This is a genomic window from Streptomyces sp. NPDC003691 (assembly GCF_053981115.1).
Genome location: NZ_JBSFNQ010000022.1, coordinates 1 through 55,849 on the forward strand (window position 1 = coordinate 1; position 55,849 = coordinate 55,849).

The 55,849-nt window shown below is 73.4% G+C and carries 48 protein-coding genes, 1 pseudogene and 2 riboswitches (1 of these 51 cut by a window edge); of the genes and pseudogenes, 21 read left to right on the forward strand and 28 right to left on the reverse strand.

Annotated features, from left to right (window positions below):
* Window positions 1–173 precede the first annotated feature (173 nt).
* Complete coding sequence (gene gcl, locus ACWDR0_RS13480) at window positions 174–1,952, reverse strand: glyoxylate carboligase (RefSeq protein ID WP_456351804.1); 1,779 nt, start codon at window positions 1,950–1,952, stop codon at window positions 174–176.
* Between the two features lie 311 nt (window positions 1,953–2,263).
* On the opposite strand from gcl, the gene ACWDR0_RS13485 reads away from it, so the two are divergent.
* Complete coding sequence (locus tag ACWDR0_RS13485) at window positions 2,264–3,067, forward strand: hypothetical protein (RefSeq protein WP_456351805.1); 804 nt, start codon at window positions 2,264–2,266, stop codon at window positions 3,065–3,067.
* A 114-nt stretch (window positions 3,068–3,181) separates the two neighbouring features.
* Window positions 3,182–3,706 (forward strand): GNAT family N-acetyltransferase, encoded by a 525-nt coding sequence (locus ACWDR0_RS13490; RefSeq protein ID WP_456351806.1) that lies wholly within the window; start codon window positions 3,182–3,184, stop codon window positions 3,704–3,706.
* A gap of 238 nt (window positions 3,707–3,944) precedes the next feature.
* On the opposite strand, the gene ACWDR0_RS13495 is transcribed toward ACWDR0_RS13490, so the two are convergent.
* Both ACWDR0_RS13495 and ACWDR0_RS13500 read right to left on the reverse strand, forming a co-directional pair.
* Complete coding sequence (locus ACWDR0_RS13495; protein WP_456351878.1) at window positions 3,945–5,591, reverse strand: AMP-binding protein; 1,647 nt, start codon at window positions 5,589–5,591, stop codon at window positions 3,945–3,947.
* A 5-nt stretch (window positions 5,592–5,596) separates the two neighbouring features.
* Entirely contained in the window at window positions 5,597–7,282 is a 1,686-nt protein-coding gene (locus tag ACWDR0_RS13500) for an AMP-binding protein (protein ID WP_456351807.1), read from the reverse strand.
* Between the two features lie 115 nt (window positions 7,283–7,397).
* Between ACWDR0_RS13500 and ACWDR0_RS13505 the strand changes: the two genes are divergently transcribed.
* Window positions 7,398–8,237, forward strand: a complete 840-nt coding sequence (locus ACWDR0_RS13505; RefSeq protein WP_456351808.1) for a response regulator transcription factor — start codon at window positions 7,398–7,400, stop codon at window positions 8,235–8,237.
* A gap of 116 nt (window positions 8,238–8,353) precedes the next feature.
* On the opposite strand, the gene ACWDR0_RS13510 is transcribed toward ACWDR0_RS13505, so the two are convergent.
* Window positions 8,354–8,830, reverse strand: coding sequence for an ASCH domain-containing protein (locus ACWDR0_RS13510; protein ID WP_456351809.1), 477 nt, complete (start codon window positions 8,828–8,830; stop codon window positions 8,354–8,356).
* A 214-nt stretch (window positions 8,831–9,044) separates the two neighbouring features.
* Between ACWDR0_RS13510 and ACWDR0_RS13515 the strand changes: the two genes are divergently transcribed.
* Window positions 9,045–9,488: an SAV_915 family protein gene (locus ACWDR0_RS13515; RefSeq protein ID WP_456351810.1), complete on the forward strand. Its 444-nt coding sequence runs from the start codon at window positions 9,045–9,047 to the stop codon at window positions 9,486–9,488.
* A 79-nt stretch (window positions 9,489–9,567) separates the two neighbouring features.
* Window positions 9,568–10,908 (forward strand): diaminopimelate decarboxylase family protein, encoded by a 1,341-nt coding sequence (locus tag ACWDR0_RS13520; RefSeq protein WP_456351811.1) that lies wholly within the window; start codon window positions 9,568–9,570, stop codon window positions 10,906–10,908.
* A 9-nt stretch (window positions 10,909–10,917) separates the two neighbouring features.
* On the opposite strand, the gene ACWDR0_RS13525 is transcribed toward ACWDR0_RS13520, so the two are convergent.
* Complete coding sequence (locus ACWDR0_RS13525) at window positions 10,918–12,096, reverse strand: winged helix DNA-binding domain-containing protein (protein WP_456351812.1); 1,179 nt, start codon at window positions 12,094–12,096, stop codon at window positions 10,918–10,920.
* Between the two features lie 170 nt (window positions 12,097–12,266).
* Between ACWDR0_RS13525 and ACWDR0_RS13530 the strand changes: the two genes are divergently transcribed.
* Window positions 12,267–13,364, forward strand: coding sequence for a magnesium and cobalt transport protein CorA (locus ACWDR0_RS13530; RefSeq protein WP_456351813.1), 1,098 nt, complete (start codon window positions 12,267–12,269; stop codon window positions 13,362–13,364).
* Between the two features lie 45 nt (window positions 13,365–13,409).
* Here the strand turns inward: ACWDR0_RS13530 and ACWDR0_RS13535 are convergent.
* Window positions 13,410–13,557 (reverse strand): annotated as a pseudogene (locus ACWDR0_RS13535) (IS5/IS1182 family transposase); the annotation flags it as partial.
* A gap of 151 nt (window positions 13,558–13,708) precedes the next feature.
* Between ACWDR0_RS13535 and ACWDR0_RS13540 the strand changes: the two are divergent.
* Together ACWDR0_RS13540 and ACWDR0_RS13545 are read left to right on the forward strand one after the other, a co-directional pair.
* Window positions 13,709–14,089: a hypothetical protein gene (locus ACWDR0_RS13540; RefSeq protein ID WP_456351814.1), complete on the forward strand. Its 381-nt coding sequence runs from the start codon at window positions 13,709–13,711 to the stop codon at window positions 14,087–14,089.
* 68 nt (window positions 14,090–14,157) lie between these two features.
* Window positions 14,158–14,688, forward strand: coding sequence for an SMI1/KNR4 family protein (locus ACWDR0_RS13545; RefSeq protein ID WP_456351815.1), 531 nt, complete (start codon window positions 14,158–14,160; stop codon window positions 14,686–14,688).
* A gap of 255 nt (window positions 14,689–14,943) precedes the next feature.
* Here ACWDR0_RS13545 and ACWDR0_RS13550 read toward each other — a convergent pair whose 3' ends face one another.
* The gene (locus ACWDR0_RS13550) at window positions 14,944–15,858 is read right to left on the reverse strand and encodes a LysR family transcriptional regulator (protein ID WP_456351816.1); all 915 of its coding nucleotides are present in this window, start codon (window positions 15,856–15,858) and stop codon (window positions 14,944–14,946) included.
* Window positions 15,859–15,928: 70 nt separating this feature from the next.
* On the opposite strand from ACWDR0_RS13550, the gene ACWDR0_RS13555 reads away from it, so the two are divergent.
* Both ACWDR0_RS13555 and ACWDR0_RS13560 read left to right on the forward strand, forming a co-directional pair.
* Complete coding sequence (locus tag ACWDR0_RS13555; protein WP_456351817.1) at window positions 15,929–16,633, forward strand: cyclase family protein; 705 nt, start codon at window positions 15,929–15,931, stop codon at window positions 16,631–16,633.
* Complete coding sequence (locus ACWDR0_RS13560; protein ID WP_456351818.1) at window positions 16,630–16,890, forward strand: CBU_0592 family membrane protein; 261 nt, start codon at window positions 16,630–16,632, stop codon at window positions 16,888–16,890. Before ACWDR0_RS13555 ends, ACWDR0_RS13560 begins: the two co-directional genes overlap by 4 nt.
* Window positions 16,891–16,929: 39 nt before the next feature.
* On the opposite strand, the gene metE is transcribed toward ACWDR0_RS13560, so the two are convergent.
* The 4 genes from metE to ACWDR0_RS13580 form a co-directional block, all read right to left on the reverse strand.
* The gene (gene metE / locus ACWDR0_RS13565) at window positions 16,930–19,248 is read right to left on the reverse strand and encodes a 5-methyltetrahydropteroyltriglutamate--homocysteine S-methyltransferase (protein WP_456351819.1); all 2,319 of its coding nucleotides are present in this window, start codon (window positions 19,246–19,248) and stop codon (window positions 16,930–16,932) included.
* A gap of 160 nt (window positions 19,249–19,408) precedes the next feature.
* Window positions 19,409–19,631, reverse strand: a riboswitch (cobalamin riboswitch).
* A gap of 90 nt (window positions 19,632–19,721) precedes the next feature.
* Window positions 19,722–20,996, reverse strand: coding sequence for an MFS transporter (locus tag ACWDR0_RS13570; protein WP_456351820.1), 1,275 nt, complete (start codon window positions 20,994–20,996; stop codon window positions 19,722–19,724).
* An 82-nt stretch (window positions 20,997–21,078) separates the two neighbouring features.
* A complete protein-coding gene (locus ACWDR0_RS13575) occupies window positions 21,079–21,609 on the reverse strand; it encodes a carboxymuconolactone decarboxylase family protein (protein WP_456351821.1) in 531 nt (176 codons plus the stop codon).
* A 60-nt stretch (window positions 21,610–21,669) separates the two neighbouring features.
* Window positions 21,670–22,638, reverse strand: coding sequence for a hypothetical protein (locus tag ACWDR0_RS13580; protein ID WP_456351822.1), 969 nt, complete (start codon window positions 22,636–22,638; stop codon window positions 21,670–21,672).
* Between the two features lie 199 nt (window positions 22,639–22,837).
* Between ACWDR0_RS13580 and ACWDR0_RS13585 the strand changes: the two genes are divergently transcribed.
* From ACWDR0_RS13585 to ACWDR0_RS13600, 4 genes are all read left to right on the forward strand, one after another.
* On the forward strand, window positions 22,838–23,236 hold the full coding sequence (locus tag ACWDR0_RS13585) for a VOC family protein (RefSeq protein ID WP_456351823.1): 399 nt from the start codon (window positions 22,838–22,840) through the stop codon (window positions 23,234–23,236).
* A gap of 171 nt (window positions 23,237–23,407) precedes the next feature.
* Window positions 23,408–23,572, forward strand: a complete 165-nt coding sequence (locus tag ACWDR0_RS13590) for a hypothetical protein (protein WP_456351824.1) — start codon at window positions 23,408–23,410, stop codon at window positions 23,570–23,572.
* A gap of 41 nt (window positions 23,573–23,613) precedes the next feature.
* Window positions 23,614–25,476: a hypothetical protein gene (locus ACWDR0_RS13595; RefSeq protein ID WP_456351825.1), complete on the forward strand. Its 1,863-nt coding sequence runs from the start codon at window positions 23,614–23,616 to the stop codon at window positions 25,474–25,476.
* A gap of 185 nt (window positions 25,477–25,661) precedes the next feature.
* Window positions 25,662–26,306, forward strand: coding sequence for a DUF1326 domain-containing protein (locus ACWDR0_RS13600; RefSeq protein ID WP_456351826.1), 645 nt, complete (start codon window positions 25,662–25,664; stop codon window positions 26,304–26,306).
* Between the two features lie 191 nt (window positions 26,307–26,497).
* Here ACWDR0_RS13600 and cobN read toward each other — a convergent pair whose 3' ends face one another.
* Window positions 26,498–30,100, reverse strand: coding sequence for a cobaltochelatase subunit CobN (gene cobN / locus ACWDR0_RS13605; protein WP_456351827.1), 3,603 nt, complete (start codon window positions 30,098–30,100; stop codon window positions 26,498–26,500).
* A gap of 53 nt (window positions 30,101–30,153) precedes the next feature.
* Window positions 30,154–30,230: riboswitch (cobalamin riboswitch) on the reverse strand.
* Window positions 30,231–30,333: 103 nt separating this feature from the next.
* Here cobN and ACWDR0_RS13610 point away from each other — a divergent pair.
* From ACWDR0_RS13610 to ACWDR0_RS13620, 3 genes are read left to right on the forward strand one after another with little or no spacing between them, the layout of a single operon-like run.
* Window positions 30,334–31,887, forward strand: a complete 1,554-nt coding sequence (locus tag ACWDR0_RS13610) for a cobalamin biosynthesis protein CobG (RefSeq protein ID WP_456351828.1) — start codon at window positions 30,334–30,336, stop codon at window positions 31,885–31,887.
* Window positions 31,888–31,933: 46 nt separating this feature from the next.
* Window positions 31,934–32,566: a precorrin-8X methylmutase gene (locus tag ACWDR0_RS13615; RefSeq protein ID WP_456351829.1), complete on the forward strand. Its 633-nt coding sequence runs from the start codon at window positions 31,934–31,936 to the stop codon at window positions 32,564–32,566.
* Window positions 32,563–34,161, forward strand: a complete 1,599-nt coding sequence (locus tag ACWDR0_RS13620; protein WP_456351830.1) for a precorrin-2 C(20)-methyltransferase — start codon at window positions 32,563–32,565, stop codon at window positions 34,159–34,161. Before ACWDR0_RS13615 ends, ACWDR0_RS13620 begins: the two co-directional genes overlap by 4 nt.
* Before the next feature lie 318 nt (window positions 34,162–34,479).
* Here ACWDR0_RS13620 and ACWDR0_RS13625 read toward each other — a convergent pair whose 3' ends face one another.
* The 3 genes from ACWDR0_RS13625 to cbiE form a co-directional block, all read right to left on the reverse strand.
* Complete coding sequence (locus tag ACWDR0_RS13625; RefSeq protein WP_456351831.1) at window positions 34,480–35,244, reverse strand: cobalt-precorrin-6A reductase; 765 nt, start codon at window positions 35,242–35,244, stop codon at window positions 34,480–34,482.
* A 195-nt stretch (window positions 35,245–35,439) separates the two neighbouring features.
* Window positions 35,440–36,189, reverse strand: a complete 750-nt coding sequence (cobM, locus tag ACWDR0_RS13630; protein WP_456351832.1) for a precorrin-4 C(11)-methyltransferase — start codon at window positions 36,187–36,189, stop codon at window positions 35,440–35,442.
* Entirely contained in the window at window positions 36,186–37,502 is a 1,317-nt protein-coding gene (cbiE, locus tag ACWDR0_RS13635; protein WP_456351833.1) for a precorrin-6y C5,15-methyltransferase (decarboxylating) subunit CbiE, read from the reverse strand. The genes cobM and cbiE overlap by 4 nt, the downstream gene beginning before the upstream one ends.
* A gap of 220 nt (window positions 37,503–37,722) precedes the next feature.
* Here cbiE and ACWDR0_RS13640 point away from each other — a divergent pair, with 220 nt between their 5' ends.
* Window positions 37,723–38,745 carry an SPFH domain-containing protein gene (locus tag ACWDR0_RS13640; RefSeq protein ID WP_456351834.1) on the forward strand — a complete coding sequence of 341 codons (1,023 nt, stop codon included), beginning with the start codon at window positions 37,723–37,725 and terminating at the stop codon, window positions 38,743–38,745.
* Window positions 38,742–39,821, forward strand: a complete 1,080-nt coding sequence (locus tag ACWDR0_RS13645; protein ID WP_456351835.1) for a hypothetical protein — start codon at window positions 38,742–38,744, stop codon at window positions 39,819–39,821. The genes ACWDR0_RS13640 and ACWDR0_RS13645 overlap by 4 nt, the downstream gene beginning before the upstream one ends.
* 65 nt (window positions 39,822–39,886) lie before the next feature.
* On the opposite strand, the gene ACWDR0_RS13650 is transcribed toward ACWDR0_RS13645, so the two are convergent.
* The 8 genes from ACWDR0_RS13650 to ACWDR0_RS13685 all read right to left on the reverse strand — a co-directional run bounded on the left by ACWDR0_RS13650 (window position 39,887) and on the right by ACWDR0_RS13685 (window position 47,599).
* Entirely contained in the window at window positions 39,887–40,654 is a 768-nt protein-coding gene (locus ACWDR0_RS13650) for an enoyl-CoA hydratase/isomerase family protein (protein ID WP_456351836.1), read from the reverse strand.
* The gene (locus ACWDR0_RS13655) at window positions 40,651–41,898 is read right to left on the reverse strand and encodes a cytochrome P450 (protein WP_456351837.1); all 1,248 of its coding nucleotides are present in this window, start codon (window positions 41,896–41,898) and stop codon (window positions 40,651–40,653) included. The genes ACWDR0_RS13650 and ACWDR0_RS13655 overlap by 4 nt, the downstream gene beginning before the upstream one ends.
* 93 nt (window positions 41,899–41,991) lie before the next feature.
* Window positions 41,992–43,347 (reverse strand): cytochrome P450, encoded by a 1,356-nt coding sequence (locus ACWDR0_RS13660; RefSeq protein WP_456351838.1) that lies wholly within the window; start codon window positions 43,345–43,347, stop codon window positions 41,992–41,994.
* An 11-nt stretch (window positions 43,348–43,358) separates the two neighbouring features.
* Window positions 43,359–43,919, reverse strand: a complete 561-nt coding sequence (locus tag ACWDR0_RS13665; protein ID WP_456351839.1) for a GTP-binding protein — start codon at window positions 43,917–43,919, stop codon at window positions 43,359–43,361.
* 3 nt (window positions 43,920–43,922) lie between these two features.
* Window positions 43,923–44,306: a DUF742 domain-containing protein gene (locus ACWDR0_RS13670; protein WP_456351840.1), complete on the reverse strand. Its 384-nt coding sequence runs from the start codon at window positions 44,304–44,306 to the stop codon at window positions 43,923–43,925.
* Entirely contained in the window at window positions 44,299–45,138 is an 840-nt protein-coding gene (locus tag ACWDR0_RS13675; RefSeq protein WP_456351841.1) for a roadblock/LC7 domain-containing protein, read from the reverse strand. The genes ACWDR0_RS13670 and ACWDR0_RS13675 overlap by 8 nt, the downstream gene beginning before the upstream one ends.
* On the reverse strand, window positions 45,135–46,337 hold the full coding sequence (locus ACWDR0_RS13680; RefSeq protein WP_456351842.1) for an ATP-binding protein: 1,203 nt from the start codon (window positions 46,335–46,337) through the stop codon (window positions 45,135–45,137). The genes ACWDR0_RS13675 and ACWDR0_RS13680 overlap by 4 nt, the downstream gene beginning before the upstream one ends.
* A 173-nt stretch (window positions 46,338–46,510) precedes the next feature.
* Window positions 46,511–47,599: an AraC-like ligand-binding domain-containing protein gene (locus tag ACWDR0_RS13685; RefSeq protein WP_456351843.1), complete on the reverse strand. Its 1,089-nt coding sequence runs from the start codon at window positions 47,597–47,599 to the stop codon at window positions 46,511–46,513.
* A gap of 592 nt (window positions 47,600–48,191) precedes the next feature.
* Here ACWDR0_RS13685 and ACWDR0_RS13690 point away from each other — a divergent pair.
* On the forward strand, window positions 48,192–48,527 hold the full coding sequence (locus ACWDR0_RS13690) for a hypothetical protein (RefSeq protein ID WP_456351844.1): 336 nt from the start codon (window positions 48,192–48,194) through the stop codon (window positions 48,525–48,527).
* Between the two features lie 311 nt (window positions 48,528–48,838).
* Here the strand turns inward: ACWDR0_RS13690 and ACWDR0_RS13695 are convergent, their stop codons facing one another.
* Window positions 48,839–49,258 carry a hypothetical protein gene (locus ACWDR0_RS13695; protein ID WP_456351845.1) on the reverse strand — a complete coding sequence of 140 codons (420 nt, stop codon included), beginning with the start codon at window positions 49,256–49,258 and terminating at the stop codon, window positions 48,839–48,841.
* Window positions 49,259–49,699: 441 nt separating this feature from the next.
* On the opposite strand from ACWDR0_RS13695, the gene ACWDR0_RS13700 reads away from it, so the two are divergent.
* Window positions 49,700–51,532 carry a hypothetical protein gene (locus ACWDR0_RS13700; RefSeq protein WP_456351846.1) on the forward strand — a complete coding sequence of 611 codons (1,833 nt, stop codon included), beginning with the start codon at window positions 49,700–49,702 and terminating at the stop codon, window positions 51,530–51,532.
* A gap of 31 nt (window positions 51,533–51,563) precedes the next feature.
* Here ACWDR0_RS13700 and ACWDR0_RS13705 read toward each other — a convergent pair whose 3' ends face one another.
* The 4 genes in view from ACWDR0_RS13705 to ACWDR0_RS13720 are tightly spaced (at most 52 nt apart) and all read right to left on the reverse strand, a layout consistent with a single transcriptional unit that may run on beyond the window.
* Window positions 51,564–53,501, reverse strand: a complete 1,938-nt coding sequence (locus ACWDR0_RS13705) for a serine/threonine-protein kinase (RefSeq protein ID WP_456351847.1) — start codon at window positions 53,499–53,501, stop codon at window positions 51,564–51,566.
* A gap of 52 nt (window positions 53,502–53,553) precedes the next feature.
* Window positions 53,554–54,687: a hypothetical protein gene (locus tag ACWDR0_RS13710; protein WP_456351848.1), complete on the reverse strand. Its 1,134-nt coding sequence runs from the start codon at window positions 54,685–54,687 to the stop codon at window positions 53,554–53,556.
* A gap of 1 nt (window position 54,688) precedes the next feature.
* Window positions 54,689–55,054 carry a hypothetical protein gene (locus tag ACWDR0_RS13715; RefSeq protein WP_456351849.1) on the reverse strand — a complete coding sequence of 122 codons (366 nt, stop codon included), beginning with the start codon at window positions 55,052–55,054 and terminating at the stop codon, window positions 54,689–54,691.
* 25 nt (window positions 55,055–55,079) lie between these two features.
* Window positions 55,080–55,849, reverse strand: partial view of a hypothetical protein gene (locus tag ACWDR0_RS13720; protein ID WP_456351850.1) — the 3' end only. Its footprint extends 895 nt past the window's final position; the window shows 770 of its 1,665 coding nt (coding positions 896–1,665); the start codon falls outside the window, past its right edge; it ends in the stop codon at window positions 55,080–55,082.

Here is a 55,849-nt window from a genome sequence, read left to right on the forward strand (position 1 = left end):
AGGGCCCGCACTCCATCGCGGAGTGCGGGCCCTCCGGCGTATCCGCGCGGACGGTCTACCGGTGTATCCGGCCGACAGTCCTTCGCCGTATCCGCGCCGACGGCTGTGCGCCCCCGCCCGGAAGGATCCGGGCGGGGGCGCGGCGGTAGCTGACCGGGCGGGGCGCGGCGGTGTCAGAGTTCCAGCGGCAGCACCGACGTGGGGGCGTGCTCCGGCTCGGTCGCCAGCTCCTCCCATTCGTTGACCGCGTCGATCTGCACGCCCATCGAGATATTGGTGACCCGCTCCAGGATCGCCTCCACGACCACCGGCACCCGGTACTCGGCGGCCAGCTTCTTCGCCTCCTCGAAGGCGGGCAGCAGCGCGTCCGGTTCGGTGACCCGCAGCGCCTTGCAGCCCAGGCCCTCGACGACCTTGACATGGTCCACGCCGTAGACGCCCAGTTCGGGGGAGTTGATGTTCTCGAACTCCAGATTCACCTGGAAGTTGATGTCCAGGTTCCGCTGGGCCTGGCGGATCAGGCCCAGATAGGCGTTGTTGACCAGGACATGGACGTACGGGATGCGGTGCTGCGCCCCGACGGCCAGTTCCTCCAGCATGAACTGGAAGTCGTAGTCCCCGGAGAGCGCGACGACGGGCGAGTCCGGGTCGGCGGTGGCGACACCCAGGGCGGCCGGGATGGTCCAGCCCAGCGGACCGGCCTGACCGCAGTTGATCCAATGGCGGGGCCGGTACACGTTGAGCAGCTGGGCGCCCGCGATCTGGGAGAGCCCGATGGTGGTCACGTACCGCGTCTCCGGTCCGAAGGCGCGGTTCATCTCCTCGTACACCCGCTGGGGCTTCAGCGGCACCTGGTCGAAGTGGGTCCGCCGCTGGAGGGTCGCCTTGCGCCGCCGGGCCGCGGCGGCCCAGGCGGAGCGGTCGGGCAGGGTGCCCTCGGCCCGGTGCTCCCGGGCCAGTTCGGTGAAGAGCGCGAGGGCGGCGCGGGCGTCGGAGACGATCCCGTAGTCGGGGGCGAAGATCCGGCCGATCTGGGTGGGTTCGATATCGACATGGACGAACGTCCGGCCGCGGGTGTAGACGTCCAGGCCGCCGGTGTGGCGGTTGGCCCAGCGGTTTCCGATACCGAGGACGAAGTCGGACTCCAGGAAGGTGGCGTTGCCGTAGCGGTGGGAGGTCTGGAGGCCGACCATCCCCGCGTTCAGGTCGTGGTCGTCGGGGATGGTTCCCCAGCCCATCAGGGTCGGGACCACGGGCACCCCGGTCAGTTCGGCGAACTCGACCAGCAGCGCCGAGGCATCGGCGTTGATCACCCCGCCGCCCGCCACGATCAGCGGCCGCTCGGCGGCCAGCAGCATCTCCAGCGCCTTGGCGGCCTGGGCCCGGGTGGCGGCCGGCCGGTGGACCGCCAGCGGCGCGTACGTCTCGGGGTCGAACTCGATCTCGGCCTGCTGGACGTCCAGCGGCAGGTCGATCAGGACCGGCCCGGGGCGGCCCGACCGCATCAGATGGAAGGCCTGCTGGAACACACCGGGCACCTGGGCGGCTTCCATCACCGTGGTGGCCGCCTTGGTGACGGGCCGGGCGATGGCCGCGATGTCGACCGCCTGGAAGTCCTCCTTGTGCATCACCGCGGTCGGCGCCTGGCCGGTGATGCAGAGGATCGGTATGGAGTCCCCGGTGGCCGAGTACAGCCCGGTGATCATGTCGGTGCCGGCCGGGCCGGACGTGCCGATGCAGACTCCGATGTTCCCCGGCCGGGTGCGGGTGTAGCCCTCGGCCATATGGGAGGCGCCCTCGACATGCCGGGCGAGCGTGTGGTCGATGCCGCCGCCCTCCTGCAGCGCCTTGTAGAAGGGGTTGATCGCGGCACCCGGCACACCGAAGGCATGGGTGACGCCCTCCCGCTTGAGGATCTCGACTGCCGCGCGGGCAGCGGTCATACGAGGCATCTGTGTCCCCAATTCTGCTCGGACCCCATCGCGGAGCCTTCCGCCACCCAGGCTCGACGATTTCCACGATGCGAAAGTCTAATTCTGTTATGCGAAATCAATGTAGAAGGCGCTCCGGGCAGCGTCAAGGCACGGCGAGGGGCGGCCTCGCCCCGCCCCGCCGGGTGCGGGACCATGGAGCCGACCGAACGACCGGCGCCGTGACCGGCGCCACGAGGACCGCCGCGCCGCCGCGCGGCGGAGCCCGAACTCCCGCCGTGCCACCGGGTATCCGGCCGTGCGGGCACCGCGGGCACGAAGGAGGGGGCGCCATGACGGCGGCCGAGCCGGTCCGACTGCGCTGTCCCCACTGCCACCGGGAGCATCGCTACTCCTCCCCCGGCTATCTCTGCCCCTGCGGCACCACGGTCGCCGTCCCGCTGCTGAGCACGGCCGAACCCGCGGTGCTGTACCGGCGGATCTGGGACGAGGAGTGGGTGACCGTCCACTGCGCGTCCTGCGGCGAGGCGAACGACTGGCCCCGGCCCGAAGTGGGCTGCCCCTGCGGCACCCTGATCCGGCCCGCCGTTCGGGCGGCGGACACGCCCCCGGAGGACCTGGACGGCCCGCCTCCGGCCGCCCCCGCCGCCGGTCCGACGGTCCCCGCCGATCCGGCCGGACGGGTGCCCGTCCCCCGCTCGGGCGAGGGCGCGCGCCCCGCCTTCCGCCCGGTCCCCGTCCGTACCGCCCGCGACGCGGTCGCGACGGCCGCCCACTATCTGGAGTGGCTCGGCTTCCACGACGTGGTGCCCCAGGTGGTGCACCAGCCCGAGCCCCGGACCGGCGTCCCGGCCGGTCCGCGGCTCCCCGCGGGCACCGATCTGCGCGGCCGGGGCGTCGTCGCCCAGGTCGAGCCGTCCACGCTCCGTACGACGCTGCGCGATGTGGAGTGCCTCTGGCTCAATGCCCTCACCGCCGCGGCGGTCCCGGTCTACTTCGCGCTCGCCGGGTACACCGACGAGGCGCTGGACCGCGCGGACGAGCTGGGCATCCCGCTCTTCGTGGTGGACCTCGCGGGCGAGCCGCGCCCGGCGAACGGCCCGGCCCGCGGCCTGGTCGCGGCGGGCGCGCCCTGACTCCCGGTCACGCCCCACCGGAGCCCGGCCCGAATAACCCCCCGCCGCCGGAGTCCGGCCCGAAATGACCCCCCGCCGCCCGCGCCCGGCGACCCGCCGGGGGATACTTGCGGTATGCGCATACGCCGGGCCGAAGCCGCCGATCTGCCGCTCCTCCAGGACATCGAACGGGCCGCCGGAGAGCCGTTCCGCGAACTCGGCATGGTGGAGATCGCGGACGACGAGCCGCCCGCGCTGGAGGTCCTGGAGTGCTACCGCGCGGCCGGCCGGGCCTGGGTCACCGAGGACGGGGACGGACGGCCGCTCGGCTATCTCATCCATGACACCGTGGACGGCGCCGCCCATGTCGAGCAGGTCTCGGTGCACCCCGCCGCCGCGCGCCGGGGGCTCGGCAGTGCGCTGATCGACCATCTCGCCGGACTGGCGGCGGCGGACGGGCTCACCGCGCTGACCCTGACGACCTTCGCCGAGGTGCCCTGGAACGCGCCGTACTACGCGCGCCTCGGATTCCGGGTGGTGCCCGATTCCGAGGTCACCGAGGGGCTGCGGGAGATCCGGCGCGCGGAGAAGGAGCACGGCCTGGACCGCTGGCCGCGCGTCTGCATGCGCCGCGAACTCCCGGCCGCCGCACCGCGCTGACGGCCGCGCCGCGCCGGCGGCCGCGCCGCGCCGGCGGCCGCGCCGAGGGCCGGGGCCCGGGGGCGCGGGCGTCCTCGCCGGACGCCCCGGCTCCGTACGGCGGGCAGGTCCGTACGAACCGGTCTCGTAGGGCGGGCAGGTCCCGGTCGCCCCCGGGCCCGGCCCCGTACGGCGGGCAGAGCCGTACCGGAATCCGCCGGTCCGCCCCGTACCGCGGACAGGGCCGTACGGGCCTTCGTCAGCCGGCCCCGTACCGCTCCCTCAGCTCCACCTTCCGTACCTTGCCGCTCACCGTCATCGGAAAGGCGTCCAGGATCTCCAGCCTGCGCGGGATCTTGTAGTGGGCCAGCCGCTGGTCGCAGAAGGCCCGCAGGGCGTCCAGGGTCGGCGGGTCCGCCGGGTCGCGAGGCACCACACAGGCCAGGATCTCCTCGCCGTACCGCGGATCCGGCACCCCGACCACCTGGACGTCGGCTATCTGCGGATGCCGGTGGAGGAACTCCTCGATCTCCCGTGGGTAGACGTTCTCACCACCGCGGATGATCATGTCTTTGATCCGGCCGACGATCCGGACGAATCCGTCGGGCCGCATCACGGCCAGATCCCCGGTGTGCATCCAGCGCCCCGCGTCGATCACCTCGGCCGTGCGCTCCGGTTCGCCCCAGTACCCCAGCATCACGCAGTAGCCGCGGGTGCACAGCTCCCCCGCCTCGCCCCGCGGCAGCGTCACCCCGCTCACCGGGTCGACGATCTTCACCTCGATATGCGGCAGGGTGCGGCCGACGGTGGCGGTACGCCGTTCGAGATCGTCGTCGCGGTGCGTCTGGGTGGAGACGGGCGAGGTCTCCGTCATCCCGTAACAGATGGCGACACCTGCCATGTTCATCTCCGCGACGACCCGCTCCATCACCTCCACCGGGCACGGCGAGCCCGCCATGATCCCGGTGCGCAGGGACGACAGGTCGTGGCCGGCGAAGCCGGGGTGGTCGAGTTCGGCGATGAACATCGTCGGCACCCCGTACAGGGAGGTGCAGCGCTCGGCGGCCACGGCCGCCAGGGTGGCCGCGGGGTCGAAGGACGGCGCGGGGATCACCATGCACGCGCCGTGGGAGGTGGCGGCCAGATTGCCCATGACCATGCCGAAGCAGTGGTAGAAGGGCACCGGTATGCATATCCGGTCCGTCTCCGTGTAGCCGAGGCTCTCCCCCACGAACCAGCCGTTGTTGAGGATGTTGTGGTGGGAGAGGGTGGCGCCCTTGGGAAAACCGGTGGTCCCGGAGGTGTACTGGATGTTGACCGGGTCGTCGCAGGAGAGGGCGGCCCCCCGCGCGGCGAGCGCCTCGTCCGTCACCCCTTCGGCAGCAGCGGTCAGCCGGTCCCAGGAGGCGTCTCCGAAGTAGTGGACGGAGCGCAGCCCGGGACAGTCGTCGCGGACCTCGTCGACCAGGGCGCGGTAGTCGCTGGTCTTGTGCCGCCGCGAGGCGAAGAGCACCGAGACCCCGGACTGCCGCAGCACATAGGCGAGTTCATGGGACCGGTAGGCGGGATTGACGGTGACCATGATCGCGCCGATCCGGGCGGTGGCGTACTGCACCAGCACCCATTCGGGGCAGTTGACCGCCCAGATGCCGACCCGGTCGCCGCGGGCGACGCCGTGGCCGAGCAGGGCGCGGGCCAGCCGGTCGACGGCCGCGCCGAACGCGGCGTACGTCCACCGCCGTCCGGACGGCACGTCGACCAGCGCCTCCCGCTCCGGCCAGGCGGCGACCGCCCGGTCCAGATTGCGGCCGATGGTGTCGCCGAGCAGTGGCCCGCCGCCGGTGCCGTGGTCGTACGAGAGTCCGGGGGCGTCGCCGGGTCCGGCGCCCGCGGGCCGGTCCTGCATCAGGGTCACCGGTACTCCGCCTCGTCGTACTCGGTGGTGACGGCGCCGGTGGCGGTCCGCTCGCGCAGCTCGATCCGGCGGATCTTGCCGGAGACGGTCTTGGGCAGTTCGGCGAACTCGATCCGCCGGATCCGTTTGTACGGGGCGAGCACCGAACGCGCGTGGCGGAACAGTTCCTTCGCGGTCTCCGGGCCCGGCTCCCAGCCGTCCGCCAGCACGATGTACGCCTTGGGGACCGCGAGCCGTACCGGATCGGGCGCGGGCACCACGGCCGCCTCCGCGACCGCCGCGTGCTCCAGCAGCGCGCTCTCCAGCTCGAAGGGGGAGATCTTGTAGTCGGACGCCTTGAAGACGTCGTCGGAGCGGCCGATGTAGGTGATGTAGCCGTCGGGGTCGCGGGCCCCGATATCGCCGGTGCGGTAGTAGCCGCCGGCGGTGGCGTCGGCGGTACGCCGCGGATCGCCGTGGTAGCCCTTCAGCAGCCCCACCGGCCGGGCCCGGGGCGACAGGTCGAGGGCGATCTCGCCCTCGCGCGCGCCGGGGCGGCCGGTCAGCGGGTCGAGCAGTTCGATCGTGTAGCCGGGGCTCGGCCGCCCCATGGAGCCCGCCTTCAGCAGCTGGCCGGGGCTGTTGGCGATCTGCACGGCGGTCTCCGTCTGCCCGAAGCCGTCCCGGACCGCGACCCCCCATTCGCGCCGTACCACCTCGATGACCTCGGGGTTGAGCGGCTCACCGGCGGCGACGACCTCACGGGGCGGCGTCCGCAGCAGCTTGAGATCGGCCTGGATGAGCATCCGCCAGACGGTCGGCGGGGCACAGAAGCTGGTGACGCCGGCCCGGTCCATCTCGGCCATCAGCCGGGCCGCGTCGAACCGCTGGTAGTTGTGGACGAAGACGGTGGCCTCCGCGTTCCACGGTGCGAAGAGGTTCGACCAGGCGTGCTTGGCCCAGCCCGGCGACGAGATATTGAGATGGACGTCGCCCGGGCGCAGGCCGATCCAGTACATCGTCGCCAGATGACCGATGGGGTACGAGGTGTGCGTGTGCTCCACGAGCTTGGGGCGAGCAGTGGTGCCCGAGGTGAAGTAAAGCATCAGCGGGTCGTCCGAACGGGTGGGACCGTCGGGGTGGAAGCCGGATCCGGCACCGTACGCCTCGCCGTACGGCAGCCAGCCCGCGACCGGCTCGCCGACCGCGATCCGCGTGTAGTCCCCGGGCACCTCGGCGAACTTGGGCGCGTCCGCGGAGCGTACGAGGACATGGGAGACCCGGCCCCGCCGCACCCGGTCGCGCAGATCGACCGGGCCCAGCAGCGGTGTGGCGGGGATGACGACGGCCCGCAGCTTCATCGCGGCGAGCGCGGTCTCCCACAGCTCGGCCTGGTTGCCGAGCATCACCAGCATCCGCTGTCCGGCGCGTACGCCCTGCTCACGAAGCCAGTTGGCGACCCGGTCGGAACGCTCCGACAGCTCGGCGAAGCTCAGCTTCGTCTCGGTGCCGTCCTCGTCGACCAGGTGCAGCGCGGTGCGGTCGTTGCCCTCGGCGATCACGTCGAACCAGTCGAGCGCCCAGTTGAAGTGCTCCGGGCGGGGCCAGACGAAGCCGTCGTAGGCACTCCGGTAGTCCTCCCGGTGCCGCAGCAGGAAGTCCCGGGCCGCCCGGAACTCCTGCGTCGCACTGCCTGTCACCATGTGGCCTCCTCCTTGCCGCACCACTCAGTAGCATCGTGTAATCAGTGACGTAGGTCTCACCACCCCCGATCGGGGGTGCTGGCGACACGACGCGAGTTCCGAGGGAAGCAGGGCCATGCCGGATCCGGCCGAGTCGGTGGAAATGCAGGCGGCACTGGTACGCCTGCGCCGTAGCAGCGGACTGCCCGTGGTGTTCGGCGGGCTACTGAACGACCCCCACCGATTGCGCATCGCCCAGGTCAGCGGGGCGCAGACGGCCGCGCTGCACGGACTGGGCATCTCGGCGGGCAATGGTCTGGGCGGGAAGTCGATCGCCCTGTCCCGGCCCTGCGCGGTGACGGACTACCGGATGTCGCGCCATATCAGCCACGAGTACGACGCGGCGGTCACGGCCGAGGGCCTGCGGTCGGTCCTGGCGGTGCCGGTGGTGGTGCGTCGCCGGGTACGGGGCGTGCTGTACGGGGCGCTGCGCAGGCCGGTCGCCATGGGCGACCGGGTGTTCGACTCGGCGGTGGCCGCGGCGCGGGACGTGGAACAGTCGCTGGTCGTCCGGGACGAGGTGCAGGAGTTGCTCGCCGCCGCCCGGGAACCGGTCGCCGGCAGCGGCTGCTGGGAGGAGGTCCGCCACATCCACACCGAGCTGCGGGCACTGGCCGCCCAGGTCGTGGACCCGGTGCTGCGGGAGACGATCCTCGGGGTCTGCGCCCGGCTCTCCGGCGCGGGCGCCCCGGCGGGCAGCCCCGCGCAGGCACCGGCGCCGGTGACGCTGGCCCCGCGCGAACTGGACGTGCTGGCCTGTGTGGCCGCGGGCGCGACGAACGCGGCGACCGCGGACCGGCTGGGGCTCCGCCCGGAGACGGTGAAGGGCTATCTGCGCGGCGCGATGCGGAAACTGGGCGCCCACACCCGGCTGGAGGCGGTGGTGGCGGCGCGCAGGGCGGGGCTGCTGCCGTAGGCCCTGCGGGGCGGGCCGGGGGCCGCTGCGGTGCGGGAGGCTGCTGCGGTGCGGGGGGGGCGCCCGGGGTGCCGCCCGGACCTGCCACAGCGGTCCGGGGCTGCTGCGGGCCGGTACTACTCCGAGGGGGCCGTCGCCGGGCGGAGCTCGGCGACCACCCGGAAGCGTTCGAGAACCACCCGGGTCGAATCGTCGACGGTGAAGCCCGGATCCCCCAGGGCCGCGCGCATCGCGTCGCTGTGCCAGAAGTGCTCGTGGGCGGTCCGCCACTGCGCGACGGTGTCCGTGCCCTCGCCCTCCGCCCGGGCGTGGCCGGGGTCGACGTCCCGCAGCGGGACGACCCGGACGCCGGTCACCTCGATGACCGCGACGGGGCAGTCCTCGGAGTCGACGACCACCGACAGCTCCCCCGCCACCGGCAGCGGCTCGTCCTCCCGTTCGTACTCGGTCAGCAGTCCGGTGGTGGCGGTCTTGGTGCCGTCCAGGATCGCGGCGACGAGACGGTCCCGCAGCGGGCCCGGGAAGGCGAACTCGGCACGGGGCAGGGACGTCAGGTCCACGGCGGGAAGGAAGGGGAGGAAGGGGTCCGGCATACGGAGACGGTAACAAGCCCGAACACGGTGAGGTGCCCTGTTCCGGCAGTACTCCGGGCAGCCCGGGAGGGCAGCGCCGCCCCGCGCGCCAGGAAGGCGTCAAAAGTCGCCCCCCTAAGGTCAGCGCCGCGTCATGGACCGTCCGGACCGCCCCGTCCCGGGCATAGCTTCGACGACCGGAGACACCATCCCCACCGTCGGAGGACCAGGCACCATGACCACGCTCACCCCCGAGGCAACCGCGTCCGGCGACGGCGCGGACCCCGATGAACGCCGCCCGGCGGGCCCGCTGTACGTACCGGTCAGGACCGGCTCCGCCGGCGGGCACCAGCTCCGCTTCCTGCGCACACCGGCCGGGGTGCGTACGGCTGTCGGCTTCAGCAGCCCCTTGCGGCTCACGGCCGCGCTGGGCCCGGACGCCCGGTGGATCAGGCTGGCGGAACCGGCGCTGCGGTCGCTGGCCGAACCTCTCGGCGTATTCCTGGTGACGGTCGACCCCCGGTTCACGGCCCCCTTCCCCACGGCTTCCCGCCCGGCGGCCGAGCCAGGGCCCGCGGCCGGGCTCTGTGCCCGGCGCCGGATCCGGGAGGCCGCTCCGCCCGCCGCGCCGGAGCACTCGCACACGGCGTCGCCACTGGTCCACCCCTTCCTCGACTGATACCGCAGTCTCTCCCTCCCCCTCTGCCCCTCCCCACTTTCCCTTTCCTCTCCCCTCTCCCCTCTCCGGAGGTGTACGGATGACGGCGGTACCCATGGCACCTACACCCGCGACGTCGATACGCGCGTCGGCGCCCGTCCCGGTCCCCGGAATGACCGACCCGCCACCGTGGCCCGGGTCCGCGCTCGCCCGGCCCGGCGGTGACGTCGCCATGGCGGGCGTACCCCTGACCGAGCCCGCCGAGCGGTACGGCACCCCCGTCCGCGTCATCGACGAGGAGGCGGTCCGGGCCGGAGCCCGCGCCTGGCGGCGGGCGCTGCCGGACGCCGACGTGGTCTATGCGGCGGAGGCGTTCCTCTGCCGGGCGGTGGTGGACTGGATGGCGGACGAGGGCCTCGGGCTGGCTGTCGGTACGGCGGACGAACTGGAGCTGGCGGCCTCCCGCGGCTTCCCGGCGGACCGGATCGTGCTGCACGGCCCGGCCAAGTCGCCGAGGGACCTGCGGACCGCGCTGCGGCTCGGGGTCGGCCGGATCGTGATCGACTCACCCTGCGAGATCGCCCGGATCGCCTCGCAGGCACCCGGCCCGGAACCGCAGCAGGTGCTGATCCGGGTACGGCCGGGCAACGGTTCCCCGGCTGCCCGGCCGGAGTTCGGGGTCGCGGCGGGCCCGGAGACGGAGGAGGCCGTCGCCCGGGTGCTGGGGCAGCCGCGGCTTCAGCTCGTCGGCCTCCACTGCCCTCCGGACTCCGGCGCGACGGCCCCGGCTCGGTACGCGGGTGCGGTACGAGGGGCGGTCGCGCTGCTGGCCCGGATCCGGGACCGGTTCGGTGTGCCGCTGCCGGAGCTGGACCTCGGCGGCGGCTTCGCCCTGCCGTTCGCCCTGCCGGGGGTCCCCGGCCATCCGGCGCCGCCGCCCGCCGCGTACGCCCGCCGGATCGAGGGTGAACTGCTGCGTGTCTGCGCGGAGTTCGACTTTTCGGTACCGCGGCTCACGGTCGAACCGGGCCGCTCGCTGACGGCACCGGCGGAGGTGGTGCTCCACCGTGTCCTCGCGGTCGGGCGCGGGCCGGGCGGCCGGGCGCTGGTCGCCGTCGACGGCGGGCCGGGCGAGGCAGCCGGGGCCGCTCCGGTCCGGCTGATCGGCCGGTTGTCCCCGGCCCCCGTACGGCCGGCGACCGTGGTCGGCCGCCACGGCGGGCCCGGGGATGTCATCGCCGACGGGGCGGAGTTGCCGGTGGACGTACGGCCCGGGGATCTGCTGGCGGTCCCGGCGCCGGGGGCGTACGGCGTGCCGACGGCCCCGGGCGGCCGGTACGCCGTACGACCGCCGGTGGTCGCGGTCCGCGGCGGGCGGGCCCGGCTGCTGGTGCGGCGCGAGACCTTCGAGGACGTACGGAGACGGGACATCGGGCTCTGAGCCGCGGGTTCAGGACCGTACGGTTCCGAACCGGACCCGGTGCGCGGCGGCGTCCGGGGCCATGAGGGAGAGGGTCCGCTCCGCCTCCTCGGCGAGCGCCGCCCGGTCCTTCGCGGACGGTTCACCGAAGGGCTCCACGACGATCTCCGCACCAGCCTTCGCACCGGTCTCCGAGCCGGCCCTCGCGCCGGTCTTCGCGTCCTCGTCGAGGCGCCAGACTCCGGCGAGGAAGCCGTCGAGGAGGAAGACCGGATAGGACTGGTTGCCCTTCCAGGTGAGGCCCGCGTGGCGGTCGTCGGCGACGACGCGGCGCCGGTCGGCGTGGGAGAGCAGGAGGTTGTCGTACTCGGGCAGGAAGCGCGGCGGGGCGGGGGTGCCGGCGGCGGGCCGCGGGGCGTCGGGCAAATCGAAGAGTTCGGTGCCGTGTTCGCTGCGGAAGACGGCGAGGCGGGGGCGGAGCCGTTCGAAGGCGTCCCGGGTCCGGGTCAGCCCGGACCAGGTCTGGAAGTCCTTGACGGAGGCGGGCCCGAAGGCGGCCAGATAGCGCAGTACGGTCCCGTCCAGTCCGGCGGGCGGTCCGGGTTCGCGGCCCAGCCAGTGGGTGACGGTGGTCAGCCGGACCTGGCCGCTCCGCCCCCAGAGGCCGCGCGGGGTGACCTGGACCAGGGGCAGCAGACAGCGGACGGCGATGCCGAGGGAGAGGGGATCGGCGCCGGGCCAGTGTGCGAGGAGGGCGTCGCGCAGCTCCTTCATGGTCCGGGGCTCGGTCTCGACCAGCTCGCGGGCGATCGCGGCGAGCCGGTCGAGGTCCACCCCGTCGAGCCCGCCCCGGGACCGGAACGCCTTCAGCTCCCGGTCCGGGCCACCCGACTGGAGCAGTGGGCGCAGGGCGAGGGCGTCGTCGGCGGTGTGGGTGTGGATGGTGGAGCGGAGGGTGACGATCCGGACCACCCGGCGGTCGGCCATCGGCTCCGACAGCTCACCGGGGGCGAAGTCGGCGAGGCGGGCGGCGAGGGCGTAGTACGGGGGCTTGACGTTCTGCGCCTGGAGCCCGACGAGCCGGGCGACGGCCTGCTCGACGGTCACCTCGGACCGGGGTGCGCGGCGCAGCAGCAGTTGCCGGGCGAGGGTGGCCCGGTTCAGGGCGCGGTCGTCGAGGACGGGAGAGGTGTCTGCCTTCGGAGCCATGGGCTCACCGTAGCGACGATTGCGGACAGTTTCGGTCCGCAATGCGGCGGCGGCCGGTCGTCGCTCCGTGGTTATCCTGCACCCAGCCGGGGTAGGCGCGGCATCTGCCCGTCCGTACGCCGGCGGCGGATCGCCCCCGCCGTCCGGCAGCCGCGAAGGAGGTGACCACGATGCCCCCGAGGCCGTCCCCGCAGAAGGACGAAGCCCTCTCCCCCGAGGCCGCCGGACCCCCCGGCGGATACGGCGGAACCAGCGTGGTGCAGGCGGCCCTGTACCGCGACGGCCGTCGCGTCTCCGTACCGGAATCCCTGTCGGAGACGTACCGGCAGCTCGGCACGGACCCCGACGGCATGGCGTGGATCGGTCTGCACCGCCCGACGGAGCAGGAGCTGCTCTCGCTGGCGGCCGAGTTCGATCTGCACGAACTGGCTCTTGAGGACGCATTGGAGGCGCACCAGCGCCCGAAGCTGGAGCGCTACGGAGACACCCTCTTCGTGGTGCTGCGGGCGGCCCGCTACCTCGACGCGCAGGAGCGGGTGGACTTCGGCGAGCTGCATGTCTTCGTCGGCCGGGACTTCGTCATCACGGTCCGCCACGGCGCCGCCCCCGACCTCTCGGCGGTCCGCCGGCGGATGGAGGAGACCCCCGAACTGCTGGCCCTGGGCCCCGAGGCGGTGCTGTACGCGATCCTCGACGCGGTGGTCGACGGCTATGCCCCGGTAGTGGCGGGCGTCCAGAACGACATCGACGAAATCGAGACCGAGGTCTTCGGCGGCGACCCGGCGGTCTCCCGCCGCATCTACCAGCTGGCCCGCGAAATGGTGGAGTTCCAGCGCGCGACCCGCCCCCTCGTCGGCATGCTCCACGCCCTGACGGCGGGCTTCGCGAAGTACGGCACCGACGAAGAACTGCAGCGCTACCTCCGCGACGTCGCGGACCATGTGACCCACACGAGCGAACGCGTGGACGCCTTCCGCCAGGCCCTCGCGGACATCCTCACGGTCAACGCCACCCTGGTCGCCCAGGAACAGAACGCGGAGATGCGGGCACTGGCGGAGGCGGGCTTCGCGCAGAACGAGGAGATCAAGAAGATCTCGTCGTGGGCGGCCATTCTGTTCGCCCCCACACTCGTGGGAACCATCTACGGCATGAACTTCGAGACCATGCCGGAGCTCAAGTGGGCGGCGGGGTATCCCTTCGCGATCCTGTTGATGGCGGTGGTCTGCGTGAGCCTGTACGTCATCTTCAAAAAGCGCGACTGGTTGTAGACCGGACATCACCGCCACTGATCAGCTCAACTCTTGCGTACATCCAAAGACGTGCTCGACGCGAGAACGGGCCGTGCGGTGGCAAGCGTTGCCCTCTTCCTTCCGGACAGCCAGGCCGCTCGGGCCGCGCTCGCGGCGGTGCGGGATGACCAAGGCCGGCGCCCCGGTAGCCGCCATCAGCGATCACGGTGGTTCCGGCGGCGTCAGTAGTGGGCCGCCACCGCCGCCATCGGATCAGGACGGCTGCGGCGCCGTGAATCACACCAGCCATGCGACAGATCATTTCAGTTGCCGCGACACCTACCCACAACTGATCATGATCGTGGAGCAGCAAGGAGGTCAGGATGGGACTCGCGCTCTGCCCAGCGGACGACAACGTAGCCGGCCCGGATATCTCGTGGTCGTACTACGGGTTCAACCTGTTCAGGCAGTGGCTGGCCCGGACTGAGGGACTTCACCTCCGTGAGATGGCCGGGTTCGGCGGAGACCGCCCTTGGAGCAGCGTCACGACCCCGCTGACACCGCTACTCGACCACGCGGATGACGACGGCGACCTCACAGCCGCTCAGTGCGCGGCCATGCTGCCCCGACTGGAAGCGATCATCGGTGAGCAGCCGCACGCCGCCGACGGCCCCGTGCTCCAACGACGCATTGAGGATGTCCGCCGGCTGATCGGTGTCATGAAGTACTGCGTGGCCGAGGACATCCCGCTCGACTTTTGCTGATCACCCGATCACGGAGCGGAGCCGCCGGGCAGGGCCGGCAGTTGCGGGACAGCTTTTAGCCTGTCTCCATGAAGCACACCGATGACCGCCGGTTCCCCGCCGCGCTTGCCGCTGCCATGACCGTTCAATTCGACTACGCCGACGGGAAGACCGGGGTCGACTTCGAACCCTTCCCGGCCTTCCTGTCCGCGGCCGAGACCACCGACTGGTTCCAGGCCTGGACCGGAAACAGCGAACTGGACGGCAGCGACTTCCGCGTGTTCGGGCAGGACGGTACGGGCGGGTACGCGGCGTTCTGGCTCATCCGCCCGAACCGGCCGCCGGCCGAGCAGCCCATCGTCTTCCTCGGCTCCGAAGGCGAGACCGGTGTCGTCGCCCGCGACCTGGGCGACTTCCTGTGGCTACTGGCCGACGGCTACGGCCCATGGGAAGCGGCCACCTCGTACGAACCCGACTGGAAGGCGCGCCCGAATCCGGAATTGGCAGCCATCGCCGAAGCGTTCGCACCGGACCAGCGCCGCTCGGCGGCAGCTGTGATCGAGCTGGCGGCCCAGGAGTTCCCCGACTTCGACGACACCATGATGGGGCTCTGCAAATGAACCCCGCGTCGCACCACCACGACCGGCTCGCGCTTCGGCACGGTGCCTGCAGCAGGGGGAACTGAGGGCGCTACTGAGGCGGTCGTCCTCAACGAGACCGCCGTGCGCACGACACCACTCGGCGAAGGCCTCAGCGGACAAGGTAACTCCGGGCACTTTTGATCGGAACCTGCCACGTTGCCCGATGTGGCGATTCCCGGCGCAGAGGCGAGCAGGCGAGTGTACGAGTGCCCCCTTGTCCGGCACGCTCCCGTGTCACCCCGCCCCGGCGAGCCCCAGTTTCGCCGCCGCCTGCTGGAGGGCGTCCACCAGGGTGGAGGTGAGGGGGGCCGGGCCGGAGCGGGTGGTGCGGTGGGTGGCGGCGATGCGGCGGTGGCCCGCTACGCGGACCGCCGGGAGGGGGACCAGGTCGGGGGTGAGGGCCAGGGTGGGGAGGACGGCCGCGCCCAGGCCGGCCCGGACCAGGGAGAGCGCCGTCGGGAATTCGCGGCAGATATGGACGCGGCGGGGGGTGAGGCCGTATTCGGCGGAGATGCGTGCCAGGGCGCGGTGGCAGGCGGTGCCCGGCGGGGAGCCGATCCACGGGCGGTCGCGGAGGTCGTTGACCGTGCGGGGGGCGGGGGTCCAGTCGGCCGGGGTGACGATGCGGTATTCGTCGTCGGCGACCGGGACGGAGATCAGGTCCGGGGCGTCCCGGTGAGGGTCGGGGTCGGCCGCGTCGTACTCGGTGACCAGGAGGTCCAGGCCGCCGGTGCGGAGTTCGCGCAGGGCTTCCGGGCCCTCCAGTTCGATCAGCCGGGGTTCCAGGGCCGGGTGGGTGCGGGCGAGTTCCGTGAGGGCCGGGACCAGGAGGTGGGCGACCGCGGTGGAGAAGGCGCCGACGGTGACCGGGCCGGACGCGCGGCCGGCGAGGAGGGTCAGTTCGCGGCGGGCCTCGGCGAGTTCCTGTTCGATGCGTTCGGCGCGGGCGGCGAGCAGTCGGCCCGCCGGGGTGAGTCCGGTACGGCGGCGGGAGCGGTCCACCAGGGGCTGGCCGACCTCGTGTTCCAGCCGGGCCAGATGCTGGGAGACGGCCGAGGGCGTCAGATGGAGCACTTCGGCCGCGTCGACCACGCCGCCGCGGAGGGCGACGGCGCGCAGGACTCGGAGTCGGCGGGGGTCCAGTTCCATAAGCGGGACTGTAGCGTCGCTTCAGAAAGACTCGCTTGTGGTGCAGTGGGACTGCACTGAGGATATGCGCATGGACGAGAACGGTGAGCAAACCGGGTACCGGGGCCGCAGGACGGTGGACCTCAGTCACCCCATCCGGCACGGCATGATCACTTATCCCGGGCTGCCGGGGCCCGAGATCGGTGACCATCTCTCCCGCGAGGGTTCCCGCGAGCACTACGCGCCCGGTACCGAGTTCGCGATCGGCCGGATCTCGATGGTCTCCAATACCGGGACCTATCTCGACAGCCCCTTCCACCGCTACGGCGACGGCGCGGACCTGGCGGCCCTCCCGCTCGGCAGGCTCGCCGATCTGGACGGGATCGTGATCCGGGCGGTGAGTGAGGAGCGGCGGGCCGTGGGGCGGGAGGAGTTGGTCCCGTACGACGTCCGGGGGCACGCCGTGCTGGTCCACACCGGCTGGTCGCGGCACTGGGGCAGCGATCGGTACGGGAGCGGGCATCCGTTCCTCACCCGGGACGCTGCCGGTTGGCTGGTGGAGCAGGGGGCCGCGCTGGTCGGTATCGACTCGCTGAACATCGACGACATCCGGGACGGCACCCGGCCCGCGCACACCCTGCTGCTGGGCGCCGGTATCCCCGTCGTGGAGCATCTGCGCGGTCTGGAGGAGCTGCCCGAGGGGGGCTTCCGCTTCCATGCCGTCCCGCCGGCCGTCGAGGGCATGGGCACTTTTCCGGTCCGGGCCTACGCCGTCGTCGGCGCCAGGTCGCGGTGACGGACGGCGGGGCCGTACTCGCCCTGGTCGGCTGGTCCGGGGCCGGACTGCTGCTGGCGGCCTACGCCCTCGCCTCGGCGGGCCGGGTCCGCTCCGACGGCCGGTCCTTCCAGCTGCTGAACCTCTTCGGCTCCGCCGCGCTGACCGTCAACTCCGGCTATCACCAGGCCTGGCCGTCCGCGCTGCTGAACGCGGCGTGGATCGCCATCGGCCTGGCGGCGCTGTCCCGTCGGCCGTCGGCTGGGCGGCCCCGGTGACCCCGGTGGGGCGGTCGGCCCCACCGGAGTGGTGTTCCGTCAGGAATCGGGCAGTTCGCCGCGGACCGTACGGGCCGCGGCGACCAGGTTCTCCAGGGCGGCCCGGGTCTCGGGCCAGGCGCGGGTCTTCAGTCCGCAGTCGGGGTTGGCCCAGAGGCGTTCGGCGGGGACCGCGCGGAGGGCGGTGCGGAGGAGGGCGGCCAGCTCCTCGGGGGACGGGATCCTCGGGGAGTGAATGTCGTAGACGCCGGGGCCCGCTTCGCGGGGGTAGCCGTGGGCGGCGAGTTCATGGGCGATCTGCATATGGGAGCGGGCCGCTTCCAGGCTGATCACGTCGGCGTCGAGATCGTCGATGGCGTCGACGATGTCGCCGAACTCGGCGTAGCACATATGGGTGTGGATCTGGGTCTCCGGCGCCGTGCCGCCGGTGGTGAGGCGGAAGGCCTCGGTGGCCCAGGCGAGATAGTCCGCGTGCCCGGCGGTGCGCAGGGGCAGGGTCTCCCGGAGGGCGGGCTCGTCGACCTGGATGATGCGGGTACCGGCCGCTTCGAGGTCGTTCACCTCGTCGCGCAGGGCCAGGGCGACCTGGCGGGCGGTGGTGGCGAGGGGCTGGTCGTCGCGGACGAAGGACCAGGCGAGCATGGTGACCGGGCCGGTGAGCATGCCCTTGACCGGACGGTCCGTGAGGGACTGGGCGTAGCGGGTCCAGCGGACGGTCATGGGGTCGGGGCGGGAGATGTCGCCGGCCAGGACGGGCGGCCGGACATAGCGGGTTCCGTAGGACTGGACCCAGCCGTTCCGGGTGGTGAGGTAGCCGGTGAGCTGTTCGGCGAAGTACTGCACCATGTCGTTGCGTTCGGCCTCGCCGTGGACGAGGACGTCGATTCCGGCCTTCTCCTGGAATGCGACGACCTCCCGGATCTCGGCCTTGACGGCCTCCTCGTAGGCGGCGGTGCCGATACGTCCGGTCCGCAGGTCGGCGCGGGCGGTGCGCACTCCGGTGGTCTGCGGGAAGGAGCCGATGGTGGTGGTCGGCAGCGGGGGCAGTCCGAGGTGCGCGCGCTGGGCCGCGGTGCGCGCCCCGTAGGGCTGGGAGCGGCGGGCGTCGGCCGCGGTGACGGCGGCCGTCCGGGCGCGGACCGCCGGGTCGTGGGTGAGGGACGAGGCGGCCCGGGCGGCACGGGCCGCACGGTTGGCGGAGAGTTCGCCCTCGACGGCGGCGGTTCCGTGGGTCAGTCCGCGGGCCAGGGTGGCGATCTCGTCGGTCTTCTGCCGGGCGAAGGCCAGCCAGCGCAGGACACCGGGGTCGATATCGCGTTCACCGGCGGTGTCGAGGGGGACATGGAGCAGGGAGCAGGAGGCCGCCACGTCGACCCGGTCGGCGAGCCCCAGCAGGGTGCCCAGGGTGCCGAGGGACTTCTCCAGGTCGCCGGTCCAGATATTGCGGCCGTCGACGACTCCGGCCACCAGGCGTTTGCCGGGGAGACCGCCCGCGGCGGCGAGGTCGTTCAGGTTCGCGGCGGCGGGGCCGGTGAAATCGATCGCCAGTCCTTCGACGGGGGCTGCGGCCAGGACGCGGAGCGCCTCGCCGAGCCGGTCGAAGTAGGAGCCGACCAGGATGCGGGGCCGGTCCGCCAGGGTGCCGAGGTCGCGGTAGGCGCGGGCGGCGGCGTTCAGTTCGGCGGGGGTACGGTCCTGGACCAGGGCGGGTTCGTCGAGCTGCACCCACTCGGCGCCGGCCGCCCGCAGCCGGGCGAGGACCTCGGCGTAGACCGGGAGCAGCCGGTCCAGCAGGGTCAGCGGGTCGAAGCCGGGGGCGGTGCCGGGCGCGGGCTTGGCCAGCAGCAGATAGGTGACGGGGCCGACCAGGACCGGCCGGGCTGCCGCGCCGAGGGCGAGGGCCTCCCGGAGTTCGGCGAGCTGCTTGGCCGGATCGGCGGTGAAGACGGTGTCCGGTCCCAGCTCCGGGACCAGATAGTGGTAGTTGGTGTCGAACCACTTGGTCATTTCCAGCGGCGCGGTGTCCCGGGTGCCCCGGGCCATCGCGAAGTACCCGTCCAGCGGGTCGGCGGCGACGGCGGCGCGGTGCCGCTCCGGGATCGCGCCCACCATGACGGTGGTGTCGAGGACGTGGTCGTAGTACGAGAAGTCACCGGTGGGGACTTCGCCGATACCGGCGTCGGCGAGCTGCCGCCAGGTGGCCCGGCGCAGCCCGGCCGCGGTGGTGTGGAGGGCGTCCGCGGTCACGGTGCCCTTCCAGTAGCCCTCGACGGCCTTCTTCAGCTCCCGGTCCCGCCCCTGGCGGGGGTAGCCGTACACGGTGGCACGTGCTGCCGCGGCTGCGGACTTGGTGGTCACGGAGATCTCCTTCGCGAGATGAATCCCTGAGATCCCGGCAACGGGACGAGAAGCGCGAAGGGTGACGTACCGGACGGCCGGGCCGGGTTGTACGGCACGATCCGCAGGTATGTACGCCGACCCGCCCTCGAGGTCACCGGAATATCCGCGCACGGAGACGTCCGCGCGCGGGCAACGGGCAGGTCTTCGGACTCGCGGGCACGCCTGCCGGTCTCCCGGCGGGCACCTACTGGCCGTCGCTTCCCAGGCCCGGCTCGGGCCCAGTGCGTATGACGGCGGTCGTTCCCGCTCACCGCTGCGGGGCAGTCCCGGATTTTCACCGGGTTCCCTCTTACGGCGCGCCCGTCCGGCTGACGGGGCGAACCAGTTGCACGGGCCAGCCTATGCCACCGGCGGTACGGCGACGGTCCCCGTCCGCCGTACGGACGGCGGGCGGGGACCGGGGTGGTGCGGGAGGAGCAAGGAGCTTTTTCTCAGGCGGCCTTGGAGAGGGCGGACCGGCCGGTCCGGGCCACGGGCCGGAGCGGGGTCGCGGGGCCGGCCGCGGGGCGTCGGCCCTCCTGCCGGGGCCAGAGGAGAAGGGCGCCCGCGGTGCCCGTGACGGCGAGGGCGGCGAGGACGGACCAGGTGAGGACGTAGCCCCCGTGCGTACCGAGCCATCCGGCGATGGGGTAGGTGATCAGCCAGGCCAGGTGCGAGAGGGAGAACTGGGCCGCGAACGCCTGGGGGATCGCGCTCCGTTCGACGGAGGCCCGCAGGACCGCGCCGGTCGGGGTGATGACCAGGGCCATACCGGCGCCGATGACGGCCCAGACGACCGCCGTACCGGCGCGGGAGGCCAGGTCCGCCGCGACCGTGATCACCGCGGCGATAGTGCCGGTGACCAGGACTCCGGCGCCGGTCGTCATGACGGTGCGGGCGGCGACCCGGTCGAGGATCCGGGGCAGTACGAGGGCGGCCAGGAGGGTGCCGCCGCCGGAGGCGGCGAGCATCCAGCCGACGTCCGACTGCGAACCGCCGAGTTCGTCGCGGACGTAGTTGACGGTGTTGACGACGACGATCGAACCGGCCGCCGCGACCACCAGGTTGAGGGCCATGACGCCGCGCAGCCGCGGGGTCCGCAGGAAGGTCCGGATGCCCGCCGCGGCCTTGTCCCAGGCCCGGGTCTGGGTGGTGGGGCGGGCCTCGGGGATACGGGCCGGGAGGACGAGCAGTGCGGAGATCAGGAAGCCGGCGGAGGTGCCGAGGAACAGCCAGTTGAAGCTGATGAACGCCAGGGCGACCGCGGCCAGGACCGGGCTGAGCAGGCTCTCCATGGTGGAGGCGACCTGGGAGGCGGACAGCGCCCGGGTGTAGTCGGACTCGTCGGTCACGACATCGGGGATGACGGCCTGGAAGGTCGGGGTGAAGGCCGCGGAGGCGGCCTGGAGCAGGCCGATCAGTACGTAGATGTGCCAGATCTCGGTGACGAACGGCAGGGCCAGGACGACCGCGGCGCGCACCACGTCGAGGAGGACCAGGAAGGTTCTTCTGGGGAAGCGGGCGGCGTAGGCGGCGGCGAGCGGGGCGATGACCACGTACATGACCATCTTGACGGTCAGGGCGGTGCCGAGGACGGTACCGGCGCTCGGGCCGGCGAGTTCGTAGGCGAGCAGTCCGAGGGCCACCGTCGTCAGCCCGGTCCCGAAGAGGGAGATGATCTGGGCGCTGAAGAGATAGCGGTAGTCGCGGTTGGCGAAGAGGGCCATGGCGGTGTTCCTTCCGGGTCCGTGCGGCGGGGCACGGCCCCTCCGCGGGGTCCGTGCCCCGCGGCGGGAGGCGGTGGCGTTCCTAGTCATCGGTGCCGCTCTCCGGGACGAGGCCGGCGAGCAGGTTGAACGAGCCGGTGAGGATGTTGAGGGCGACGACGCCGACCACATCGGCTATCGCGCGGTCGCCGTAGCCGTGGGCCCGCAGTGCGGCGACCTCGTCGTCGGTGATCGACGCCGGTTCGCGGTAGATCCGGAGGGCGAGGGCGATGATCGCGGCGATCGCGGGATCGGCCGAGGTGCCCTCGCGGGCCCGCTCGATCTCCTCCTCGGCCACTCCGAGCGCGCGGGCCGCGCCGGTGTGGGCGTCGAGACAGAGCCCGCAGCCCTGCTGGACCTGGACGGCGATGGAGATCCGTTCGCTGATCCTGCGGTCCAGCTTGGCCCGTCCCATGGCCCGGCTGAGCTGGAGGTATCCGCCCAGTACGGCGGGTGAGTGCGCCATGGTGGAGACCATGTCGCCGATCCGGCCGTGACGGGAGACCAGCTCGGCGAGGAGGTCCCGCGAGGCGCCGACGGCGGTTTCGGGGGTGAGGGCGGTCAGACGTGGCATGACGGTCCTTCCGGTACGGGCAGGTTCCGGGTCGGCTGCCGGCCGGTGACCCGCCCGGGGTCAGTGGTGCCCATGGTGGCCGTGGCCGTGGTGGTGGCCCGGGTGCGCGGGGGCGGCCGGGGTCTCGGCGCGGGGTTCCGCACGGGTCTCGGCGTGCGGCTCGGCGTGGGGCTCGGCACGGGGTGCTTCCGGCGCGCCGTGGGCGCTCGCGGTGCGTACCGTGAACTCGGCGGTGCGGACGGTGCCTTCGTGCTGGAAGTCCAGGTAGAGGCGGTAGGTGCCGGCCGAAGGCGCGGCGGCCATGAAGGTGATCCCCGGCCCCGGTTCGGTGACACCGTCACCGGGCTCGCCCTCGGGGTGGACATGGAGATAGCCGAGGTCGCCGACCCGCAGCGCCACCAGGTGTCCGTACGCGCCCAGATAGGGCTGGAGGTCGGTGACGGGACTGCCGTTGCGGCTGACGGTGAGGGTCAGGTCGCTCGCGGCGCCGGGGAGCAGTTCCCCGCCGAGGGCGACGGTGTACTCGCCGGTGCGGGCGGTCCGGGTGGCCTCGGGGAGCGGCCGGGGGTCGTACTGCCCGGCGACCGAGGCGTCGATCCCCAGGGTGATGGTGCCGTCGTGGCCGGTCGGGTGGATATCGGCGAAGAACCGCCAGGCTCCCGGCTCCAGGGTCAGCTCGACCGTCCAGGTGCCGTGGTGGTCCATCACCGGGTGCACGTGCTGGAATCCGGCCGTGTCCCGCCGGACGGCGATGAGGTGCAGCGTCTTCTCGTGCTCGGGGGTGAAGTCGGTCACCGGCCGGCCGTCGGGGCCGGTGATCCGGAAGGAGACCGTCTGCGGTCCGGCGGGCAGGATCACCGAGTCGAATTCGAGGGTGTATCCGCTCTCGGAGACCGAGAGCCCGCCGGGGCGGGCCGCGGCGTGTCCCGCGTGACCGGCGTGTTTGCCGTGACCGGCGTGGCCCTCATGACCGCTGTGGCCGCCGTGGGTGCCGTGGCCGGTGGTCGCGTGGACGGAACTGGTGGTCATCATCGTCTCCATCTGTGTGCTGTGCCTTCGGGCGTCTCCGCCGTTCGAGGAACAGCATACCCCCCGGGGGTATTCCCGCAAGGGGTAATTTCCGGAACGGGGAAGATCGGTGAGCGAGCACCGCCCACTGGGCCCGGCGGCGGGCGGGGAGCGGGCCGTGCCGGGGAGTGCCCGGGGCCCGGGCGGGTAGGCGCGCGTCATGGCTGTGAAGAAGACAAGCGTGCTCGTTCTGGACTGCACGGATCCCCTGGCGCTGGCGGAGTTCTACGCCGGTCTCCTGGACGCGGAGGTCCGTCCCGGCCCCGACCCCGAGTTCATCGAGATCATCGGACACCGGGGCGTCCATCTGGCCATCCGCCGGGACCCCGGCCACGCCCCGCCCAGCTGGCCCCGCCCCGAGGACGCGCTCCAGGCCCATCTGCGGATCCTGGTGGCGCGGGAGGACCTCGACGAGGCGGAGCGCGAGGCGATCGGGCTCGGGGCGAGGCCGGTCGACAGCGAGGGGAAGGGCGGTCCCCGCGAAGCGCGTGTCTACTCCGACCCGGCGGGCCACTCCTTCACCCTGGCCGTCTCGCCGCCGCCCCTGCCGCGGCGCTGATCCGGGCCGGTCATCCGCTCGCCCTCAGCGGACACAAGGACGTCGACGAGGACTCCCGGCGCGGTATCTGGCGGGACACGTCCGTCCTCCGCACCCGTATCCTCCGCGGCCATATCGAGCCATATCGAGGCCGGCGGGGAGGCCGCGGCCGAACAGGTGGCGTCGGGCAGCGTGCATATCCGTCCCGCCGACTTCGTCCGGCAACTCACCACCTTCCGGGCCGAAGCGGAGACGCTGCCCGCCAGGGCCGCGGTGCTGGGGCGCTTCGGCCGCTTCTTCTTCGGCAGGCTCTGGGACGTGTACGGACAGCGCGTCCTACCCTGGTCCCCCTTGTGACGAGGGGCGGACGAGCGCCCCGGGCCGACGGAGGAAGCACCGTGAACATCGACGAACTGCGCGGGCAGGCGGCGGAACTCCGTTTCACCCCGCAGAAACCGGTCCGCTGGCTGGCTCCGCGGGAACTGGCCCGTACGGGAGTCAAGGTGGCACTGGCCGCCGTGTTCGCCGGCTACTCGGACAAGCGCGAAATACAGGGCGCGCTGGAGGCCGGTCTGCTGCGGGCGCCGCTGGCGGACCCCGGTGCGGAGGAGCTCTGGTTCGACTTCGTGGCCGACCTCGGGGACGGCTTCGAATCGACCTATACGGTGGCGACCGCCCTGGCGGCGGCCGAACTCCCGGTCGCCGGGCCCGGCGGCGCCACGGAAACCGGGGGCACGCTCCCCCGCGGTTCCCTGCTGGTCCTCGGCGGGGACCAGGTATATCCGGTGGCGTCGACCACGGCCTACGAGGACCGGATGAAAGGGCCCTACCGGGCCGCGCTCCCGTCGGCCCCGGACCAGCCGCTGATGGTCGCGCTGCCGGGCAACCACGACTGGTACGACGGCCTCACCGCCTTTCTGCGGATCTTCGTCCAGGGCCAGCGCATCGGCGGCTGGGAGACCCGGCAGACCCGCAGCTACTTCGCGGTGAAGCTGCCCCGGCGCTGGTGGCTGGTGGGGCTGGACAGCCAGCTCGGCTCGTACATAGACGATCCGCAGCGGCGCTACTTCGAGACCCATCTGTCGCCGCTGCTGGAACCGGGCGACAGTGTGATCGTCTGCTACGCGGCGCCCACCTGGGTGAAGAGCGCCGAGGACCCCGACGCCTTCAACTCGCTGCACTGGTTCGACCGGAACATCGTCCGGACCTCGTACGACCGGAAGACCGGGACGCGTTCGGAGACGGGCGCGTCCATACGGCTCTGGCTGACCGGCGACAAGCACCACTACGCCCGCTACGAGGAGCGGCTCCCGGGCGACCCGCCCGGATCCGGCGGCGGCCTGCCGCCGGACCCCCTGCGGCGCCAGCTGGTGACCTGCGGTCTCGGCGGCGCCTATCTGGCATCCACGCACGAGCTGCCGGCGGCCCTGGCACTGCCGCCCGCCGGTTCCCGGATGCGGGAGAAGGACAGCCCGCCGGACGACTTCGCGCTGGCCCGGACGTATCCCGCCGCCGCGGAGTCCCGGTCGCTGGCGCGGGCGATAGCCCGGCCCTGGTCACGGCACTGGCTGCCGCGCCGGAACCCCGGGTTCGCCGCACTGGCGGCGACCCTGCAGGCGGTACTCGTCCTGCTGGTCAGCGGGGTGTTCGCGCTGGCGGAAGGCCGGCGAAACCCCGCGGACGCCCTGCGCGGCGCCGACTCCGGGGATCTGTCCGGGCTGCTGATCGCGAGTGCCGGGCTGTTCGCCCTGACCGCGCTGCTGGGCCCGGCCGGGCGGGCGGCTCCGCCGGGACGGGCGAAGAAGCTCCTCGTACCGTCCGTACCGGCGGTGTGCCAGCTGGCGCTCGCCGTCGGGACACTGGCCGCCGCCGTCGCCCTGGCCGGTGCGGTGCCCCCGTCCTGGAAGGGCTTCGCCCTCCTGGCGATGCTGCTGGCCGTCGGCGCGGTGTCCGGCGCCCTCCCCGGCTCCCAGTTCTTCGCCTGGTGGGTGCTGTGGACCCGGACCGGCGCGGTCGCCGACTGGCAGATGTCGGGGCAGTCCGTCGACGACCGTACGGGATTCCTCCGGATGCACATCGCCCCGGACGGCACCCTCACGCTCCGGGCGCTGGTGATCGACCGGACCTGCCGGGACTGGTCCGTCGAGGAGGTCCCGGACACCCCGGCCCCCTGGCTGCGGCCGGTGCCCGCGGTCAGGCCGGCCGTCCAGTTGGCCGAGGAGCCGATCGTGATCGCGCCGACCCCGGGTTCCGGCAGCTAGCAACCACCGGGGTACGGGACCCCGGGCGCACCGCCGCGCTTCCGGTGCGGCGGTGCGCCCGCGCTCCGGGTGCACGGACGCCCTCAACTCCATACCCCCTGCGGGTATTTGACACGGCCACGGACCCCGGCTTAGCCTCCTTGTATGCATACCCCACCGGGGTATCACAATGGAGGGGAAGGCCTATGAGCGCATCGAACTGGCACCTCAAGGGCGAGTGGTTCGACGTCTGTAGTTGCTCGATGCCCTGTCCGTGCACCTTCGCGCAGGCTCCGACCGGCGGCACCTGCCGGTTCACCCTGGTCTGGCAGATCCACGAGGGGCACTTCGGCGATGTGCGGCTGGACGGCCTGGGGATCGTGGCGCTCGGCGAGTTCCACGGGAACATGTGGGTGGACGACCCCGACGCCACCATGACGGCGATGTTCTACATCGACGCGAAGGGGACGCAGGAGCAGCGCGACGCGCTGGAGGAGATCTTCCGCGGCAATGTCGGCGGCTGGCCGGGCAAGTTCGGCTCGCTGATCACCGAGGTGCGCGATGTGCAGTACGCCCCGATCCGCTGGGACGCGGCGGACGATCTCGGGTACTGGCGGGCGACCGTCTCCGACAAGGTGAGCGTGGGGGCCACCGCGCTGACCGGACCCACCGCGGACCCGAACCGCCGGGTACAGCTGATCAACGCACCGGGGGCGGAGGTGGGGCCCGGCCAGATCGCGACCTGGGGCGTGGTGAACGACGACCGTGCCGAGGGCTTCGACTTCTCCGCCGAGTACCGCGGCGGGTCCAGCAAGCACTTCCCGTTCGACTGGCGGCCGGACGCCGCCTGACGGAAAGCTGAAGCGGGGGCGGAAACGGCGACGTAGCCGGAGCCGGAGCCCGGCGCGCGAGCCGGGTGAGCACGGAGTGGCAAAAGGGGAACAAGAGGGGCCGGGAACGGGCCTCCGGCCGTCTGCAATACGGCCGGAGGCCCGCCCGTCCCGGGAGGGTGCGCGTCCCGCCGGGGGGCGGGGCGGGCCCCTCAGTCCTCGCCCTCCAGCGCGCCCTCGGTCTCCAGGTACGCCTGGCGCAGCGCCTCCAGCACCGCGGGGTCCGGCTTCTCCCACATACCGCGCGACTCCGCCTCCAGCAGCCGTTCGGCGATACCGTGCAGGGCCCAGGGGTTGGCCTGCTGGAGGAACTCCCGGTTGACCGGATCCAGCACGTACTCCTCGGTCAGCTTGTCGTACATCCAGTCCGCCACGACGCCCGTGGTCGCGTCGTAGCCGAAGAGGTAGTCGACGGTGGCGGCGAGTTCGAAGGCGCCCTTGTAGCCGTGGCGGCGCATCGCCTCGATCCACTTGGGGTTGACGACCCGGGCGCGGAAGACCCTGGACACCTCCTCGACCAGGGTGCGGGTGCGGACGGTCTCGGGACGGGTGGAGTCGCCGATGTACGCCTCGGGGGCGGTGCCGCGCAGGGCGCGGACGGTGGCCACCATGCCGCCGTGGTACTGGAAGTAGTCGTCGGAGTCGGCGATGTCGTGTTCGCGGGTGTCGGTGTTCTTGGCCGCGACCGCGATCCTGCGGTACGCCGTCTCCATCTCGTCGCGGGCGGGCCTGCCGTCGAGGCCGCGGCCGTAGGCGTAGCCGCCCCAGACCGTGTAGACCTCGGCCAGGTCGGCGTCGGTGCGCCAGTCCCGGGAGTCGATGAGCTGGAGGAGTCCGGCTCCGTAGGTGCCGGGGCGGGAGCCGAAGATCCGGGTGGTGGCGCGGCGTTCGTCGCCGTGTTCCGCGAGATCGGCCCGGACATGGGCGCGGACATGGTTGCGCTCCTCGGGCTCGTCGAGCCCGGCGGCGAGGCGTACCGCATCGTCGAGGAGGCCGACGGCGTGCGGGAAGGCATCGCGGAAGAAGCCCGAGATCCGCAGGGTGACGTCGATCCGGGGGCGGCCGAGCTCCTCGTACGGGATCGCTTCCAGGCCGGTCACCCGGCGGGAGGCGTCGTCCCAGACGGGCCGGACCCCGAGCAGGGCGAGGGCCTCGGCGATGTCGTCGCCCGCGGTGCGCATGGCGCTGGTGCCCCAGAGGGAGAGGCCGACGGAGGTGGGCCAGGTGCCGTTGTCGGCGCGGTACCGCTGGAGAAGGGAGTCGGCGAGGGCCTGGCCGGTCTCCCAGGCGAGGCGGGAGGGGACCGCCTTGGGGTCGACGGAGTAGAAGTTACGGCCGGTCGGGAGGGTGTTGACCAGTCCGCGCAGCGGGGAGCCCGAGGGTCCGGCGGGGACGAAGCCGCCGTTCAGGGCGTGCACCGTGTGGTCGAGTTCGGCGGTGGTGCCGGCCAGCCGGGGGACGACCTCGCGGGCGGCGAACGTCAGTACGGCGGCGACCTCCTCGCCGTGCTCGGTGGGCACGGCCGCCGGGTCCCAGTCGGCGTCGTCCATCGCCTGGACGAGGGCCCGGGCCCGCTCCTCCGCGGCGTCGGCCGTGGTGCGGGTGGCGGCGGACTCGTCGAGGCCGAGGGCCTCGCGCAGCCCCGGCAGGGCGGTGCTGCCGCCCCAGATCTGGCGGGCGCGGAGGATGGCGAGGACCAGATTGACCCGGTCGGCGCCGGCCGGCGCGGCGCCCAGGACATGGAGGCCGTCCCGGATCTGGGCGTCCTTGACCTCGCACAGCCAGCCGTCGACATGGAGCAGGAAGTCGTCGAAGCCGTCGTCGTCGGGGCGGTTCGCCAGGCCGAGGTCGTGGTCGAGCCGGGCGGCCTGGATGAGGGTCCAGATCTGGGCGCGGATCGCCGGGAGCTTGGCCGGGTCCATGGAGGAGATCTGGGCGTACTCGTCGAGGAGCTGTTCCAGCCGGGCGATGTCGCCGTAGGAGTCGGCGCGGGCCATCGGCGGCACGAGGTGGTCGACGAGGGTGGCGTGGACCCGGCGCTTGGCCTGGGTGCCCTCGCCCGGGTCGTTGACCAGGAAGGGGTAGACCAGCGGCAGATCGCCGAGGGCGGCGTCGGGCCCGCAGGCGGCGGAGAGTCCGGCGTTCTTGCCGGGCAGCCACTCCAGATTGCCGTGCTTCCCGAGGTGGATCATGGCGTCGGCGCCGAAGCCGCCGTCCGCGGCGGAGGCGGCGATCCAGCGGTAGGCGGCCAGATAGTGGTGCGACGGCGGCAGGTCGGGGTCGTGGTAGATGGCGACCGGGTTCTCGCCGAAGCCGCGCGGGGGCTGGATGAGGATCAGCAGATTGCCGTAGCGCAGGGCCGCCAGGACGATATCGCCGTCGGGGTTGGCGCTGCGGTCGACGAACATCTCGCCCGGCGCCGGGCCCCAGTGCTCCTCGACGGCCTCGCGGAGTCCGCCGGGCAGGGCGGCGTACCAGCGGCGGTAGTCGGCGGCGGGGATCCGGACCGGGTTGCGGGCGAGCTGCTCCTCGGTGAGCCAGTCCTGGTCGTGGCCGCCGGCCTCGATGAGGGCGCGGATGAGTTCGTCGCCGTCGCCGGAGGCGAGTCCGGGGATGTCGGTGGTGCCGAAGTCGTAGCCCTCCTCGCGCAGCCTGCGGAGCAGGGCGACGGCGCTGGCGGGGGTGTCGAGTCCGACGGCGTTGCCGATCCGGGAGTGCTTGGTCGGATAGGCGGAGAGGACGAGTGCGATCCGCTTCTCGGCGGCCGGGATATGGCGGAGGCGGGCGTGGCGCAGCGCGATTCCGGCGACGCGGGCGGCGCGCTCGGGGTCGGCGACGTACACCGGGAGGCCCTCGGGGTCGATCTCCTTGAAGGAGAACGGGACCGTGATCAGGCGGCCGTCGAACTCGGGCACGGCTATCTGCCCGGCGGCGTCGAGCGGGGAGACGCCCTCGTCGTTCTCCTCCCAGACGGACCGGGAGCCGGTGAGGCACAGGGCCTGGAGGACGGGTACGTCGAGGCGGGTGAGGGCCCCCGCGTCCCAGGACTCGTCGTCGCCGCCCGCGGACGCGTCGGCGGGGCGGGTACCGCCCGCGGCGAGGACCGTGGTGACGACGGCGTCGGCGGCCCGCAGGGCGTCGATCAGCTCGGCCTCGGGGGCGCGGAGGGAGGCCACGTACAGCGGCAGCGGGCGGCCGCCCGCCTCCTCGACGGCGTCGCACAGGGCATGCACGAAGGCGGTGTTGCCGCTCATGTGGTGGGCGCGGTAGTAGAGCACCGCGATCACGGGTCCGGCGGCGTCCGGCCGGGCGGTGCGCTCCAGCGGCCCCCAGGTGGGGGCGGACGCGGGAGCGTCGAAGCCGTGGCCGGTGAGGAGCACCGTGTCGGAGAGGAAGCGGGCGAGCTGCTCCAGATTGGCCGGACCGCCGTGGGCCAGATAGGCGTGGGCCTCGGCGGCGATGCCGACGGGGACGGTGGAGGCGGCCATCAGCGAGGCGTCGGGGGCCTGTTCGCCGGTGAGGACGACCACCGGGCGGCCGCCGCCGGACTCCTCGCCGAGCAGCAGGTCCAGACCGTCCTGCCAGGCCCGCAGGCCGCCGAGGAGCCGTACGACGACGAGGTCGACGCCTTCGAGGAGGGCGGGCAGGTCATCGAGCGGGAGCCGGGCGGGGTTGGCGTACCGGTACGGCACCGGGCCGCCCGCCGCCCGGGCGCTGAGCAGGTCGGTGTCGGACGTCGACAGGAGCAGGATCATGCGGCGCCTGGCCTTCCTCGGGGTCCGCGCCCCGGGCGGTGTTCGGACGGCGGGAGTTCCTGGCTCGCGCGGCCCCTTCGGGCCGGGCTCACAGTGGCGGGACCGCGCCGGATTCGCACCGGGCTTCCTCCCCTGTCGCCGTCGTGGCGATGGCGGACCGGATGGTCCGCCGATGAGCATAGTAAGGGCCGCGGCCGGAAAGGGTGGAGGGTGCATCGGATGTGATGGTCGGTATGCTCGCCGCCATGTCCACGGCCCCCTTCCCTCCGTCGTCCCAGGCCACAGCGGTCTCGCGGGACCGGGGCGACGCATGCCCGGGCACTTTGAAGCTGCACGACGCGGACGACGGGGCGCTCGCCCGGGTCCGGGTGCCCGGCGGTGTGGTCACCGTCGCGCAGGCCCGGGCGCTGCTGGACGCGGCCCTGCGGCTGGGCGACGGCGCGCTCCATCTGACCTCGCGGGGCAATGTGCAGCTGCGGGGGCTGCGCGGGGGCTGCGGTGCGGAGCTGGCCGCGGTGCTGGACGCCGCCGGGCTGCTGCCGTCGCCGGAGCACGAACGGGTCCGCAATATCGTCGCCTCGCCGCTGTCCGGTCTGGACGGCGGCGGTGACGGTGCCGGCAGCGGGGGCGGCGGGGTGCGGGACGTCCGGCCCTGGCTGACCGCCCTGGACGCGGCGGTGTGCGCGAGCCCGGCGGCGCGGGCGCTGTCGGGCCGGTTCCTGTTCGCGCTCGACGACGGTCGCGGGGACGTGGCGGCGCTGGGCGCCGATGTGACGGTACGGGCGGTCGCGGGCGGAGACGCCGGGGGCGGTAGGGGCTCCGGGGGCTCCGGGGACGGATACGCCCGGTCGCTCGGGGATGCCGGGAGCCTCGAAGGATCTGGGGACGCCGGGGGCGGTGGAGACGCCGCGGCCGTCGCCGGGGCCGGATCCGCCGGTGAGCCGGGACGCACCCGGGGCGCCGGGGACCTCGGCCCCCTCGGAGGTGCCGGGGACGCCCTGCTCAGGGTGGGCGCGCCCGGCTCGGGCCACGGCTCCGGCGACGTGCTGCGGATCTCCGGGGCCGACGCCCCGCGCGCCGCGCTGCTGACCGCAGAAGCGTTCCTGCGAACCGTACGGGAGTCCGGCTCCCGGGTCTGGCGGATCGCCGAACTGGACCTTCCGCCGGGCGCGTTCCTCCGGCTCGCCCGCACCGCCCTCGCCGACCACGGCATCGTCTCGGCACCGGAGCCCGCGCCGGAGCCCGGGTACGGTACCGGCGCCCCCACCCCCGGAATCACCGGGTCCGCCCTCTGTGCGCAGGCCCCGCTGGGCGTGCTCACCGCCGCCCAGTGGCAGGAGGCGGCGGACATCGCCGCGGACACCCCGGCGGGCGAGCTGCGGCTCACACCGTGGCGCGGCCTCGTCGTCCCGGTCCCGGGGCTCGGCCCCGCGGACGCCTCCGCCGCCCTCGGCCGACTCTCCCGCGCCGGTCTTGTCACCGACCCCGGATCCCCCTGGCTCCGGGTCGGCGCCTGTATCGGCAGCCCCGGCTGCGCCCGCTCCCGCTCGGACGTCCGGGCGGACGCCGTCCGCGGCCTGGCCGCCGCGGGCCGTTCGGCCCTGCCGCTGTACTGGTCGGGCTGCGAACGCCGCTGCGGGCACCCGCCCGGCGACCGGATCGACGCGGTCGCCGCCGAAGACGGCGGCTACCGCCTGAGCACCGGCGGCCCGGGCCACCCGCCCGGGACCGCTTTCCTGGAGGACCCCGCCCGGCTCGCCGACGCCCTGGCGGACCTCGCCCCATGAACCCCACGACAGCCGTACCACGACCGAGAGCAGCGAGAAGAACACCGTGACCACGTACGACTACGAGAAGGACGGGGCGGAGATATACCGCCGGTCCTTCGCCACCATTCGCGCGGAGGCGGAGCTTTCCGCCCTGCCCGCCGACGTCAGCCGGGTCGCGGTCCGCATGATCCACGCCTGCGGCATGGTCGACCTGGTGCGCGACCTCGCGTACTCCCCCGGTGCGGTCGCCCGCGCCCGGGAGGCGCTGCACGCCGGTGCGCCGATCTTCTGCGATGTGCAGATGGTCGCCAGCGGGGTGACCCGCAAACGGCTGCCCGCGGACAACGACGTCGTCTGCACCCTCGGCGATCCCGCCGTGCCCGCGCTGGCAGCGAAGCTCGGAACCACCCGCAGCGCCGCGGCGATGGAGCTGTGGCGCGACCGGCTGGAAGGTGCCGTGGTCGCCGTCGGCAACGCGCCGACCGCGCTCTTCCGCCTGCTGGAGATGATCGACGAGGGCGGGCCCCGGCCGGCCGCCGTCATCGGGGTGCCCGTCGGCTTCATCGGCGCGGCCGAGTCCAAGGACGCCCTGGCCGACCATCCGTCCGGCCTGGAGCACCTGGTCGTACGGGGCAGGCGCGGTGGCAGCGCGATCGCCGCCGCCGCGCTCAACGCGATCGCGAGCGAGGAAGAGTGAGCGGCAAGCTGTACGGGGTGGGGCTCGGCCCCGGTGACCCCTCCCTGATGACCGTGAAGGCCGTGCGGGCGATCGCCGAAGCGGATGTGGTCGCCTATCACAGCGCCCGCCACGGGCGTTCCATCGCCCGCTCCATCGCGGCGGAACACCTCCGCGCGGACCAGGTCGAGGAGGCGCTGGTCTATCCCGTCACCACCGAGACCACCGATCACCCCGGGGGCTACCGGGGCGCGATGGAGGACTTCTACACGGAGGCCGCCGCCCGGCTCGCCGTGCATCTGGACGCGGGCCGTACGGTCGCGGTCCTGGCCGAGGGCGACCCGCTCTTCTACGGCTCCTATATGCATATGCACAAGCGGCTCGCCGACCGCTACGACACCGAGGTCATCCCCGGGGTGACCTCGGTATCGGCCGCGGCGGCCCGGCTGGGCACCCCGCTCGCCGAGGCCGAGGAGGTGCTGACGATCCTGCCGGGCACGCTGCCCGAGGAGGAGCTGACGGCACGTCTGGCGGCCACCGACGCGGCCGTGGTGATGAAACTGGGCCGTACCTTCCCCAAGGTCCGCCGGGCACTGGAGGCCTCGGGCCGGCTGGCGGAGGCCCGGTACGTGGAGCGGGCCACGATGGCCGGGGAGCGGCTGGCCCCTCTCGCCGAGGTGGCGGAGGAGTCGGTCCCGTACTTCTCGGTGGCGGTACTGCCGAGCCGGATCGGCGCGATGGCTCCCGCCGGGGCCTCTGCGGGGGATGCGGAGGAGCCGGTGGCCGCCGGACCCGGCGACGCCCCGGGCAGCGCCCCGGCCGCGGGTGCGGATACCGGTGCGGGCACGGGTGCGGGTGCCGGTGGCAGCGGTGAGGTCGTGGTGGTCGGCACCGGGCCCGCGGGCCCGCTCTGGCTGACGCCCGAGAGCCGCGGCGCCCTCGCCGCCGCCGACGACCTGGTCGGCTACACCACCTATCTGGACCGGGTGCCGGTCCGGCACGGCCAGCGCCGCCACGGCTCCGACAACCGGGTCGAGGCGGAGCGGGCCGAGTTCGCCCTGCAACTGGCCCGGCGGGGCAGGCGGGTGGCCGTCGTCTCCGGCGGCGATCCCGGGATCTTCGCGATGGCCACGGCCGTCCTGGAGGCGGCGTCCGCCGAGGAGTACGCGGAGGTGCCGGTACGGGTACTGCCCGGGGTGACCGCGGCCAACGCCGCCGCCGCCCGGGCGGGCGCCCCGCTGGGCCACGACTACGCGACGATCTCCCTCTCGGACCGGCTCAAGCCGTGGGAGGTCATCGCCGGACGGCTCCGCGCGGCCGCCGCCGCGGATCTGGTGCTGGCGCTGTACAACCCGGGCTCCCGCAGCCGGACCTGGCAGGTCGGCAAGGCCCGTGACCTGCTGCTGGAGCACCGGGCCCCGGACACCCCCGTGGTCGTCGCCCGGGACGTGGGCGGCTCCGGCGAGCGGGTGCGGATCGTACGCCTCGCGGAGCTGGACCCGGCCGAGGTCGATATGCGGACGATCCTGCTGGTCGGCTCCTCCCAGACCCGGACGGTCCGCCGGGGCGACGGCGAGGAGATCGTCTGGACCCCGCGGCGCTACCCGGAGGAGTAGGCACCACCGGAGCCCGGGGCGCCTCCCGCCGGGGCGCCTCCCGCCGGGGCGCCTCCCGCTGGAGGTACCCGGGGCCTCCGGGGCGGGGCGCTCGCGGTGCCGCAGCCGTGCCGGAGGGCGTGGCGGGTCGAGTACCCGCCTGGCCCCTCGGACCGAGCGCGATGCGGACAGCGCCGTAACACCGGGGTTGGACGGCCGGCTGCGGGCCGTCATGGGCTGTTCGCGCAGTTCCCCGCGCCCCTTCATGCCCCGGCCCCGGGGCCGGGGCGTAGCGGTTGGGACCGCGTGAACGGCCCGCGTCCGGGAAGGTACCCCCGACTACGGTGTACGGCCGCCCCGCGCGAGGGTGTCCGCGAGCCATCGGGTTGCCGATTCCGGGTCCGGGACCACCGGGACGCCCTCCGGTGCGGGGGGTCTGCGGATCACCACGACCGGGAGTCCGGCCTCCCGGGCGGCCGTCAGCTTCGGGGCGGTGGCCGCTCCCCCGCTGTCCTTGGTGACCAGCACGTCGATCCGGTGGCGGCGCAGCACCTCGCGCTCCCCGTCCAGGGTGAACGGGCCCCGGTCCAGCAGGACGGTGGTGTGCGGGGGCCGGGGGCCCTCGGGCGGGTCGACCGAGCGGACCAGGAACCAGAGGGCGTCCAGGGCGGCGAAGGCCCCGAGTCCCGTACGGCCGGTGGTCAGGAAGACCCGCCCGCCCAGCGCGGGCAGCAGCTCCGCCGCTTCTTCCAGGGACTCGGCCTCGTGCCAGTCGTCGCCGTCCACCGGCGCCCAGCCCGGGCGCCGCAGCGCGAGCAGCGGGAGCCCGGTGAGGGCCGCGGCCCGGGCCGCGTTGAAGCTGATCGTCCCGGCGAAGGGGTGCGTGGCGTCCACGAGGGCGTCCACCGCGTGCGTACGGAGCCAGAGCGCGAGCCCCTCGGGGCCGCCGAAGCCGCCGATCCGTACCTCGCCCGGCGGCAGTCTGGGCGCGGCCACCCGCCCGGCGAGCGAGTTCGTCACCCGCAGCCCTGGAAGCGGCGCGGCCGCCAGCAGTTCGGCCAGCCGGCGGGCCTCGGTGGTGCCGCCGAGGATCAGTACGTGCACGGCGGACCCGTTCCCGGCATCGTGGCATCCCTTCGGTCGGGGTGGGAGAGAGATGTGGTCCGTCCGGGACCGGGGGCAGGGCCGGTTGGACCGGCGGACCGGCCAGGATCCCGGCCGGAGCGAGGGGCTTCGCCGGGCCCGGCGCGGGCGGGCAAGGGGCAGGCCCTCACCGCTACCACCGCCGCTCCGCGCGGCTCAGCAGATGTGCCGGTCCCGCTCCGGCGAGTACAGGTGGCTGTCCCGGAACTGCTCCGCGCCCAGGGTGCGGCCGACCATGATGACGGCCGTGCGCAGCACCCCCGCCTCCTTCACCTTCTCCGCGATCTCGGAGAGCGTGCCCCGGATGATCAGTTCCTCGGGCCGGGAGGCGTACGCGACCACGGCGGCGGGGCAGTCGGCGCCGTAGTGCGGCAGCAGCTCCGCCACCACGCGGTCGACGTATCGCGCGGCCAGGTGCAGCACGATCAGCGCGCCGCTGCGGCCGAGGGTGGCGAGGTCCTCGCCCTCGGGCATGGGGGTGGCCCGCTGCGCGATCCGGGTGAGGACGACGGTCTGGCCGACCGTCGGGACGGTCAGCTCCCGCTTGAGGGCGGCGGCGGCCGCGGCGAAGGCGGGGACACCGGGGACGACCTCGTACGGAATGCCGAGCGCGTCGAGCCGCCGCATCTGTTCGGCGACCGCGCTGAACACCGAGGGGTCCCCGGAGTGCAGGCGGGCGACGTCGTGGCCCTCCTCGTGGGCCCGGACGAACTCGGCGGTGATCCGGTCGAGGTCGAGCTGCGCGGTGTCCACCAGCCGGGCGTCCGGCGGGCATTCGGCCAGCAGTTCGCGGGGGACCAGACTGCCCGCGTAGAGACAGACCCCGCAGGCGGCGAGGGTCCGGGCGCCGCGCACCGTGATCAGGTCGGCGGCGCCGGGCCCGGCGCCGATGAAGTACACGGTCATTTCTCTGCTCCTGCCGTCTCGAACGTCTCGGTCGCCGCTGCCGGGCCTCCGCTCCCGCCGGGCGGCTTCTCCACCGCCCACTGGGTCACCGGCATCGCCTGCCGCCAGCCGGTGAAGCCGCCCACGGGCACCGCGCGCGCCGTCGCCAGCCGTACCAGCTCGCCGCCGTGGCGGCGGTGGGCGGCGGCGAGCAGCGCCTCCGATTCCAGGGTCACCGTGTTGGCCACCAGCCGTCCGCCGGGCCCGAGGGCCTGCCAGCAGGCGTCGAGGAGGCCAGGCGCGGTGAGCCCGCCGCCGATGAACACGGCGTCCGGCCGGGGCAGTCCGGCGAGGGCCCCGGGGGCGCTGCCGGTGACCACCCGCAGCCCCGGGACGCCGAGCCGGTCCGCGTTGCGGGCGATGCGCGCGGCCCGCTCCGGGTCGCGTTCGACGGTGACGGCCCGGCAGGACGGATGCGTCCGCAGCCATTCGACGGCGATGGAGCCGGAGCCGCCGCCGATGTCCCAGAGCAGTTCGCCGAGGGCCGGTGCCAGCACCCCGAGGGTGGCGGCCCGGATATGCCGCTTGGTGAGCTGGCCGTCGTGTTCGTACGCCTCGTCCGGCAGGCCGGGGACCGCGCCGAGGCGCAGGGTGCCGGGGGCGCGGTCGCACTCCACGGCAACGATGTTGAGGGGGTCGCCCGGCGGGTCCGCGGGCGGCCAGTCGTCGGCGGCCGTGGCGCCGGTGATCCGCTCGCCGGGTCCGCCGAGCCGTTCCAGGACCCGGATCCGGCTCGGGCCGAAGCCGCGGTCCCGCAGCAGGGCGGCGACCTCTCCGGGCGTGGCGGCGCCCGCGCTGAGCACCAGCAGCCGGCGGCCGGGGTGCAGGGCGGCCGCGATCCGGGCGGTGGGGCGGCCGACGGCGGTGACCACCTCGACGTCCTCGACGGGCCAGTTGAGCCGGGCGCAGGCGTAGGAGACGGAGGAGGGGTGCGGCAGCACGCGTACGGCACCGGTGCCGAGCACTTCGGAGACGGCGCGCCCGATGCCGTAGAACATGGGGTCGCCACTGGCCAGTACGGCGATCCGGCGGCCGGAGTGCCCGGCCAGCAGACGGGGTACGGCGGGCCGCAGCGGCGAGGGCCAGGCGATCCGCTCCCCGGCGCACTCGGCGGGCAGCAGGTCCAGCTGGCGCGGACCGCCGATCAGGACCTCGGCGGCGAGGAGTTCCGCCCGGGCGGTACCGGGGATGCCGTCCCAGCCGTCGGCACCGATACCGACGACGGTCACGGCCGCGGTCGCGGCGGCATCGGCTGGGGGCGGGGCGGGGGTCACTGCGCGGCACCTCGGGGTCCGGACGGGTATCGGAGACGCACTCTACGGGGCTCCCACCTGCGCGGTACCGCTCGGGTGCGGATCCCGGCGGTCTGTCGTCCCGGCTCCGGGCACACCGCTCCCGTGGACGGAGCGGTCAGGCTCCCACCACCCCATTTCGTCACCTTGACGAGATAGGTACCGATTCATTAGGGTCAGAGGGACGAAAAGGGGTTTCCGCATGGCCGACATCACCCGGCGTCTCGGCTGGCGCCATCTGCGCTCCGCGCCCACCTCCCATATCCGGCACCACCGCGGCGGACGGCTGGTCCACGACGGGCCCGGCCTCGGCTTCTGGTACCGGGCCCTGTCGGCCGCGCTCTCCGAAGTCCCGGTCGACGACCGGGAGGAGTCCATGGCCTTCCACGCCAGGACCTCGGACTTCCAGGACGTCACCGTCCAGGCGACCGTGGTGTACCGGATAGGGGACCCCGCCCTGGCCGCCACCCGGCTGGACTTCTCCATCGACCCGGACACCGGCGCCTGGCGCGGAGCACCGCTGGAGCAGTTGTCCACCCTGCTCTCCGAGACCGCCCAGCAGCATGCGCTCGACGTCCTCTCCCGGACCCCGCTGGCCGCCGCGCTGGTCGACGGGGTCGCGGCGGTACGGGACCGGATGGCGGCCGGGCTCGCGGCCGAGGCCCGGCTCGGGGAGACCGGCCTGACGGTGGTCGGCGTACGGGTGATCGCCATCCGCCCCGAGCCGGAAGTCGAACGCGCCCTGCGCACCCCGGCGCGCGAACTCGTCCAGCAGGAGGCCGACCGCGCCACCTACGAGCGCCGGGCGGTGGCCGTCCAGCGCGAGCGCGCCATCGCCGAGAACGAGCTGGCGAGCCGGATCGAACTCGCCCGGCAGGAGGAGCGGCTGGTGGAGCAGCGGGGCGCCAACGCCCGCCGGGAGGCCGAGGAAGCGGCCGCCGCCGATGCCGTAAAGGCGCAGGCCGAGGCGGCCCGTACGGTGCGGCTCGCCGCGGCCGAGGCCGAGGCGGCCCGGGAGCTGGGCGAGGCGCGGGCGGCGGCCGAGGCGGCCTGGCTGCGGGCGTACGGTGCGGTCGACCCGGCGGCCCTGCGCGCGCTGACCGCCACCCGGCTCGCCGAGAACCTGCCGCATATCGAGAGCCTCACCGTCTCGCCGGACGTGCTCACGGGGCTGCTGGCGAAGCTGGGGCGGCCCGGCGGGGACGCCCCGGAGGCCGGGGCGTGAGCCTGGCACCGCGGGCGGTCCTGGTGCACAGCACCACGGAGTACGAGCAGTTGCTGGCCCGGCACGGCACCGCGGGGCAGGCCGGATTCTTCCTCTCCTCCCGGGGCCGGAGCCTCGCCGAGGTCGCCGAACGGCACGAGACCGCCCGCCGGGCGCTGGCCGCGACGGCGGCCGCGGTCCCGCTGAACTGGCGCCAGGCACGGGTGGAGCGCGGCCAGCTGGACCGCTTTCTCTTCGGTCCGGAGGACGTGGTCGTGGTGGTCGGCGCGGACGGGCTGGTGGCCAATGCCGCGAAGTACCTCGGCGGACAGCCGGTGATCGGGGTGGATCCCGAACCGGGCCGGGGCATCGGCGTACTGGTCCGGCACCGCCCCGGCGACACGGCGCGGCTGCTGGCGTCGGCGGTCTCCGCCGGGGCGGTGTGCGACGAACTGACCATGGTGGAGGCGGAGGCGGACGACGGCCAACGGCTCTGCGCGCTCAACGAGATCTACCTGGGCGCGCCGGGCCACCGGACGGCCCGGTACCGCCTGGGGAGCGACGGACCGTCCGGCGGTCGGCCGGCCGGAAGCGGAACGACCGGCGGCGGAAAGGCCGGGAGCGGAGCAGCCGGTGCCGGACGATCCGGGAACGGAAGGCACGGGGGCGAAGGATCCGAGCGCGGGACAGCCGGCGCCGGGAAATCCGGGAAATCGGGGAAATCGCAGTCCCTGAAGAGCGGCAGCACCCGGCCCGCGGAGGAGGCGCAGGCGTCCTCCGGGGTACTCGTCGGCACCGGTACGGGCGCAACCGGCTGGCTGGGCTCGCTGTGGCGCGAGCGCGGCGGCGGAACGGCCCTCCCGGCACCGACGGACCGGCGGCTGGTCTGGTACGTCCGGGAAGCCTGGCCCTCGCCCGCCACCGGCACCTCGCTGGTCGAGGGCGCCCTCGGGCCCGGCGAACGGCTCCGGCTCACGGTGGAGTCGGACCGGCTGGTCGCGTTCGGGGACGGGGTGGAGAGCGACGCCCTCCAGCTGACTTGGGGCCAGACGGTACGGGTGGGGCTCGCCGGGCTGAAGCTGCGCCTGCTGGTCTGAGCGCCTGCCGCCGGGCGCCGCTGCGCGCCCGGCGCGGGGCTCGGCCCCTGGGCCTACCCCGCGGACTACCCCCGCAGCTGCGCCGCCAGCAGATGCGCGTCGAGCAGGCCCGGGTCGGCGGAGCGGTCCGCCCTCGCGTAGCCGGCGAACATCCGCTTCGTCAGCGCGAGGGCCTCCGGGGAGCGGCGGGCGATCGGCCTGGCCCAGGCGTCGACGGTCCGGTCGAGGTCCGCGGCGGGCACCACCTTGTGGAGCAGGCCCAGCCGTTCGGCGGTGTACGCGTCGAAGGTCTCGCTGGTGAGCATGAGTTCGCGGATCCGGGCCGCCCCGGCCTCCGAGATCAGCCGTCCGAGGGCGCCGCCCCAGGCGGGCGGCAGCCCGAGGCCCACCTCGGGCATCCGGAAGCCGCAGGTGTCGGCGCCGGCCCGCAGATCGCAGAACGCGGCGAGGGCCAGCCCCGCGCCGACGACCCGGCCGTGCAGCCGGGCGATCGTCACCACCGGGACGCTCTCCAGGGCCCGGCACAGCCGGTGCGCGCGGTCCACGATCCGGCGCAGCGCGGTACCGGTGGGGTCTTCGGCGAGGGCCGCCCGGTACTCCTCGCGGTCCGCGCCGAGGCAGAAGTCGGGGGCGCCCGAAGCGAGCACCAGGACACGTATCGAGGGCCGGTCGTGGAGCGTGTCGAGCAGGGCGGTGAGCGCGTCGACGGCGCCCGTCCCGAGGGTGCCGTCACCGCCCTCCGGGGCGAGGGTGATACGCAGGACGGGTCCGTCCTCGGCGACCGCGAGCGGCGGCAGCACCGGCGGACCGGGCAGGGGCAGGGTGGTGGTCATGCGAGCGTGACGTCCAGGTTCAGCAGGCGCCGGAACGCCACGCGGGGCGCCCAGGACGGGCGGCGCGCGAGCGTGAGGCGGGGCAGGCGGCGGGTGAGGCGGCGCAGCAGGATATGGGCTTCGAGCCGGGCCAGCGGGGCTCCCATGCAGTAGTGGATGCCCCCGCTGAACGCGAGGTGGGCGGGCTTGCGCAGCGGGTCGAACCGCTCCGGGTCGTGGTGGGCCGCGGGGTCGCGGTGCGCCGCCGCCACCATCAGATGGACCATCTCGTCCCGGCGTACGTCGTAGTCCCCCAGGGTGGTGTCCCCGGCGGCGACCCGGCTGATCACCTGGGTCGGCGGATCGTAGCGCAGCGACTCCTCGACGAAGGCGGGCACCAGGTCCGGCCGGGTGGCCAGCCGGTCCCACCACTCGGGGCGCTCGAGGAGCAGCAGGGTGGTGGTGGAGAGCATTGTGGAGGTGGTCTCCAGGGCGGCGAGCAGCACGAACAGGGCGAGGAAGTAGACGCCCTCGTCGGCCCGTTCACGGTCCGCCTCCAGGGCGTCCCAGGTCTCTATCCAGCGGGAGACGGGGTCGTCGCCGGGGCGGGCCCGGCGCTCCCGCACCAGGGCCGTGAAGTAGGCGCGCAGTTCCTTGGTGGCCGCGTCCGAGAGCGCCAGCTGGCTGGCGGACGGCAGCAGTTCCTGGGTGAAGACCTGATCGTGCGTCAGGGTCCGCAGCCGGGGCAGGTCGGCGGCGGGCAGGCCCAGCCAGGAGCCGATGGTGAGTACCGGCAGCTCCTCGGCGACCAGGCCCGCGAAGTCGGCCTCGCCGTCCCGGACCCGTTCGACCAGGGTGTCGAGGAGCCGGTCGGTCAGCCTGCTCACCGGCCGGCCCATCCGTTCGACGGTGCCGCGGTCGAACGAGCCGGCGGCCCGGCGGACCCGGGTGTGGTCGGGTCCGTTGAGCGCGGGCAGGGTGTGGCTCATCTCCCTGGCCGACGGCGCGTTCCAGCGGGTGCCCGCGCCCTGGCGGGCCCGCCATTGCTGGTCGGGTTCCAGCCAGTCGCGACTGCGGAGTACGGAGTCGCACTGCTGGAACCCGGTGACGAGATGACCGCCCCAGGGGGCGGGTACCACGGGGCCCATCGACCGCAGGGCGGCGTAGATGGGGAACGGGTCGCTCTGTCCCTTCGCCGTCCGCAGGCGAGAGAAGAGCGCGACGGCGCTGCGGCGGCTGACCGAAGAAGGAGGAGCGACCTTCACGGTGACGGATCCTTTCTGCAGATACAGCCGCGATAAGTACCCGTGAGATCCCTAAACCATCCGCCATCGAGGGATTACGTGACGTTACTTACGTCACTCCCCCCTCGTCCAAGCCAGGAAACGGCTGAAAAGGCCCATCTTCTGGTGGGAGCGCTGCGCGGCCTCCCGGACGGGGGCGGTCCGGGGGACGGGCGGCACCGGCGAGGACGGACCCGCGGCGGCGAGCGGGGACTGGGTCACCGAGATCTGGGGGGTGAACCGGACCGGGAGGTTCACCAGGGTGCGGCTCCACGGCGACGGCGCCCAGTTCAGGTCCTTGAACGGAACGCGGACCTCGACGTCGGGCAGCCGGTTGAGCAGGGTTTCCACGGCGGCCACCGTCATCATGAACGCCGGGTCCTTCGCCGGGCAGGCGTGCGGTCCGGCACCGAACGACAGATGGGCCTTGGCGCTGAGCTGCTCCCGGTGGGCCGTCAGCCGCGGGTCGTTGTTGGCCGCGGCGAAGGAGATCACGAGGGGATCGTTGGCGCGGATCACGCGCTCGCCCAGCTCGACGTCCTGGGTGGGGTAGTGGACCGCGTAGTTGGCGATCGGCGCATAGTTCCACAGCGCCTGCGACACCGCGTCCTCGACCGGGAGGCCGGTCTGCCACTCCTCGGAGAGGTAGAGGGCGCTGCTGGTGCCGATGGCCGCCGCCAGGGGGGCGGTACCGCCGGAGAGCAGGGTCACCAGCTGGTGCAGCACCTCCTCGTCGGTCAGCTTGGCGGAGTGCTGCATCAGCCGGGTGGTGAGGTCCTCGCCGGGGTTGCGCCGCTTGAGGGCGATCAGTTCGGCGAGCGCCCCGCCCAGCACCTGGTCGGCGTTGGGGGTGCCGTCGAAGATTCCGGAGATACCGGCGATGACGCGGTCGCCGATCTCGGGCGGGCAGCCGAACAGATCGCTGAAGACCAGCAGCGGCAGCGGCTGGGCGTAGTCGGCCATCAGCTCGGCCTGGCCCTGCGGCACCGCGCCGAACTGCCCGATCAGATACTCGGCGGACTGCTGGGTCTGCCGGACGAGGTGCAGTTCGTTGACGGTGGCGAGGCTGTCCGTGACCGCCTGCCGCAGCCGGGCGTGGGCCGCGCCGTCGCTGAAGAGGGCGTTGGGGCGGTAGCCCATCATCGGCAGGGCGGGGCTGTCCTCCGGGACCCGGCCTTCCTTCAGGGCGTTCCAGCGCCGGGCGTCCCGGACGAAGGTGGCGGGGTTCTGCAGGATGTACAGCGCGGCGTCGTAGCTCGTGACCAGCTCGACCTCGACGCCCGGGGCGATGTCGACGGGGGCGCTGGGCCCGAACGCGCGCAGGGTGGCGTAGTGGCCCTCGGGGTCGGAGCCGAAGGCGGGCCCGAAGAGCGAGACGTTGCCGTGCGCGGGGCAGCCGGCGGGTATCCCTGAGTCGGGGAGCTGCTGCATGCGGGAGTCTCCTAGTCGAGAAGTGAGAGTAGGTGGTTCACGAGAGTGATGAGGGCCTGGGCGGACGAGCGCTGGTCCCGTACGTCGCAGGTGACCACGGGGGTCTCCGCGCTGAGGTTCAAAGCCTCACGCACCTCGTCGAGCGGATAGGCGGGATGGTCCTGGAAGTGGTTCACGCCGATCGCGTAGGCCAGCCCGAAGCTCTCGACCAGGTCCAGCACCGGGAAGGACTCGGAGAGCCGCTCCGGGTCGACGAGGACGAGCGCGCCCAGGGCGCCCCGGGACAGCTCCTCCCACATCTCCTTGAAGCGCTCCTGCCCGGGGGTGCCGAAGAGGTAGAGCACCACCTGGTCGCTGAGGGTGAGCCGGCCGAAGTCCATGGCGACGGTGGTCGTCGTCTTGTCGGGGGTGCTCGACAGATCGTCGAAGCCCTCGCTGGCCTCGGTGATCTCCTCCTCGGTCTGGAGCGGCTCGATCTCGGAGATGCTGCCGATGCAGGTGGTCTTGCCGACCCCGAAGTGACCCACCACAAGGATCTTCACCGCGGTGGAGACGCCTGGATCCAGGTACACGTATCACGCTCCGAATCGGGATTTCAGGCCATCGAGCACGGCGCTGAGCAGTTCTCTGTCGACACGTTCGGCGCTCGGGACCGGCTGCCTCACCAGGATGAGACCGCCGTCCTCCAGCTGCGCCAGCAGAATGCGCACGATGCCCAGCGGCAGATGCGTATGGCCCGCCACCTCGGCGACGGAGAGGAAGCCCTCGGCGACCAGGTCCATCACCATGCGGGCTTCCGGCGACAGGGTCCGGGCCGCGGCCGCGGTGCCGGGCCGGGCACAGACGAGGGTGGTGCGTTCGTACTCGTGGTCCGGGGGCAGTTCCCATCCGTTGGTAACGACGAAGAGGGGTACCAGCGAGGAGGTCAGTTCCAGCTCGTGCTCCGGATCGTCATGCATCGGCTCCCCCCGCCCGTGCCGGAGCGGCGCTCAGCCTCGGGGCCACGGCGTGCAGCCGGGTGCTGAACTCCTCGATGTCGGCGTCCCGGTCGGCGGCGGCGGCGAGGAAGGTGCCGTCGCCCGCGGCGATCAGGAAGATCCACCCGTGCTCGAACTCGATGACGGTCTGGCGCCACTCGGCGTCCGGGAGATCACCGGCGAACGGCGCCGTGACCCGGCTGTAGGCGTTGATGCCGGTCATCGCGGCGGAGATGGTGTCCGCCAGATCGCGGCCGAGACCGGAGGTCGCGCCGCGGGGCAGTCCGTCCGCGCCGAGCAGGACGGCGTGCCGGGCGCCCTGTACGTCGGCGACCGCCTCGTCGAGCGCGGCGAGGGCGAAGCCGCCGGGCAACGGTTCCGACTGCCGGTCGCGGACCTGGTCACCGGCGGCCGCCCGGCTTGCGTCGACCCGGGGCGGCGAGGTGAGGTTGTCGCCGAGCCGGGCGACGAGCCGGTGCATCCGGAAGGAGATCTGCTGCATATCGACCTCGGGCGCCGCGGCGGCGGCCAGATAGGCCCCCTGGCCCGCGCCGATCAGGAAGATCCACCCGTGGGAGAACTCGATGATCGTCTGGCTCCACAGCCGGGCGTCCGACTCACCGGCGAAATGGGCGATGGCCCGGCTGAGCGACTGCATCCCCGCCATGGCCGCGGAGATGGTGCGGACGTCCTTCGCGGGCAGGCCCTCCGTCGCCCCGCGGGGCAGACCGTCGGCCGACAGCAGGACGGCGTGCCGCGCCTTGGGCACATTGCGAACGATGTCCTCCAGCATCCACGACAGATCAGAGGTCATGTGTCTTCCGCCCCTTCAAACGCCGGGGATTCGAGGTTGCGGCCGGATATGGTGCCGCGCTGGAACGCGCCGAGACTGCGGCCGGTGGCCCGGGCGGCCTCGTCGGTGCTCCGGGGCGCGGGCCGGACGGAGTCGCGGTTGCCCGCCTCGCCGAGCGGCTTCTTGCGGGCCCCGCGCTTGGGCAGACCGTGCACGGTGCGCCCGCTGTTCTGCGAACGCCCCTCGGCCTGCCGGATGTCCATCACCGGGGCCTCGGCCACCGGCGGCGTCTCCTCCATGGTCCACAGCTCCTCGGGGAGCAGGACGACGGCGCGGACGCCGCCGTAGCGGGAGATCCCGGTGACGTCGACCTTGAACCCGTACTGCCGGGCCAGCAGGCCGATCACGGGGAAACCGAACTTGGGCTGGTTGCCCAGGTGCGACAGGCGGGGCCGGACGTCCCCGGACAGCAGGGCGGTCGCCTTCTGCCGCTCCTCGTCGTTCATGCTGACGCCCGCGTCGTCGATGACGATGCAGAGGTTGTTCTGGATGTGCTGGAAGGTGATCTCGATGGGCGCGTCGCTCTGGGAGAAGCTCGCCGCGTTGTCGAGGAGTTCGGCGACCGCGAGGGCCACCGGCGACACCGCCGACGCCTTCAGCGCGAAGCCGGTCTGCTGCATGATCTCGACCCGCCGGAAGTTGCGGATCTGTCCCTGGGCGCTGCGGACCACGTCGTAGACGCTCGCGGGCCGGCTGCGGCGGCCGATCGGCGCACCGCACATCACGGCGATGCCCTGGGCCTTACGGGCCATCTGGGCGTTGGCGTGGTTCACTTCGAGAAGATCGCCGAGCACGGAATGGCCACCGTACTTCCGCTGGACCTCCTCAAGAAGCGCCATCTGCTCGGCCGCCAGGGACTGGAGGAAACGCGCCGCACCCTTCAGCACTGCCTTGGTACTGTCCTCGGAAGCCTCCTCGGCCTCCCGGACCGTCGTGTCGTGCTCGTCGTGGAGCCGGCGCAGTTCGGCCTGTGCTACCGCCAGTTGGCTCTCCGCCGTCCGTATCTGCTGCCCCAGGGCGGCCTCGGACTCGCGTTTCCTCACTCCCAGGGCTCTGTTGCGGCCGACGAGCAACACGACCGCGGCAACGGCTATCGCCGCCACCGCGACCAAGCACCACGTAAGTGCGTCTTGATTCACGACAAACCTTTCCCGGCGCATGACCGGAACACATTGACGGAAGCACCTCGTAGAGGGTCCGCAACCCGGCCGCCTGGCTGCCGCGTCAACTACGCGACATTCGGCCCGAGTTGTGAGATTCATGATCGCGGATTCGGGCATGCTATCACCGCGGCTTCACGCCCGGGACCTGCACTTTTACCCCCTGATTACCATCAAAGGGGCGTGTCCGGGGGATTCTCCCGCAAGGGCTGTCCATACCGGCAAGTCGTACCGCGCCGGAGTCCGGCGCCGGGAGCCGGTCCGTCCTCGCCCGGGGCACCGGGCTGCTGATGCTGTGCCGCGGCCCGCCGGACCTGCTGGCGGTAGGCACGGGGGCTGATGCCGTACGCCGCTTTGAAGGTCCGGCTGAAGGCGGCATCGCTGGTGAAACCCCAGCGGGCGGCGATCACATGGATGGGCTGCGGCCGCCGGGGCGAGGCCAGATCGGCCCGGCAGCGCTCCAGCCGCTGCCGCCGGATCAGCGCGGCAACGCTCTCCTCCTCCGTACGGAAGAGGGTGTAGAGGCTCCTGAGGGAAATGTGGTGACGGGCCGCCACGGTCTCGGGGCTGAGCCCGGGGTCGTCGAGATGGTGCTCGATATACGCGCGGACCTGCCGGAGCACCACTTCCTCGCGGGTGTCCGCCGACAGCGCGTCCCAGGTGTCGAGTTGCTGCGCGAGCAGCGCGGAGGCCAGATGCACGGTACTGCGCTCCAGCGACTCCAGCTCCCCGGGCGAGCACTTTCCCGCATGCGCCTGCAAGGAGCCGAGGAAGCGGCGGAGGATCGCGCCGATGCCCTCGCGGGCGGCGAACCCGTGGGCGAGCCGGGTGTCGAGACGCCCCGGGGGCAGGTCGACCGCGGTCCTCGGAATGCCCAGCAGCAGCACCCGGCTCCCGCCGGGCGACGTCGTCCCGGCGGTGTAGGGATGCGAGGTGTCGAAGAGAACCGCGTCCCCCGCCACCACACTGGTCTCCTTCCGGTCCTGCTCGACCCGCATTCCGCCCCCGGTGAGCAGCCCGAGGAAGTAATGCTCCGGATCGCTCCGCCGGATCAGCTCCGGCGTCCGCCAGGCCCGCTGGGCACCGAAGTCATGGACGGCAACGGACACCCGGCCCAGCTCCAGCACCCCCGACCGGGCATGGAACGTCGCCGGGTCCAGCAGCTCCATCCGGTGCGGCACGACCGTCCGGTTGATCATGTCGCTGAACCACTCGGGCCGGTCCGCCCTGGCGACGGAGTCATGGGACACCCAGGACCACATGGCGGCTCTCCCCCTTCATACCGGTCCGGTGGTCGAAGGACACCCCGGAGCACGGCGAATTCGGTACGGACAGCGGAACCCGCGTAGTTGCGCACGGCCGGTGTATCCACTCTGACCTGCGACGGGTGCGACATATCGTATCGGCGGCCCCCGGCCCGCGGAACGAGGTTCCGGGGCAGGTGGGACCGGCCGCGGGGAGAAAGCCCTTACCCTCCCGGGCGGCCCCCAGCGCCACCAGGCGGGCGGGTTCCGCGGGGCGCGGGTGACTGGGGGGAGCGGCGGCGGTGGTGAGCAGGGGGAACCCGGAGGCGGTCAGTGGGGTGAACCATTGCCTTCGCTTGGGGAGACAGCCCCCGGCCCGCTCGGCACACTTGCTCCATCCCGTGGTTCAGGGCCGCTCGGGGGACGGCCACCGCCATACCTCCCGCGTGTTCGCGCGCCGGTGACGAGCCGGCATCCGTTTCGGCACGACGGAACGGAAGAAACGTTTCGGCATCCGCTGTCCCGCCGCGGCTCCGCGGTGGGCGCGCCGCGCGTGCGGCCGGCCCGGCCTCCGTACCAGTAACGGCATTCGCCAGACTGAAGGAGAGTCATGCCCTTACGCACCTCCGTCTCCGCACTCGCCGTCGCCGCGCTCGCGTTCGGCGGGCTGACCGCCGTGGGGGCCCCGGCCGCCGCGGCGGCTCCCGGGCCGGTAACCGTACGGCCGCTCATCTCCTGCACTCCGGAGAACGTGGACGGCTACACCGGCCGGACCGCGTGCACCAATCTGGGCACCGTGTCCGCGTACCGGGTGCGGGTGACCTGTAGACGGACCAACGGCACGTTCTTCAACGCCTACGGGGTCTGGAGGGTCGCCGGCTGGTCCGTGGCGACCTGTTCCACCACCGGTGCCGCCACCGTCTGGAGCGTCGCCACCGAGTACTGACGGGAGCGACGGCCCGCGATCCGCGCGCCGGGCGCCGGGCCGACGCGGGCCGCGGATCCGGACCTTCCCCTCCCGCCCCGTGGTGGGAGGGGAAGCCGCCGCACGTTCCGCGGCGGGAGAGCGAGCCGCGCGCGGCTCGGCGGCCTCCCGGCCGTGAACCGTGCCGTCCCGGGGCACCGCTGAATCCATCCGGAAAGCGGGGCGGGAAAATTGCGGAGAGCGGAGAGCGGAGAGAAAGAGGAACGGCGGAAGGCCCCCTCGGAACGGGCATTCCGAGAGGGCCTCGCCTTAGGACGGCACGGCGCGCGCCATCAGCAGAACGGCGTGTCCGGGAGCACATGGTCGGCATAGTCGACGTAGTAGCTGGCCATCCAGCCGCTGAAGTTGGGGCGGATGATGTAGACCCAGTACGGGTTGCCGCCGACGGTCTGGCTGCCCCGCTTCTGGCACCATGCCTCGAACGACTCCCCGGGGTTGACCCGGCCGCGGACGTTCGGACAGTTGGCGACGGATGGGGAGTTGTTGCAGCGGGCGAAGTCGCCGTTGTTGTGGCGGACGTTCACATTCGTCGCCCAGGTCGTGAAAGAGCGCTCCACGACGGCGTCGCCGCGGTGCTCGACGGCGGGCCTGCCGTCCCGTGCCGTGGTGTCCGTGGCTCCGGCGGGAGTAACGGGAGTGGCGGCCAGGATCGTCCCCAGGACGAGAACGGCCGAGCCCAGCATTGTTCGCATTTTCATTTCGTTCCCCCGTCCGACCGGTGGCGTTTCCACCGCAACCGGACCTCTCCATGGTGGAGCGGGAAAAGCGCCGCCCTGAAGAGGGAAGTCGGCCAGGCGTTATCCGAAAGGCCGGACCGGGAAATGCCTGAGCAGACGTTCGAGGAATTACCCGCCGAATCGAATCTGCGGATCACGACAATCCTATGAATGCGACGGCAGAGACCCCCGTGGTCCCGGGCCGCCGGAGCACGGGCGGCGAACTCCGCCGAGGGCCCGTCCCATCCTCCGCTTCCGCACCAAGCACCCCTCGGGCACTGGAGCCCCGGGGCCCGCCGCTGGCCGGAAAGGACCGGCCGCCGGGGACACCCGCGCGGATACCCCCGCACCGTACCCAGGGGGCCGCTGCCGGACCCCGCCCACGGGCCGCGCCCGTAAAGTCGCGATAATGCCTGGATGAGCGCTGCCGTTCCCCTTCCGCCGGAGCACATACCCGAGGGCACCGCCGTCTGGCAGTCGGTGGACGCGCGGCGCTGGCGGGCCGCGGGGCCGGGCGGCTGGACGCATCCGCTCTGGGCCTCCCTCGCCGTCGTCGTGGCCGTGGTGTGGTCGGTCGCGGCGGCCCCGGACGTGCCGTGTACGGCGGCCGCGCCCTGCGACACCGTCTGGGACGAGCTCGCCGTCGGGGCGCTCGCCCTGCTCTGCCCGTACTGGATATGGCGCCGGCCCCCGCTCGCGCTGGCCGTCCTGGCCGGATATCTCGGCGGAGCCGCCGTCGAGGCCGCCGCCCCCGGCCGTACGGTCCTGGCCGCCGGTGGTGACCCGTGGAGCACTTGGCCGGTGGCACAGCTCGCCGCCCTCTTCGCCGCCGTCTCGCTGACGGCCCGGCTGGTGGCCGGCCGCCGCCGCGGACGGACCGCCCGGGAAGCCGCCGGGCCCGCGCGCCACCGGCCCCCGCCCGCCGCCCGCGATCCGCGCCGCGGTCTGGTCTCCCTGGGGATCGGTGTCCTGCTCCTGGCGGGCACGGCCTACGCCGTCGCGGACGCGCAGCGGATCGTGGCCGAGTACGAGCGGCGGGCCGCGGGCGCGACCCGGGTGACGGCCGAGGTGAAGGGCGCGACCGGCGACCCGGACGGCGTCACGGCCCTGGAGGCCGAGGACCCCGCGGGCCGCCGCCATGCGCTGCACACGGTCTTCCCCGAGTACTACCCGGTGGGAACCGAGGTCGAGGTGGTGTATGACGGTTCCTGGACCCGGCTGGTATCGGAGCCGTACGAACTGATCGACCAGGAAATCGTCGCCCTGCTGACGGGGGTACCCGGCCTGCTGTTCCTGGCCGACGGCCTGGCCGCGCTGCGCCGCGTCCGGGAGCGCGGCCGGAGTCCGCAGCCCGTGCTCGGGGTCCTCGTCCGGCCCGGCCCGGGGCGCGCTCTGCTGGTGCATGCGGGGGACGCGCCGGACGGCGGGGAGGCACTGTTCACACTCCGCCCGGTCCGCCTCCGGCCCGCCCGGTCCGCCGCCGGTGACCGGGTGCCGGGGCCGTTGCCGGGCCGGCGCCGGTTCCCGCGCGAAGCCCTGCTCTTCGGCACGCCCCGCCCGGGCGGCGAGGTGTTCCTGGCCGCCCCGGGTGAGTACGGGCTCTTCACCGTCGGCCCCGGGTCTCCCGTCGGCCGGGAGGCCGCCGCGGCCCCGCCGTCCGACCCCCGGCCGCGCCGCAACCGGAACGCGCTGCGCCCGCCGGACGAGGTGGCCGCCGGGATGGTGCCGGTGACCGCGCCCCGGGTCTGGTCGGCCGACCGGGCCTCGCGCGGGGTAGCGCTCTTCCTGCTGCTGGTACCGGTCGCGGGCACCGTGGAGCTGCTCACCGGAAACCCCTCGCCCTATCGGCTGGTGCTGGGCGCCGTGGTCCTCCCGACGCTGCTGACGCTGGTGGCGGCCGCGCTCAACTGGCGGGTGTCGGCCGGGCGCACCGGGGTCTGGGTGACCGGCGCCTGGCGGGTGCGGCATGTGCCCTGGGAGCAGCTCACCGGGGTGCGCCATGTGGACGACGGCCTCCGGATCGGCGTCTCCGGCAAGGAGGAGATCCGGCTGTACCCGACCGGCTTCCTCCGGCTCCAGCAGCTTCTGAAGCAGCCGTCGGCGGCGCGGCGGGCCGCTGAGGAGGTGCGCGCCCTGCGCCACCATCCTGAGCTGCGGCCCGCGGCGGATCCGCAGGCCCACGGTATGCCGCTGGGACCGGTACTGACCGCGGGCGGGGTGCTCCTCTATCTCGCCGTGGTGCTTCTGTGACGGGTCCGGCCCGCCGGACGGCGGGCCGGGCTCACCCGGCGGGCTGGTACTTGGAGAGCACCTTGCCCTTGGTGTCCGCGATCAGATAGCCCGTCTCGGAGTACTCGTTGATCAGGTAGACGGACATCCCGGCCGGGGTGCCGAATGTCGCGTTCGGCGGTTTGACCACCAGATAGCGCATATTCGGGTTCTCGACCTTCAGCTCCTTGTCGGCCGTGCGCAGCAGTGCCGGTACCGCGTTCCAGTTGTAGCGGCTCAGCTCGACGGGCCGGTCGCCGCCGATGATGTTGCCGCGGATATTGCCGGGGCGCAGCCCGTTCTTCAGGTCGTAGCTGTAGGACTCGTAACGGGTGTTGCTGCCCTTCACCGCGCTCCGGAAGAAGGCGTACTCCGAGTAGACGGTGAGGCCGAACACCCGGTCGCTGCCGGTCTTCGCCTTCAGCGCGGCGACAGCCGCACGGATACCGTCGGCGGTCAGCATGCTCTTCACCGCCGGAGTGTCCGCGGTGGCGCCGGACCCCGGCTTCGTGCCCTTTCCGGTGCCGGGGGCGGGTGACGCGGTGCCCGGTTTCCCGGAGGCACCGGGCTCCGCGACCGTGGCGGGCCGCTCGTTCGACGTCCGCCATTCGGGCAGTGCGCCGGAGTACACCACCGCCGTCACCGCAGCGGACAGCAGCACCGCGCCGACCGTGAGCCGGGCGCGCAGCCGGGACGGGGGCGGCACCGGGGCGGTGGGGGTGAGCACCGTCACGGGTTCGGCGGACGGACCCGGGCCGGGGGCCGGGCGGCCCGGCGGCGGGGTGGGCGGGGCCAGCAGATAGGAGGTGTCGGCGGCCCCGGTATCGGCAGTACCGGGTCCGGCGGGCCGGGCGGACTCCCCCGCGACCGCCCCGCCGACGGGTATCGCGTCCCCCGCGCCCGCCACGGCTCCGGCGGCTCCGGCGGCTCCGGCGGCTCCGGCGGCTCCGGCGGCTCCGGCGGCTCCGGCGGCTCCGGCGGCTCCGGCGAGCATCCGGTCCAGGGTCCCCAGATCGGGCCGGATCGCCGGGTCCTTGACGAGGACCGCGTTCAGCGGGCCGGTGAGCGGGCCGGCCCGGAGCGGCGGCGGCACCTGCTCGTTCAGTACGGCGGCGAGCGTCGCGAGGGTGGTGGCGCGGCGCAGCGGATGGCGGCCCTCGACGGCGACGTACAGCATCATCGCCAGCGACCACAGGTCGGACGAGGGACCGCCGGACTCCCCGGTGATCCGCTCGGGGGCCATGTAGTCGGGGGTGCCGATGATGGAACCGGTCGCGGTGAGGACCGTCGACTCCCGGATCGCGGCGATCCCGAAGTCCGTGAGCACCGGCCGTCCATCGGGCCGCAGCAGGACATTGGCCGGTTTCACATCGCGGTGCTGGATGCCCGCGGCATGCGCGGCGCCGAGGGCGGCGAGCACCTCACGGCCGAGCCGGGCGGCCTCCGCGGGGTCCATCGGGCCCCGGGCCAGCCGGTCCGCCAGCGAGCCGCCGGTGACCAGCTCCATCACCAGCCAGGGGTAGGTGTCCCCGCCGCCGTCGACGACATGGTGGATGGTGACCACGTTCGGATGGTCGACCCGGGCCAGGGCCCGGGCCTCCCGCAGCACCCGGGCCCGCAGCGTACGGGCGGCCGCCGGGTCGTACTCGGCGAGCCCGGGGTCCGGCGGGCGTACCTCCTTCAGCGCAACCGCCCGGTCGAGCAGCAGATCGCGGGCGCGCCAGACCGTGCCCATACCGCCGCCGCCGAGCCGGGCCTCCAGGGCGAACCGCCCGTCGACGACGCGCTCCCGCCCCGCAGTTCCGGTACCTGTGCCCGTACCCGTACTCGTGCCCGGGCCCGGGCGGGACCCCGCCCGGGGTCCGCTGCCGCCCCCTGCGGTGCCGCCCGTACCCGTGCCGGTTCCTGTGCCGTTGTCGGCGCCGCTGTCGACGCCGTTTCCGCCGCTCATGGCCGGGAGCATACGAGAACGGTCCGACAGTCCGACACGGCCCCCGCTCCCGTCAGGGGGTGAAATGGGCCAGAGCGTTGTCCAGCAGGGTGCGCTGGGCCGGGCTCTGTGCGTCGGGCGCGCAGGCCAGCAGGGCCACGAGCTTTCCGTCGGTGGCCGTGAAGGCCCGTTCGATGCACTGGCGCGGGCCGCCCGCCAGAGCGCTGGTGTAGCGGTAGAGCAGTTCCGCGGCGTCCCCGGACGGATTCTCCGGGCCGCTGTCCACCGGTCCGTGACCGTGGCTCAGATAGTCCGTGAGGGCTTTTTCGAGGCCCTTGTCCGTCTCCCGGACGGCCGTGACCGGGGTGTAGCCGGGTTCGGTGATCGCGAAGAACTGGATCAGGCTGCGCCGGTCCGGGGAGAGATAGAAGATGCTGCTGCCCTCGCTGGTGCGGGACCAGCCCACCGGTACGGCGATGGTGAACCCGGTGGCGTCGGTCACGACCTCGTACCCGTCGGGGACCTCGGGCGAGGCGCTCGCGGAGGGTTCGGCGGATTCCTCCCCGGTGCCGTCCGTGGCGTCGCCGTTGTCGCTGCCGTCCGTGCCGTCGCTGCTGTCGCTGCTGTCGGAGACGGAGGGCGCGGCGGACCGTTCGGTATCGCCGTCCCCGCCGGGGCCGACCGTGAACCAGAGCGCGGCCGCGACGGCCGCGGCCGCCAGGACGGACGCGACGAGGACCGTGCCGAGCGGACGCCGGCGGCGCCGGGGCGGGTCCTCCAGCCCGTCGAAAACGGTGTCGCCGGCGGCTTCCCCGGTCCGGGTCCCGGGGCCGGTGTCCGGCCCCGCGGGACCGTGGGCGGTGGTGTCCCCGCCGCCCGGTCCGGAGCCGCCGTCCGGTCCGGAGGCCGCGCCCGGTCCGGATCCGGTCCCCGGTCCCGAGCGGGTCCCCGGTCCGGAGGCCGACTCGGCGGCCCCGTCGCCGCCCGCTCCGGGCGCGGCGGACGGCGGCGGGAAGGACGGCGGCACGGGCGGGGGCGGCGGTACGGCGGGGTGCGGGGGACCCGGTTGCCCGCCGCGTCCGGCGGACCCGCCCCGGCGGCCGTCCCCGAGGCCTTTCCCGCGGCCTCCCCCGGTGTCGTACGACGGCGGTCCCCCGCCGTCCTCCCAGCGCTGTGTCTCCGGGTTCCAGTAGGTCCCACCGGACATCTCAGCCTCCGAGGAGCGCGCTGACCAGCTCCGCCACGGCGACGCCGGAGCCCAGGACCCCGGCCCATTCTCCGGCCGCGGCCAGGGACGCCCGCAGTCGCTCCAGCCGGGCCGGGCCCGCCGCGCCCGAGGCGGTGATCTCCTCCTCGGCGGCGACCAGTTCGGCGTCCAGGACTTCCGTCGCCGCGGTGGCGACCAGCCGTTCCAGATCCGCCCGCAGGGCCCGGACCGCCGTCAGCAGTTCCCGCTGGACCGGGTCGTCCACGGCGGCCGCGGTGGTGTTGTGGGTGGTCGCGGTGGAGTGGGCGCCGAAGGCCATCGCGCTGTGGGACACCGTACCGATATGGACGGAGGCACCGGGTCCCACGGGCGGCTCCGGGCTCCCGCCGCCGTCAGTCCTTGTCGTCGCGGCCATCTCGTTCCCCCTCGTCGAAGTTGTGCACCTTCGCGGTGCTGTTGGCTCCGAAGCCGAAGGCGCTGTGGTGCGCCGAGTCGATGTACACACCGCCGTTGACGGTGACGACCTTCTGTTCGAACTCGGCCGTCTGCCAGCCCGCTTCCCGCAGCGCGTCCTTGACGCCCTCGCTGATCCGGTCCTGGATGCTCTTGAGGTAGCGCTGCACGTCCATCTGCTGGAAGAACGAGCCGGCGCCCTGGGCGCCCAGCTCCCGGACCGCGGCGGCCGGCCCCTCGGGGAGGGCCAGGCGGTGACCGCCGGTGGCCCGCTCCCAGGCCGCGGCACCGGCGCGGTAGACCGAACGCACGGACGACGCCAGGCTGGCGGGGGTGTGGGCCACCGCCCAGGCGACCTTGCCGACCAGTCCGCCCGCGAGGTAGCGGTGGGCGTCGCGCTCCGCTTCGCGGAAGGCGTTCCGTACGGGCATCAGCACATGCGGGGCGACCTCCAGGACCAGCATGCCGCCCTGGGTGTGGACCCGGACGAACACGGTCACGACGACGTCCTCGTACCAGCCGCCGACCCGGATCCGGAGGAAGTGCCGGCGGGCCTCGCCGCCCTCCTCGACGGCGGCGTCGTGGTGCTCGGCCGTCTCCGCCGGGTCGTACGGCGCGGCCTCCCGGCTGTCGATGCCGTCGGCCGGGAGGAAGACGACCTCGTCCGTACGGAGTTCCCGCAGCCGGTCCCGGACCAGGTCACCGGTCT

What these genes read in the sequence shown, in the direction of transcription:
- gcl (WP_456351804.1), bottom strand. Translation starts at nt 1,952, where the DNA reads ATGCCTCGTATGACCGCTGCCCGCGCGGCAGTCGAGATCCTCAAGCGG.
- ACWDR0_RS13485 (WP_456351805.1), top strand. Translation starts at nt 2,264, where the DNA reads ATGACGGCGGCCGAGCCGGTCCGACTGCGCTGTCCCCACTGCCACCGG.
- ACWDR0_RS13490 (WP_456351806.1), top strand. Translation starts at nt 3,182, where the DNA reads ATGCGCATACGCCGGGCCGAAGCCGCCGATCTGCCGCTCCTCCAGGAC.
- ACWDR0_RS13495 (WP_456351878.1), bottom strand. Translation starts at nt 5,591, where the DNA reads ATGCAGGACCGGCCCGCGGGCGCCGGACCCGGCGACGCCCCCGGACTC.
- ACWDR0_RS13500 (WP_456351807.1), bottom strand. Translation starts at nt 7,282, where the DNA reads ATGGTGACAGGCAGTGCGACGCAGGAGTTCCGGGCGGCCCGGGACTTC.
- ACWDR0_RS13505 (WP_456351808.1), top strand. Translation starts at nt 7,398, where the DNA reads ATGCCGGATCCGGCCGAGTCGGTGGAAATGCAGGCGGCACTGGTACGC.
- ACWDR0_RS13510 (WP_456351809.1), bottom strand. Translation starts at nt 8,830, where the DNA reads ATGCCGGACCCCTTCCTCCCCTTCCTTCCCGCCGTGGACCTGACGTCC.
- ACWDR0_RS13515 (WP_456351810.1), top strand. Translation starts at nt 9,045, where the DNA reads ATGACCACGCTCACCCCCGAGGCAACCGCGTCCGGCGACGGCGCGGAC.
- ACWDR0_RS13520 (WP_456351811.1), top strand. Translation starts at nt 9,568, where the DNA reads ATGACGGCGGTACCCATGGCACCTACACCCGCGACGTCGATACGCGCG.
- ACWDR0_RS13525 (WP_456351812.1), bottom strand. Translation starts at nt 12,096, where the DNA reads ATGGCTCCGAAGGCAGACACCTCTCCCGTCCTCGACGACCGCGCCCTG.
- ACWDR0_RS13530 (WP_456351813.1), top strand. Translation starts at nt 12,267, where the DNA reads ATGCCCCCGAGGCCGTCCCCGCAGAAGGACGAAGCCCTCTCCCCCGAG.
- ACWDR0_RS13540 (WP_456351814.1), top strand. Translation starts at nt 13,709, where the DNA reads ATGGGACTCGCGCTCTGCCCAGCGGACGACAACGTAGCCGGCCCGGAT.
- ACWDR0_RS13545 (WP_456351815.1), top strand. Translation starts at nt 14,158, where the DNA reads ATGAAGCACACCGATGACCGCCGGTTCCCCGCCGCGCTTGCCGCTGCC.
- ACWDR0_RS13550 (WP_456351816.1), bottom strand. Translation starts at nt 15,858, where the DNA reads ATGGAACTGGACCCCCGCCGACTCCGAGTCCTGCGCGCCGTCGCCCTC.
- ACWDR0_RS13555 (WP_456351817.1), top strand. Translation starts at nt 15,929, where the DNA reads ATGGACGAGAACGGTGAGCAAACCGGGTACCGGGGCCGCAGGACGGTG.
- ACWDR0_RS13570 (WP_456351820.1), bottom strand. Translation starts at nt 20,996, where the DNA reads ATGGCCCTCTTCGCCAACCGCGACTACCGCTATCTCTTCAGCGCCCAG.
- ACWDR0_RS13575 (WP_456351821.1), bottom strand. Translation starts at nt 21,609, where the DNA reads ATGCCACGTCTGACCGCCCTCACCCCCGAAACCGCCGTCGGCGCCTCG.
- ACWDR0_RS13580 (WP_456351822.1), bottom strand. Translation starts at nt 22,638, where the DNA reads ATGACCACCAGTTCCGTCCACGCGACCACCGGCCACGGCACCCACGGC.
- ACWDR0_RS13585 (WP_456351823.1), top strand. Translation starts at nt 22,838, where the DNA reads ATGGCTGTGAAGAAGACAAGCGTGCTCGTTCTGGACTGCACGGATCCC.
- ACWDR0_RS13600 (WP_456351826.1), top strand. Translation starts at nt 25,662, where the DNA reads ATGAGCGCATCGAACTGGCACCTCAAGGGCGAGTGGTTCGACGTCTGT.
- cobN (WP_456351827.1), bottom strand. Translation starts at nt 30,100, where the DNA reads ATGATCCTGCTCCTGTCGACGTCCGACACCGACCTGCTCAGCGCCCGG.
- ACWDR0_RS13610 (WP_456351828.1), top strand. Translation starts at nt 30,334, where the DNA reads ATGCTCGCCGCCATGTCCACGGCCCCCTTCCCTCCGTCGTCCCAGGCC.
- cobM (WP_456351832.1), bottom strand. Translation starts at nt 36,189, where the DNA reads ATGACCGTGTACTTCATCGGCGCCGGGCCCGGCGCCGCCGACCTGATC.
- ACWDR0_RS13640 (WP_456351834.1), top strand. Translation starts at nt 37,723, where the DNA reads ATGGCCGACATCACCCGGCGTCTCGGCTGGCGCCATCTGCGCTCCGCG.
- ACWDR0_RS13650 (WP_456351836.1), bottom strand. Translation starts at nt 40,654, where the DNA reads ATGACCACCACCCTGCCCCTGCCCGGTCCGCCGGTGCTGCCGCCGCTC.
- ACWDR0_RS13660 (WP_456351838.1), bottom strand. Translation starts at nt 43,347, where the DNA reads ATGCAGCAGCTCCCCGACTCAGGGATACCCGCCGGCTGCCCCGCGCAC.
- ACWDR0_RS13670 (WP_456351840.1), bottom strand. Translation starts at nt 44,306, where the DNA reads ATGCATGACGATCCGGAGCACGAGCTGGAACTGACCTCCTCGCTGGTA.
- ACWDR0_RS13675 (WP_456351841.1), bottom strand. Translation starts at nt 45,138, where the DNA reads ATGACCTCTGATCTGTCGTGGATGCTGGAGGACATCGTTCGCAATGTG.
- ACWDR0_RS13680 (WP_456351842.1), bottom strand. Translation starts at nt 46,337, where the DNA reads ATGCGCCGGGAAAGGTTTGTCGTGAATCAAGACGCACTTACGTGGTGC.
- ACWDR0_RS13685 (WP_456351843.1), bottom strand. Translation starts at nt 47,599, where the DNA reads ATGTGGTCCTGGGTGTCCCATGACTCCGTCGCCAGGGCGGACCGGCCC.
- ACWDR0_RS13690 (WP_456351844.1), top strand. Translation starts at nt 48,192, where the DNA reads ATGCCCTTACGCACCTCCGTCTCCGCACTCGCCGTCGCCGCGCTCGCG.
- ACWDR0_RS13695 (WP_456351845.1), bottom strand. Translation starts at nt 49,258, where the DNA reads ATGCGAACAATGCTGGGCTCGGCCGTTCTCGTCCTGGGGACGATCCTG.
- ACWDR0_RS13700 (WP_456351846.1), top strand. Translation starts at nt 49,700, where the DNA reads ATGAGCGCTGCCGTTCCCCTTCCGCCGGAGCACATACCCGAGGGCACC.
- ACWDR0_RS13705 (WP_456351847.1), bottom strand. Translation starts at nt 53,501, where the DNA reads ATGAGCGGCGGAAACGGCGTCGACAGCGGCGCCGACAACGGCACAGGA.
- ACWDR0_RS13710 (WP_456351848.1), bottom strand. Translation starts at nt 54,687, where the DNA reads ATGTCCGGTGGGACCTACTGGAACCCGGAGACACAGCGCTGGGAGGAC.